A 56,881-nucleotide genomic window follows, 5' to 3' on the forward strand; every position below is an offset into this window, starting at 1 on the left:
CACGCCGGCAGCCAGTGCCGCAGCCGCGGCCGCCAGCACATCGCCGCCGGGCAGCGCCTGCGCCAGCAGGCCCATGCCGAAGCCGCCCAGGCCCGGCGGTGGCCAGCCGGTGTCGGTGGCGGTGGCTGCGTCGGCCGGTGCGTCTTCGCCGTTGCTCGCGGTCTTGCCGCCCTTGCCGGCCTTGGCGGTGGTGGCAGCGCTACTACCGTCGGCGGCAGCCGGTTCCTTGGCGTTGCCGGACTTGGCGGCCTTGGCATCGCCGTCCTGCGCGCGCGGGCGTGCAGTGGCATCGCCCGGCGCATCGTCGCCGTGGTCGTCGTCGCTGCGCTGCTTGTCGGGCTGGTTGGACTTGGGCGCAGCCTGCTTGGCCGGCACGCGCTCGGGCGCCTGCGGCGGGGCCTGGTTCGGGGTGTTGGCCGGGTTGAGCATGCGCGCGAACTGGTCCTGGCCAGCGTCCGGCTCGGACGAGGGATCGCTGTAGCTGGATTTCTTGCCGGTGCCGGCGAGTGCGCCGAGGCCGGCGGCAAAAGCGGACAAGGGGTTCATGCGGATTCTCCGTGGGTATCTTCGCTGCGGGCCAGGCGCGAACGACGCGCGCCGAGGTCGTCCATCTCACGCTGGTCGCGGCGTTCGATCACCTTGTTCTCCTGCGCGCGGTAGCTGGCGGCCAGTTGCTCCAATACCTGCTTCTCGCGGCTGGCCAGCAGCAGCCGGGTGCGCTCGGCTTCCACCTTGTTGCGGTTGGTTTCCACGGTCTGGGCCTGCTGCAGCACGGCGCTGTCGAGCCGGTCCAGGAAGGCGCGGCGGTTGCTCAGCGCCACGGCGCTGGTGCCGGCCATGTGGCTGTTGGCGTATTCCTCGGCGTAGCGGCGCAGTTCGTCCAGGCGTGACTGGTGGGTGTCCAGGGCGCGCTGACGCTCGGCCAGGTCGCGCGCGACCTTGTCTTCCTGTTCCTGGGCGCGGCGCAGCAGGGGGTCGATCCGTTTGGATTGCATCATGGATTAATTCTCCGGTTCCACCAGCTGCTGCAGCGCGGACAGGCTGTCGCTCAGAACCGACGCCTTGTGCACATCCTGGCCAAGGAATTCGACGATCTCCGGCCAGCGCGCCAGGGCTTCGTCGGTGGCCGGGTCGCTGCCGCGCTGGTAGGCGCCGATGGCGATCAGGTCGCGGTTGGCGGTGTAGGCGGACAGCAACCGCTTGAGCTTGCGGATACGCAGGCGCCAGGTGTCGTCGGCGATGTCCTGCACCACGCGGCTGACCGAGGATTCCAGGTCGATGGCCGGATACAGGCCGCTGTCGGCAACCCGACGCGACAGCAGGATATGGCCGTCCAGGATGGCGCGTGCGGCGTCGGCGATGGGGTCCTGCGGGTCGTCGCCCTCAGTCAGCACGGTGTAGAAGGCGGTGATCGAGCCGCGCCCCTTGGCGCCGTTGCCGGCGCGTTCCACCAGCGCCGGCAATTTGGCGAACACCGACGGCGGGTAGCCGCGGGTGGTTGGCGGCTCGCCGACCGACAGGCCGATCTCGCGCTGCGCCTGGGCGAAACGGGTCAGCGAATCCATCAGCAACAACACGTTCAGGCCCTGGTCGCGGAACCATTCGGCGATGGCGGTGGCGCGGTAGGCGCCATGCAGGCGCGCCAACGGCGGCCGGTCGGCCGGGGCGGCCACCACCACGGCGCGACGCAGGCCTTCCTCGCCCAGCGTGGTTTCGACGAAGTCGCGCACTTCGCGGCCACGTTCGCCGATCAGCCCGACCACGATGACGTCGGCCGAGGTGAAGCGGGTCATCATGCCGAGCAGCGTCGATTTACCGACGCCGGAGCCGGCGAACAGGCCCACACGCTGGCCGCGGCCGATCGGCAGCATGGCGTTGATGGCGCGCACGCCCACGTCCAGCGAGGTGGTGATGGGTTCGCGCGCCAGCGGGTTGATCGACACGCCGGCCATGCTGACGCTGCCTTCGCCGCGGATCGGGCCTTTGCCGTCGAGCGGGGTGCCGTCGCTGTCGATGACGCGGCCGAGCAGGCCTTCGCCCACCTCCACGCCGCCACGGCGCCGCGAGGGCACCACGCGGGCGTTCGGCAGCAGGCCATGCAGTTCGGCGCTGGGCATCAGGTAGGTGCGTTCGCCGGCGAAGCCGACCACTTCGGCATCGACCCAGCCGCCGTCGACTTCGACCTTGCAGGTGGCGCCCATCGGTGCCTCGCAGCCGGTGGCTTCCAGGGTCAGGCCGACTGCCCGGCGCAGGATGCCTTCGCGGATCAGGGTGCGGCCTGCGCTCGGTTCCAGCCCGAGCCCGCTCAGGCGGGTGGCCAGGCGCAGGTTGCGCGCGTCCAGCCAGTCGGCCGGGGTGGCGCCCAGCAGGGCGCTCACAGGCCCGCTCCGGATTTGCGCATGACTGTCTCCAGCGCGGCCCGCAGGCGCGCGTCCAAGGTGCCGTCCACGCGCACGCTCTCGGCATGCACGCGCAGGTCGCCGCGGCTCAGGCTCAGGTCCGGGGCCACGCGGGTGGTGCTGCTGGGCGCCAGATGCGGCAGCAGCGCGGTGATGTCGTCCGGATGCAGGCGCACTTCCACCTCGCGGCCGGCGCCGCCGACCGCATCGATGGCCTCCTGCACCAGCTCGGCCAGCAGCTGCGGGTCGGCCTGGTAGGCACGCCCGACCAGCGAGCCGGCGATGCGCACGGCCAGCTCGCCGAGCGCGCCGACCACTTCGTTCTCCAGCCGCGCCAGCGGGCGGGTAAAGTTGTCCAGGATGCCGTCGATCTGCGCGGTCAGGCGGCGCACTTCGGACTGGCCCTGGGCAAAGCCTTCGGCATGGCCGCGGGCGAAGCCTTCCTGCTGGGCGGCGTCTTCGATCGCCTGGATCTCTTCCAGGGTCGGCGGACGCAGCACCGGCTCGAGCACGGCCGGCTCGTCGTACTCCGGCGCCGGCGGGGCCGGCTCCAGGTGCAGGTCGGGGGCCAGCCAGCGGGTGACGATGTCGTTCATACCATCGCCTCCGCACCGGCGCCGCCGAGGCTGATGGCGCCTTCGTCAGCCAGGCGGCGGACGATGGTGAGGATTTCCTTCTGCGCCGCTTCCACGTCGGCCAGGCGCACCGGGCCGCGCGCTTCCATATCCTCGAGCAGGATCTCGGCGGCGCGCTGGGACATGTTGCGGGTGATCTTCTCGCGCACCTTGACGTCGGCACCGCGCAGGGCCAGGCCCAGGCGCTCGCCGGAGACCTCGCGCAGCAGCGTCTGCAGGCCGCGGTCGTCCAGGTCCACCAGGTTGTCGAACACGAACATCAGGTCCTGGATCTTGCCGGCCAGGTCGGCGTCGATCTTGCCGATCTCGCCCAGCACGCCCTGGTCGGCGCCGGTGTCGAGGAAGTTGAGGATGTTGGCGGCCACCTTGATGCCACCCACATTGGACGACTTGAGGTTCTGGTTGCCGGAAAACTGGCGCTCCATGATGTCGTTGAGCTCGCTCAGCGCATTGGGCGGGATGCCGTCCAGGGTGGCGATGCGCAGCAGTACGTCGGCGCGGGTGCGCTCGGGCAGCAGCTTCAGGGCCTCTGCGGCCTGGTCGCTGTCCAGATGCGCCATGACGATGGCGATGATCTGCGGATGCTCGTTGCGCACCAGGTCGGCCACCGCGCGCGGGTCCATCCACTTCAGGGTGTCCAGGCCGGTGGTGTTGCGGCCGAGCAGGATGCGGTCGATCAGGCCACCGGCCTTGTCGGCGCCCAGCGCCTGGATCAGCACGTTGCGGATGTAGTCGTCGGCGCCCACGCCCAGCGAGGTCTTGCCGGCCAGTTCGCCGTTGAAGTCGTCCATCACCTTCTCGACCTGATCGCGCGAGATGCCGGTCATGGTGGCCATGGCGATGCCGATCTTCTGCACCTCCTTGGGGTCCATGTGCTTGAGCACTTCGGCGGCGTCGCTTTCCCCAAGCGACAGCAGCAGCACGGCGGCGCGCTGTACGCCGGTCATCGGTGGTGTATCAGGCTTCACTGGCGACCCATCCCTTCACGACTTGTGCGACACGTTTTGAATCGGCTTTGACTGCTTCGCGTGCAAGACGCATGCGTTCTTCGTAGGCGTCCGGCAGCGCGATCGGGTTCTTGCGGTCCTGACCGAGCTGGGCGGTGTCCTCTTCCAGGCGCGGCATCAGGTCGTCATCGTCGACCATCCGCACGTCGGCGCTCTGCGGAGTGCCATCGTTGCCGCCCTTGGCCTGCTTTTCCTTGATCGCGGTCACGCCGGTGAGCTGGCGCAGGGTGGGGCGCACCACGCCGAACAGCAGCGCCAGCACCACCACCGCACCGACCAGCAGGCGCAGACCGTTCTGCACACGCGGGTCTTCCCACCACTTCGGACCTTCCTCGCCGGCCACCGCTTCGCGCACGAACGGGGCGTTCATCACCGACACCGTGTCGCCACGGGCCGCGTCGAAGCCCACTGCCTGCTTGACCAAGCCCTCGATGCGGGTGAGCTCGGCGGCCGTCAGCGGCTGCTCGACCATCTTGCCCTTGGCACCGGGGCGCGGGACGTTGTCCAGCAGCACCGCCACCGACACCCGCTTGATGCGGCCGGCCGGCTGGCGGGTGTGTTGCAAGGTCCGGTCCAATTCGTAATTGCGGGTGGCGCTCTTGGAACTTTCGGTCGGCGCGGCCGGTGCGGCGGCCTGGCCGTTGGCAGCGGCCGGGGTGCCCGGTGCGCCGGCAGTGGCGTTTGCGGCTGGCGCCGGCGGCTGGCCGGGGCTGTTGCTGGTGGCGCCCGGGGGGCCCTGCGGGCCGGTGGCGCTGGTGCTGGTGTCGCTGACCTGTTCGCTGCGCAGCTTGGCCGGTTCGCCGTTGTAGAGCTCGCGGGCTTCCTCGACCACCGAGAAGTCCATGTCCACGCTGACTTCCGGGTTGACCCGGCCCGGGCCGGTCATCGGCTCTAGCAGCTCGCGGATACGCTGGTTGTAGGAGCTTTCCTGGCGACGCACCTGTTCGAACTGGGCGGCATGCTGGGCAGCGTCGCTGTTGGGATCGGCGATGGAGAGCATGCGGCCGCTCTGGTCGACCACGGTGACGCGCTCGGGGGTCATGTCCGGGATGCTGGAGGCGACCAGGTTGACGATGGCATCGACCTGGTTGCGCTCCAGGCCCTGGCCGCCGCGCAGCTCCAGCACCACCGAGGCGCTGGCCACGTCACGCTGGCGGGTGAAGGCGCTGGGCTTGGGAATGGCCAGATGCACACGGGCCTCGCGCACCGGGCGCAGGGTGCCGATGGTGCGCGACAACTCGGTTTCCAGGGCGTGCTGGTAGCGGGCGTTTTCGACGAACTGGCTGACGCCGAAGCCGGGATCCTTTTCCATCAGCTCGAAGCCGCCGCCGGTTTCCTTGCCGGTCAGGCCGGAGCCGGCCAGCTTCAGGCGGGCGTCGTACAGACGGTCCTGCGGCACCGAGATGGCGCCGGTGTCCTGGTCGATCTTGAACGGGATCTGCGCGGTGCGCAGCAGGTCGGCCGCTTCGGCATTGCCCTTGTCGTCCAGGCCGGTGTACAGCGACTGGTAACCGGGCTTCTGCGACCAGAAGAACACTGCCAGACCGGCCGCCACCGCCACGGCGATCATCGCCATCATGGTCAGCTTGCGGGTGATCTGCAGGCTGCGGACACGGTCGAACCATTGCCCCGCCTTTTCGGCGTTCTGGTTCATGTTTTCTTTGGTGATCGCGAGAGCCATGTGTCGTCAACCCTTACAGCGGCATGTTCATGACGTCCTGGTAAGCCTGGACGAGACGGTTGCGGACTTCCACGGTGGCGCGGAAGGCCACCTGGGACTGCTGGGAGGCGACCATGACCCGTGCCAGATCGGCACTGGGGTCGCCCATTTCAAAGGCCTTGGCCAGCGCGCCGGACTTCTGCTGGGCCTCGTTGACGCCGCCGATGGCGCCGCGCAAGGTCTCGCTGAAGCTCGGTGCCTGGGTGGCCGGTGTTCCCTGTGTGCCGGCCAGCCCCTGGATCTGATTGCCGCGCGCCGCATCGCCCACCGCGCCCATCGGGCCTTGGCCCATCTGCGTCTGGTAGCTGCGGATCTGCGAGAGGATGGAGGTAACGGAGTCGCTCATGGGTGCGGTCAGCCAGGGAGGCATCCACACCAGTGCAAGCGGCGTGCCGAAACCGCGCCGGGATTCCGGCGCCGGGGGCGGGGAGGGGCTTTAAGTCAGCCGCGGATGGGTCTGGCGTTGGGCGATGGCCCAGGAGTATTGGGTGCAGAGCGTCGGATCTGCGGCTTGGCTGCAGGGCCCTTGCCCGCCACCCTCGCAGGACACGCCGCAAGGACGTCCGTGTAGGCGCTTACGCGGCATCCCTGCCGCGTAAGGTCCCGCGACGGTGGGCGGACAAGGACCAATCGAGACGGTAGTGCATGCACCCGCGGCCTCGATCCGCTAATCCGGCAACCACGCCTCACGCCAGCGATCAAGATTGCGTCCGGTCAGCATCCAGTCGCGGCGCACCACGTCACGCAAGGCCGCGCCCTTTGCCGCCGAAGCGGCCGGGTCGGCCAGATGCTCGCGGATCGCGCCGATCCAGTCGCGGTAGCGGTTTTTCACCAGGGTCACCGGCAGGTTGCCCTGGTAGCAGCGCACATCGCTGGCGATCACCGGGTAGCCGCAGGCGCCGTATTCGAGCAGGCGCAGATTGCTCTTGCACTCGTTGAACAGGTTCTGTTCCACCGGCGCCAGCGCCAGGTCCAGATCCAGCGCCGCCAGTGCGGCCGGGTAATGATCGATCGGCACGCCAGGCTGGAACTGATGGATGTGCTGGCGCAACGCGAACGGGTACATCCCCATGAACACCCATTCGACCTCGTCGGCCAGCTCGCGCACCACATCGGCGATCAGTTCCAGATCGCCGGTGTGACTGACGCCGCCGGCCCAGCCGATGCGTGGCTTGCCACCCTGGCGTTGCTTGCGTTCGCTGCGTGCGGGCAGGTGCTCCCACCAATGCGGTGGCAGGCGGTTTTCGGCCACGCGGATGTCGCCATGCAACCCGGCGAACGCCTCGGCCAGGGCAGGGGTGGACACCACGAAGCGGTCTACCATGCCCAGCCCGCGCCGCACGGTCTTGAGGATGTCCTTGGGCATGTGCTCGCGATGCGCGTTCTTCAGCGGCAGGTTGGGCAGGTAGTCGTCCAGCTCGTAGACCTTGAACGCACGCGACAGCGCCTGCATGCGCCGCATCGCTTCCAGTCGCGGCTCGCCGACCTGGCGTTGCAGGATCACCACGTCGGGATCCTGGCGCGCCAGCTCGCTGATCTCTAGATAGCCGTTGAACAGCACGCCTTCGACCATGCCGGCCTCGCGCAGGGCGCGCAGCGGCTGGATTACCCGGTAGTGGCCGCAGCCTTCGATATCGGCGGGGAGGGCGATCATCGTCGGCAGCGGTCGCCACGACTGCAGTGGCCGCCAACTGGCGCGCGGGTCGGCCAGCTGGAAGCCGGCGCCGGGGTCCAGCGAGAAGCCCGGGTTGTAGGCCGGGTCGTTGGCCATGACCGGCAGCCAGCGCGCATACATCGCTTCTTCGTCGAGTGCAGTGGCGGGTGGCGCGTCGGGCGGGTCGATCAACAGCTGCGCGCGCGCGGCGTAGACATTGAGATAGCCGGCCTGCTGCAGGCGCAGGCACAGGTCGACGTCGCTCCATTGCGCCAATGCCGGTTCCTGCGCAAAGCCGCCGGCGTCCAGGAACAGCTGGCGCGGCAGCATCAGGCATTCGCCACTGAGCGCGCTGTAGTTCTGATCCAGTTGCAGGCGCTGCAGATAGCCCGATTCGTCGAACGCCGCACCTGCGAAGGCGCGCGCCGCTGGTGCCCCCAGGCCCAGCAGCAGGCCGGCGTGATGCACGGTGCCGTCGCCGCGCAGCAGCTTGCCGGCCACCGCGCCGACCTCCGGGCGCAGCGCGTGGTTGAGCAGCTGCGCCAACCAATCAGCCTTGATCGCTGCCGCACCGGCCGCCAACCACAGCAACACCTCCCCACGTGCCTGTTCGGCTGCCGCATTGCAGGCTGCCTCGCGCGAGGGCGCACCGTCGAAGCGCAGCACGCGGATCTGCTGCAGGCCGAGGTTGTCGATGCCCGCCAGCCAGTCGCGCAACGCCGGCTCGGCGCTGTCGCCGCGATCCAGCAACAGCAGTTCGTAGTGTGGATAGCCGGTGTTGGCGAGCACGCTTTCCAGGCAGCGCTGCACCTGCGCCAGGCGTCCATCCACCAGCACCAGGATGCTGACCAATGGTTGCTGTGCATGCCGGTAGTCCACCGCGTGCCGGCCGGGGCCGTTGCCGCTCACCACTGCGTCCAGGTACCCGCGCGCGGCAAGATGGCGGCTGATGGCGCGCTGCTCGTCTTCGTCGCCATGCCGCGTGGTGGCCGATGCCACCAGCAAGGGTTCGGCGATGTGCTGGATGCAGGCCAGGCCGTAGCGTTCGACCAGCCCAAGCTGGTAATCCAGTTCGAAGGCGTCGCTCGTTTCGGTTGCAAAGCCGCCATCGGCCACTAGCGTCTGGTGCCGGAACAGCCAATGCCGCGACATCGTCGACGGTGAACTCAGCAACATGTCCAGATACAGCGCCGGCCGCATTGCCAGCCCCAGCTGACCACCATCCAGCGCGACCACTTCATCGGCGTAGATGGCCTGACACGTGTCCGGCAGCGCGAGCATCTCCAGTGCCAGCATCAGCAGGCCGCTGGCGGTGAACAGGCTGCCGGCCTGGACCAGCAGCACCCAGTCGATGGACTGTTGCGTGGCGATGGTCCGATTGAGCGCGGGCACCAAGCCGTCCGGACCGATCAGCACACCGCGCCCGCCGTGCTCGGCGGCCTGCTGCGGCGAGCTGCTGATCACCCAGGTCTGCTGGTTCCGATAACACGCCACCGCCGCCAGGCTGGCCTGGGTTGCGGCCACCGCCGCCGCATCGCCGTCGCTGTCGACCACCATCACTGCGATCCGCGGGCCGCCCGCATGCGCCTGCAAACGTGCATCGATCAAGGCGCGCTGCACGGTGCTGGGATGACGCACCCCCAACCACGTGGCCGGCGACACGCGCTCGGCCATTCCTGCGCTCTGCATCAAGGCGTTGACCAGATCCACCGACTTGAACACCCGCGCCTTGTGCGGGCTGAGCGGGGCGACACGCACCTGGCGGTTGTCGCCGCTGTCGCGTCGCCAGCCGAGTTGGCGGATGCCCTGGCGCAAGTCCTCATGGCCCTGGTCGCCGATGCCGGGCTGATCGCGGCCGGCCTGACTGAACTGCGCACTGGAGACGCGGAACTGCGTGAGCGGGCCGGACAGCAAGGCCAGGTTGCCGTGACGCAGCAGTTTGACGTAGATCGCCAGGTCGCCAACCCAGTGGATGGCCTTGCCGTTCAACATCATCAGCTCGCCACCCAGCGCCACCAGGTCGTCGCGCCGTGCAAGCACGCAACTCGGCTCGCCGATGAAGTTGATGGCGTGGTCGGCCAGAAACGACACCAGCTCCGGCCCGTCGATCAGCACATCCTCGGCAAACGGGAAGCTGGTGGCCAGGATGTCCGGCAACGGCGCACCGTCGTCGTCGATCCGCAGCCGGCGCGAGGACGCCAGCGCGGTGCCGGGGTTGCGCTCCATTGCGCCGACCAGCTGCGCGACGCAGTCCGGCTCCAGCACGTCGTCGTCGTGCAGGAACTTGATGTATTCGCCCTGCGCCAGGCCGATCCCCTTGACCGTGCTGCCGAGTTCGCCGAGGCGGGGGGTATTGCGGTGGTAGCGGATCGAAAATGGGGCGTCAGCCAGCCTCGACGCCAGCACCGCCTCGATGGCGCCATCGGCGTTGTCGTCGCAGATCACCAGCTCCAGCGCCGTGTAAGTCTGCGCCAGCACGCTGTCCAGCGCCTGCGCGAAATAGCGTGGCTTGTAGGTCGGCATGACGATGCTGACCAGAGTGGTAGAAGTCATGCAGAGCGGACCGTGTTCGAGGATTGGAGGACTGGGACTCATCGCATTGTCGAGGATTCGGCAACTATGCGTATACAGGCAGCGGCGCGAGCGTGATCCGCTACTTGAAACATGCGTGCTTTAGATTGTCCGGCGTGAGGTGCTGAGTTCAGCCAAGCCTGAAATGTGCGGAGGCGCTGGTGCTGCGCCGATGCCAACCCTCAAATGAGGGCTGGTTCTCAGCAATCGATCAATGCCAATGGTAATTTGGTCAGGCTGCAGACCTCTAATGGAGGATAATTGAATCCTGATATTTCCAATCTTCCCAAGATGCAAGATGACGACCCCATTGCATCGATCATTAAATTAAATAATTATTTTTAAAATAAGCATAAAAGTGGCTGGTAATTTCAATGTAATGCACTTTACATTAAATTCTTAAGGAGTTTCATGTTATGTCGGATGCAATCTCAGGTGCCAATATTTATGTGAAACGCGGAACTCGTGCGCAATTTGATGCTGCTGCCACAGCTGGTGAACTCGCTGCCAGCGAGCCGTATTTCATCATTGATGAAGGTCGGTTCGCGATGGGTACCAGTGCAAACAGCTATGCCACTTACGCCATTGCCTTGACTCAGGATTTATCTTTGTATGTCTCCACCACCGGTAGTGATTCAAACGATGGGTTAAGCGCTGCGACTGCGTTTCAGACCATCCAGCGTGCTGTGAATGTAGTGAGGACGCGCTATTCATTATGTGGCTATACAGCGATTATCAATGTTGCAGACGGAACTTACGTAGAAAATGTTTTGATGGGCAGCGTGGCAGGTGGCATCGTGCGGTTTGTAGGTAGCACATCTGCTATTTGGCGTAACACCGCAGGATACCTCCTTGTGGCGGGTACCGGTAGCGCAGTTCAGGTTTCTGGTTTTACTTTAGGTGGTGGGAGCACAGTAAACGGCATAGGGGTCACTGCTGGAGCGTCGTGTACCTTCCAAGGCGGTCATGTGTTCGCAGCGATGACTGGGTTTCAAATCCTTGTCTCGCGCAATGGCGTTGCCGTCGTCTCAGGCAACTATAGTATTACTGGAGGTGGTTTTGTCCATTATGGGATATACGACGGAGGCCAACTTACCATTTCTAGCGTTGCCGTCGCCTTGACGGGTTCGCCTAACTTTAGTAATTGCTTCGCTGACGTTGGTCGTGTAGGCAGCATAAATGGGGGGGACGTGGCATTTACCTTCTCCGGAGCGGCCACGGGCCGGCGATATCAAGTATATGCAAATGGGGTCATCTGGGTTAGTGGAAAGGGCCCGAATATATTTCCAGGAAGCGTGGCCGGATCCGTTAGTGCTGGTGGGAGTTATTCGTGATGTTAGAGATTGTGAAGGTCCTTCGTTTGTGAAGACCGGCATTCCTCATTCAGAGGGGCGATTTTCCAAGCTGGTGCGCTGCTAGCCCAGCTTGTCTACGCGCTGCCGGTATGACCTTACTCCTCAACGCTTATCTGGTTGCTGGTAGCGAACGGGGGAGGGCGCTACCAGCAACTTGGACGCCACCACCGCCTCAATGGCGCCAGGGGCATCGGCGTCACAGATCACTAGCTGCAACGCTGCTTAGGTTTGCGCCAAAACGCTATCCAGCGCCTGCGCGAAATAGCGCGGTTTGTAGACCGGCATGACGATGCTGACTAGATTCGATTTCACTTGGCTTTACCCGTAGATCGGCTGAGATAATCCAAATACTCCTTGCGCGTCAGCCCTGGATAGCGCCGTCTAAGGAGTTGGAATTTATCTACCAAGCGCCGAGACATCTCTCCGCCATGCTCTCTCCGAACAACGACTTCGCGGTCCAGATTCTCTACGAGTTCGGTGTAGGCTTCATGTAGCTCAGCTGCAACCGAGGGGCTAGTGCTTTTCTTTAGATCCGGAAATTCAAAACAGGGTTTGTCATGAGGCACAGTGCAAGGAACAAGGCCGACTGCGTCGAGAAAATCAAGAAATTCCTTGTACAAAACCGGGTAAGCGTTGTTCATTTCAGAGAGGTCGAGGTTCTCGAAAACTTCACGGATGTTGCTTCTGCTGTGAATGGTAGGGTCATAAGGGATGCGGAGGTATTCGCAAGTTTCCCTGGCCCTGGAATCCGGGTTGGTCACAATGGCGGGGACGCCGCTATTAATCGAGAGAATTCCGGAGTGAAGTCGGGTTCCAATCGTGAGGCAATGGTCGTTGCTTTTGAAGAACGTGGCCCATCGGCTGTAATCAGAGAAAAATTCCAGCCGTCCAGCCATGGCCTTGGCCAATAGTTGGAAGGACGTGGGTATTTCGTCGAGATTGAAAGGTTGCGCTGTGATGTTGCGGGTCGATGGCAGTGCTTTTTCAAGATAGAGCAAGTTGATGAAATACAATTCATCCTGCAGCAGATGGGATGTCCTCGGCAGCCCGGAATTGAAGAATGTGGCCGTAGTGATGACCTTGTCCGCATCCCACGGCTTTTTTTGCAGAGCCCGGGTGGGTCCGTTCTCAAAGTAGCTCGGGCAGCCAATCACTCTGACGTTCTTTATGCCAAGGCTATTCAGGATCTCGGCGGAATAATTTCCGCGAACACCAATCAGCTTGGACTTTTCAGAGAGAAGGGAGAAATTTCGCTTTTGATTGGGGCTGAGGCGCTCGGCCAGGTTCGGGTCGTAGCCATTGAATGAGTTCGCGCAAAGGCTCACCGGCACGATCGGGATCGTGATTTTTTCAAGAAAGTGCGTGATCCGCTCAACCGGGAGGCCCGAGAAGTCCTCCCGGATGTCATCCTTCATCGTCCAGACAAGATGCGAATATTTTTGGTTGATCTCTTCTGCAAGTTGATCGGAGAGCTTTGCCTCCAGTGCGTTAGAAATGTGGTCAACTTTCACCGGGCACCCGAACAGTGCTTTCAAAAAACCATAGGCGATGTAGCCGTTTCCTATATTCTGGCCTCTGACATTGTCTTGGGACGGCCCCATGCCTTTCAGGAAGTCCGACATTTCCAGGGATTCAGGAAGGGCTGAGTTGAAAAGGAAAATCTTGCTTGGGTCAGTCATCGATCCGCTCATTTTTAAGGCAGAGCGTTAATAAAAATAAAGGCAGGTATCCCAGCGATCCGGCGTGTGATGGCGCAGGCCGATCCTGTAATCCGGGTTCAGAGATAGGGCAAAATCGCTTAGATCTAGCAAATCGGTAGCTCTGTGATAGGCGGAGATCGCCATCTTGGGTTTGCACTGAACAATCGCATTCTGCGCACCTTTCAGTGCCGAAAGCTCCGACCCCTCGATGTCCATTTTGATGAAGGTGGGTGCATCGTCGATAACATCGTCGATGCAACATACGTCGATCATGTCTGCCGGTTCGCAATCCTCACTCGAAGGCTTGACGAAGCCGCCGTGGCCACCCTCGTGATTGAATGGAACCCTGCCTGTTGTCTCGCCTACGCCGCAGTCATGCAGACTGATTCTGGACGCCAGAGCTGTGCCTTCGTAGCGGCGCAGTACGTTCTTGAGTGTGCCGACGTTGATCCGATCGGGTTCAATCATCCAAGAACGCGAGAATTGGCCTTTGGTGGCGCCAATCAGGCCTGCGAGCGACTCGCCAATCGAGGCGCCGCAATCAACCATCTTTTCTCCGCTACCGAATTGCAGCAGGCCGGAGCGGAAGTACAACGTGGTGTAGGGGCGTTCGATTTCGTGGTAGTACTCGGGGTCACAGGTCAGGTGGAAGTTGAGGACAGAGAACAGGGTTTGTGCCGAATAGGCATCGGAAAAGCGTTCTGCCAGACGCTGAAACCTGGGAATGTTGCGCACGATCTCCCGTCCCCAATCGTCCACCCGGAAATCTACACGCCCCTGTAGACCGAAAGCGCGAACGGCCTGTTCAAAGTTGATATGAGCGATCCCGTGCTGCCTGCAGACCTGGTCAAAAAATCGCTTGGGTCCGTCATATCGGCAGGTGTTGAGGGCGATGATGTCGCCAGACTTGGCCAGTTCGATGAACCTGTCCGTCGAGATGATCGGAGTGCCGTAATACAGCGCACCGGAGTGATAGCGGAAGTCGTCCACCGAGGCGATCACATTGCAGTGCCGGTCCTGCTTCAGGTTCAGCAAGTGCGCGCCAAACCCCCCGGTTCCTAAAACGATCACCTTGACTTCGTCGCCAAATTTGGCAATGAGGTGGCGAACGTCCTCGGGAATACCGAACATCGGATCACCAGTCAGGCCCTCGGCGGCGACCTGAAACGTCTCTTCCGATGCCTGCGGGTCGATATTTAGTTTGAATTGGATAGCGGTTTGCATGATTGGTCCCCGGCTTAGGCTTCATAAACATGGATTGGAGTGTCGTAGCGGGCGTGGAAATAGGTCTTGGCCGGCACGTCCTCGCAGTAGACACGTGGCCAGCCAAGTTCGCAGCTTCGCCCCACCTTGACGCCCCCACTCACGATGGCGCCGGTTCGCAGGATGCTATTGCTGCCGATCTCGACGCCCGCGCCGATTTGCACACCATGCTCTATCCAGCATGACGATTTAACGCGGCATGCGGGTCCCAGGTGCGTGCCGGCGTGGATGACGGTGTTGTAGTCGATCCTGCACCCGTGCCCAACGACAGCATTGGCACCCACGAATGCGTTGAGACCAATGGCCGTGTCAGAGCCGATGGCTGCGCTCGGGTGGATGAAGGGTTCGAGCTTGAAGCCACGCTCCATCGCTGCCTGCATCAGTTCCATGCGCTTGAAGTTGCCGAAGCGTTCGTCGAAAGCCACGAACATGGCCCCGTCTGTCGGATTCAGTCCATCCAGCACGTCCAGATCGAATTCGTGTTCCGAGTCCTGTGGTACATCGATCCTGATGACCGTCTCGTCCTGACGCGCGTGCTTCCAGGCATGAAAGGCCAGATCGAGGTATTCGCTGCCGCCGATGATCCACCTAGATCTCATGTTCGGTCTCCATCAGCACCGTGTACCAGCGCTCAACCAGGCGATTCATTGATTCATAGGCTCCCTGGGTGGGTAGCGGGGCGTCTATATGCAGTGCCGCCTGCACCCGCTCCATGATGTCCACGTCTTCTCCCACTACCACCTTGCTGCCGTGCATCTGCGCAAGCAACACTTGGCTGGAAGAACCGTAAGGCTGTTTCTTGCGCGCGCTGAACCAATAGATTTCCAGGTCGGTCCGGTCCGGTGCGACGGGGATGTGGTGTTCCAGAGTGAAGGAATAGCCCCCGTTGGCGCTGGCGATATGCAAATTCGGGAAGGCAAGCCAGTTAAAGTAGGCGTCCTGCTTGCCCCAGCGTTCCACTTTAGCGTGCCAGCCGAAATGCTTAAGGTTGGGGATGGTGGCTTCCGGGCCGCCGAAACTGAAGCGGCGCATCTCGCGCCTCAGCGCTACGGGCGACGTGTCCTGCAAGGCCTCCATGGACTCCTTGGCTTGTTCCTCGTTTACCTGGGGAGTGAAGTTGACGCTTTTGGCCAGGGTCTTGGGGTGGACAAAGCGCGGGTGGTTGGCGTCCCGCAGATTCTCGTAGGCCAGCTTCCAGTTGTACCGGCCATGCCATGTGGTCACCATGACCTCAGTGTCATAGGCGTTGGAACTACTTTCCAGCAAGGCGATGAAGTCTGCCGAAAACTGCTCCTCGATTGGCATGGGGTCTGGATCGAGGTTGACGAACAACAGGTTGCCGATGGCGCGCAGTGAGAATTCGCGCAGCTTCAAGTTGGCCTTTTCACTATTGTCCAGGTGGTAGATCGCATCGCAGTCCGGGATGTTCTTTACCCGGCCTTGTTCGTCGTAACTCCAGGCGTGGTAGGGGCACACCAAAGGCCGGCAACCGAGAGCAGCGGTTTGAATCAGTGCACTGCGGTGGAGGCAGACGTTCTCGAACGCACGGATTTGCCCGCGGAAGTTCTGGATCACCAGAGGAACACCCGCGATCTTGCGTGTGATAAAGCAATTGTGATCCTTCAGCAGCGTTTTGAGTCCTGCGAACAACCAGACCCTGCGGAAGATCTTGCGCTGTTCGCAGTCAAAGATTTCCTGCGACAAGTAATACTTGGGGTGCATCCTGGAGCGCATGGATCAGTCCATCTTGATGTTCTTGTGGAATACGATCTTGGCCGGATTGCCAAACACCGTGGCGCCTGCCGGCACATCCTTCAGCACGACCGCACCGGTGCCGACGACAGCGTGCTCACCTACCTTGACGCCAGGTACTAGGGTGGCACGTGGGTGCACGACTGCGAAGTCGCCTATCTGCACACCGCCTCCCATGAAAACCTGTGCGCCCACATGAGCATAATTGCCAATGCGGACATCGTGTCCAATCACCGACCAAGTGAGCAGATTGGCAAAATCCCCGATCCACACATCGGGGCCAACGTGTACCTGGTTGCCGAGAAAGCAACCTGTGCCCAGATGCACGCGGCGACTGAGGTGCGCCTCGGTGCAGATTGGGATGAACGCGGCCCCCTTTGCAAGCAGCGGTTGAATGTATTTATGCCGTTCCAATGGGTCGCCTTGCGCGCAGACAAAAGCCTCGTTGCCACGCGGCACGTATGTCAAAGGGTCACCGACGATGGGTACTCCGGTATCGAAGCCATCGAGAATATGCTCGCGGCTGTCCAGGAATCCGGTGACTTCCCATTCCTTGCGATGTGCAATATCACCTTGCATTTGCTCAAGAACCTCCCGGCCCCAGCCGCCCGCCCCGACGATGAGCACGGAATAGGTCATAGGACAGACCCACCGTCCATTACCAAACTGGTCCCGGTTACCCAGCGGCTGGCATCGGACAAGAGATAGATCGCAGCGTTCGCTACGTCCTCTGAGGTGCCCAAACCGAGCGGGTGGCGTTTTCGCTGTGCTTCCAGATGGGTTGCGTCCCAAATGGGCGTTATGACCGCAGAGGGAGATATGCCATTGACCCGGATCTTGCGTTTGGCCTGCTCCATGGACAGGCAGCGAATGATGCCGAGCAGGGCTGACTTCATGGCCGAATACGGTCCTACCCCGGGTGTGCCGATATGGGCCGCAGTGGAAAGCATGAAGACGATGGAACTCTGAGGCGCAAGGGCGTTGGCCTGCAACAGCCGCTGGGTGAGCATGACAGGGGCCAGGAAATTGACCGCATAGACATCGGTCATGAGCTTTTCGGTCAACTGCCTGATAGGGCTCAAGCGCTGCCTGCCAGCGCAGTGGACCAAGCCATCTAGGCTGGAAATGCCCTGTACTAGTCGTTCACGGCCTTCGGCTTCGGTCAGGTCGGCCAGCACTTGAAGGTGGCCTTGGCCATTCAACAAGTTGTAGGTTTCCTGCAGGCGTTCTGCATCCCGCCCGGTGATGACCAGGCGCGCCCCACGCCGCGCGCAGGAAACAGCGATTTGCCTGCCGATGCCCGATGAAGCGCCTGTGACCAAAATGGTCTTGCCATCTAGTGAAAAAGCGCGTTGCGCCGCGTTGGTCATGCGTAGATGTCCATCGGTACAGAAAAACCGCCATCAAGAATGAAGTGGTTGCGCGTGATCCAGCGGCTGGCATCGGAAAGATAGAACACTGCTGCGTAAGCCACGTCTTCCGGCTCGCCCATGCCAAGTGGCGTCAATGCAAACAGGCTGTCCATATTGCCGCCGCTTCCCTGCAACCCATCCAGCAAGGGAGTGCGTACATAACCCGGTGCAATGCAGTTGGCGCGCATACCTTGCTTTGCTACTTCCATGCCAAGCGAGCGCATCATGCCCAGCAGGGCGCTTTTGCTGGCAGCGTATGCGCTGCTTGCCAGTGGGCCGATATGCGAGGCAATTGAGGCAATGAATAGCAGGGATCCGCCCGGCGCGATCTGCTTCTTCGCCAATAGGCCTCGCGTCAGTAGCATGGGTGCGTAGGTGTTGCTTGCAAATGTCTCGTCAAGGTGCGCTTGACCGATCATTCGAAAGGGGGTCAGCTTGGACATGCCAGCTGCGTGTGCCAAGCCGTTGATGACACCGCTCGCAGCCACCACGTGGTCAATACCCTCCTGTACCGCCAAGTCCGCCACCACTTGCGTGTGGCCTTGGCCGTCCAGTTGGTTGAATGTGGCTTGCAAGCGCTCGGTGTTGCGTCCGGTGATGACAACGCTCGCTCCCATCTGTGAGCAAGTGATTGCAATTTGACGACCAATACCCGATGAAGCACCAGTCACCAGGACGCGCTTGCCTTCTAGGGAAAACGGATCACGCTCGGCGTTCATGCTTCGATCAGTGCCGGAAAAGCCGCGTTTTCGACGTCCACGATCGCCGTGCCCCACGACAAGCCGATACCGAAGCCGGCAAGCAACAGTCGGTGCCTGGCATTGATCAGCGTATCGTTCAGGCGGACGGTCATGGTGACGGGCAGGGAGGCGCCACTGGTATTGCCGAAGTCTCGCAAGGTTGACGGAACTTTCTCCGTCGGCAGCGCCAACTTCTTGCGGATGGTTTCGTTGATCATCTTGTTGGCCTGATGGAAAACGAAAAAATCAACGCTGTCCTTATCAACACCAGAATACTCAAGCAATCTTTCCACCGCTGGAGGTACTCGCTGGGTCGAGAAACTCAATACGGCAGGGCCATCCAGAATGAGTTCACCCGGCCAATGCAGCACACCGTTCTCGTCACGTGTAGGAGAGATATGTTGGGGGCCGTAAGGCTCACGATGTCCGCCTATGGGCAACATGATGGCCCGGTAGCCGCTACCGTCGCTGTTCAAATCGAAATGCATGGGTGGTGCATTCTTGTCGAACTCCAGCGCCGTGGCGGTGCCCGCGTCGGAGAACAATGGGTCCAGAAGCGTGGCCGAGCGGTCGCCGACCAGCAGAAGCGCCTTTTTGATGGTGCCCGCTGCAATCATGCTTCCCACCAGGTGTAGGCCAAAGGGATAGCCGGAACAGCCGAGATTGACATCAAAGGCGATAGCGGTCTGTGGCAATTGCAGCCGGTGCTGCATGATGATGGCCGTGGCCGGGATGGGGTAGTCGGGTGATTGCGTCACGACAATCAGTGCATCGATTTCTTCCTTGTCCCATTGCAGCTCTGCAAGCAGCTTTTCCGCAGAGATGAGCGCCAAATCGGAAAATGTCTGCCAGCTTGGGCAAATGCGACGAAACTCGATGCCGATGTTACGCACCAGACGCTCGCGTTCTGAGCGCATCTTCGGCGGGCAATCGGTCAGGTTGGAAATGATCCGCTTGGGCACGCAACTCGCCATGCCCGCAAAACGGACATTGCTAAGAGTGGACAGTCCCATGGCTTTACCCCAGCAGTTTGTGAAGATCGTTTAAGGTGGCGCAGTTCTTGAGATCTTCGCCGGTAATGACCTTTCCGTAATCCACGTCGAACATGACGATTACCCCCAACGCGGAGAGCGAATCCCACTCAGGCAAGTCGGCCAGTGCGGTGTCCATGGTGACCTCCACCGGTTCCTGGAAGTCGGTGGCGGAGAGGAAGTTCTCGATAAATGTTGCCTGGGTCATGCGAGCTCGCCTGGTTGCCTGTTGAAGAGATGGGAGTCTGAAATGCAGCTGCAGCGTGTTGCGATCATGTTGCGTGTGCGCCGGCGATCAGATCGGCAATGGTATCGACCTGGTCGCGGGTCAGGCCAGGAAAGATTGGCAGGCACAATACCTGTGCGGCCACCGAGCGCGCGACCGGCAGCCATGCCGGCGCCGAGGAGGGCAGGGCGCGATACATCGGGAAATCGCTGATCAACGGATAGAAGTACCGCCGCACCAGGATGCCGTGCTCGCGCATCACTTGGTACAGCGCATCGCGCGACAGCGGGTAGTCGTCCTGCACCAGGATCGGAAAGTACGCGTAGTTGGCGCTGGCGTGATCGGGCCGCGCCACGCAGCGCACGCCGCGAACATCGCTCAGGCGCTGCCGATACTGCGCATCGATGGCGCTGCGCTGGGCGATGGCGTGATCGATGTGCTTGAGCTGCAGCAGTCCGAAGGCTGCGCTGATCTCATTCATCTTGCCGTTGATGCCCGGTGCCACCACCGTGGTCTCATCGACAAAGCCGAAATTCTTCAGATGCCCGATGCGCTGATAGGTTCTTTCGTCCGGGCAGACGATGGCGCCACCTTCGAAGGTGTTGAACACCTTGGTGGCATGGAAGCTCAACACGCTCAGGTCGCCATGACGCAGGATCGAGCCGCCCTCATCGCGCACGCCGAAGGCATGCGCCGCGTCGTAGATCACCTTGAGGTTGTAGATGTCGGCGATGCGCGTGATGGCAGCGGTATCGCAGGCGGTGCCGTAGCAGTGCACCGGCATGATGGCGGTGGTCTGCGGGGTGATGGCCGCCTCGATCTTGGACGGATCCATGTTGAGCGTCACCGGGTCGATATCCACAAACACCGGGGTGATGCTTTTCCACAGCAGCGAATGCGCAGTGGCCACGAACGAGTAGGGCGTGGTGATGACCTCCCCGGTGATGCGCAGCGCCTGCAGCGCGGTGATCAACGCGGTGGTGCCGTTGGTGAGCAAGGCCAGGTGCGGCACGCCCAGGTACTCGCACAACGCGCGTTCGAACGCGTGATGCATGTCACCGCCATTGCTGAGAATGCGGCTGGACCAGATCTGCTCCAGATAGGGCAGGAATTCTTCCAGCGGCGGCAGCAGCGGACTGGTGACAGGGATGGGCATCAATGCCTCGGCAGGTGCTGATGAATGTCGGGATTCCGCCGCAGCCGACGGCTGCGGACGGGGCAATCCTGCTGAAGCAAGCGCTATGCCAGCGAGCCGGGCGGTGAGGCCGGCCCGCTCAGTTCGCCAGCTCGGTCTGCTCGCGATCGATGCCGTACTTGCGCAGCTTTTCCACCAGCGTGGTGCGGCGCAGGCCCAGCAGTTGCGCCGCATGCGCCACCACGCCCTGGGTACGTTCCAGCGCCTCGTTGATCAGCGCCAGCTCGATGTTGGCCATGTGGCCGCGCAGGTCGATGCCATCGTCGGGCAGGCTGGAGCTGGTCGCCGGCTCGGCATCGGCTGACGTGGATGGCAGGGTCACCACATTGCCCGGCAGCGCGATGTCTTCGACGGGGGCGGCAACCAGCGCCGGTTCGGGCGCAGGCTCGGCCGGCACGGCCGCGGCAAAATCACCGCGGTAGCGCGCTGGCAGGTCCTGCACGCGTACCAGTCCGCCCGGATGCAGCACCGCCAGGCGCTCCACCAGGTTGGTCAGCTCGCGCACATTGCCCGGCCAGTCGTAGCTGCGCAGCGCCTGCAGTGCTTCGTCGGCAAAGCGCACTTCGCCGCGTCCGGTGCGTGCCAGTTGCCCGGCGATGGTCTGCACCAGCATGGCCAGGTCGTCGACACGTTCGCGCAGCGCCGGCATCTCGATCGGGAACACGTTGAGGCGATAGAACAGGTCCTCGCGGAACTGGCCGTCGCTGATGCGGGTTTCCAGGTTGCGGTGGGTCGCGGCGATCACGCGCACGTTGCAACGGATGGTCTGGCCACCACCGACACGCTCGAAGCTGCGCTCCTGCAGCACGCGCAGCAGCTTGACCTGCATCGGCAGGCTCATGTCGCCGATTTCGTCCAGCAGCAGGGTGCCGCCCTCGGCCATTTCGAATCGGCCCTTGCGGGTGCTCAGCGCGCCTGTGAAGGCCCCTTTTTCGTGACCGAATAGCTCGCTTTCCAGCAGATCCGGCGGGATCGCGCCGCAGTTGATCGCCACGAACGGCCCGTCGCGCCGCGGCGAATGCTGGTGGATGGCACGTGCGACGACTTCCTTGCCGGTGCCCGATTCGCCCAGCACCAGCACCGTGGTGTCGAAGGCCGCCACCTGGTCGATCAAGCGACGCAAGCGGGTCACCGCCTCGCTGTTGCCGGTCGGGCCGGTGTCCTGCTGCACGCCGGCCTGGTGCTCGGCGTCCAGGCGCTTGAGGCTGGCACGGCGCAGCAGGGCTTCCAGCTGCGTATGCCGCAACGGGGTGTCCAGCGTCCAGACATTGGCTTCGTGCAGGCCATGGGCCTGTGCGAAGGCGCTCGGGCTGCCTTCCATCAGCAGCACCGGTGGCGGCAGCTTGGCATCGGCCAGCCAGTCGAAGAACTTGTCGGCCTGTGCAGCGTCCTGCGCCGAGCCCACCATCACCGCCATCCATTCGTCGTGGCGATGGCGGCCGGGATTGATGTCGGCGCCGTCGGTGACCCAGCGGGGATTGAAGTCCATGAACTCGAGCAGCGAGACCGTGCGCTCGGCGCGCACGGCATCGCTGTCGATCAACAGAATGCGGGACTCACTCATTCCTGGCTCCTTCCGTCAGGCCCTCCAGGATTGGCATGACTTCCTGGATATAGGACAGCTTGCTAACAAAATTGTCAGCACCCGCGCGAAGAGCATGTTCACGATGCTCTGCATCGTCGAAGTGGCTCGCGATGACAATATACGGCGGATCGTCCTGCGTCTTGATCAGACGCGTTGCCTGCAGCCCGCCCATCTCCGGCATGGCCAGGTCCATCAGCACGACATTGGGGCGCAGCGACTCAGAGCGCTCGATCGCTTCCAGTCCATTGGCGGCACTGCCCACGATATCGAGCCACTCCACTTTGCGAAAATGACGCATCGCAGCGTTGATGAAGCCCTCGTGGTCGTCGACCAGCAGCACGGTGAGTTTGCTCATAGTAGTCCTTATCCTGCCCGGGCAAGCAGCGGTTTGTTGGTGCGGCGGCGCTCGCGTGCCGGGGCGATGTCGAGTTGTTCGCGGTACTTGGCCACAGTGCGACGGGCAATATTAACGCCCTGGCGCGACAACAGCCCGGCGATGGCTTCGTCGGCCAGCGGCCGCCCGGCCGGCTCGCTTTCGATCAGTCGCCGCACCATCGCCTTGACCGCCTGGCCGGAGACGCTGGCGCCTTCCAGGCGCACCGCAAAGAAGTGCTTGAGCTCGAAGGTGCCGCGCGGGGTCTGGATGTATTTGCCGGTGGTAATGCGCGAAATCGTCGACTCGTGCATGCCGATCTCATCGGCGATTTCCTTCAGCGTCAGCGGTGCCATCGCTTCTTCGCCGCGCACCAGAAAGGCGGCCTGGCGTTCGACGATGGCGCGGGTGGCGCGCAGCAGGGTCTCGTAGCGCATCGACAGGCCGCGGGTCAGCCAGCGCGCTTCCTGCAGCATGTCACGCAGCGGCTGGGCGGCATCGCCGGCCTCGGCCAGTGCGCGCTCATGCACGGGGTTGATGCTCACCCGATGCGTGGTGGCCGGGTTCAATGCCACCCGCCAGCTGCCGTCGGCATGCCAGGCGAGCACGTCCGGAATCACGTTGGCGTTGCTTTCCTGCGACAGGTCATCGCCGGGGCGCGGCTGCAGCGACAGGATCAGCCGTACCGCTTCGCGCACATCGTCCAGCTCGGCATCGTGTGCGCGCGCCAGCACCGGATAGTCGTGGCTGGCCAGCAGGTCCAGGTCGCCGGCAAGGATGCGCGCGGCCAGATGGCGCGCCGGCACGCGGCCGGGCAGGGCGCCCAGCTGGGCCTGCAGGCACTCGCGCAGGTCGCAGGCGGCCAGGCCGGCCGGGTCGCCGTGCAGCAGGCGCTGACGGACCGCTTCCACTGCCTGCACGGTCATACCAAGACGGGTGGCACCGAGCTGCTGCAGCGTCGCCAGGGCCTCGCTCAGATAGCCGGCGTCGTCGGTCTGCTCCAGCCAGAACGCGGCGGCCCCCAATGCGGCCTCGTCCAGGTCCAGCGCCAGATCGCGCAGGATGCGCACGTGCGGGTCGGTGGATTCGCCGGCTGCCACGCGCTGCATGCGGTCGTCGTCGTCGCCGTTCCAGCTGCTGCTCTGCACGTCCCACATCGTGCTTTCCGGCAGTTCGTCGAAGGCGGCGACATCGGACGCGCCATCGTCGCTGGTCGCGACAGCGTCGCTGTCGGCCAGTTCTTCCAGTTCCAGCAGCGGGTTGGTTTCCAGCGCGCGACGGATTTCCAGTTCCAACTGCATGCCGTCCAATTGCAACAGACGGATCGACTGCAGCAACTGCGGGGTCAGGTGCAGTTGCTGGCCAAGCTGGGCGGAAATGGTCGTCTTCATCGAAGCGCTTCCGGAAGGCGCCGCACGTGGCAGCGATGGAACGCATCTTGCAGGACAAGGCGACGGGTTTCTAATCAGGGAATCGCGTGAGGCAATTCGTGATTTTCCTGACAGCGCGTGGGGAATTCCCTGACGTTCAATACGGACTCAAGCGTGCCCGCCGGAATCCCGTCACTGTTTTCGTCGCTGGCGGCCATTTTCGGTCGGCGCAGCGGTTTGCTCAGACCAGTTCGTTGTGATGCTTGGCGGCCAGCAACACCAGGTCGTTGGCACGCCGGCAACCGAGCGATTCCATCATGCGCGCGCGATGGGTCTCCACCGTCTTGACGCTGATGCCGAGGTCGGCAGCGATTTCCTTGTTGCTCTGGCCGCGGCCGATCTCGCGCAGGATCTCGCGCTGGCGCGGCGACAAGGCAGCGATACCGACCGGTTTTTCCCGACCCAGCATCGGCGCGATCATCTTGGACGAAATCTGCGGGCTCAGGAACACCTGGCCGGCCGCCGCTGCACGCAAGGCCAATTCCAGCTCGAGCGGGGCCGCATCCTTGACCACGAAGCCCACCGCGCCGCGATCGAGCGCGTCGCGCACGTGCACCGGGTCGTCGTGCATCGACATCATCACCACATGCGTGCGCGGCGCGGCGCGCAACACATCGGTCATGGCATCCAGGCCGCTGCGGCCAGGCAGGGACAGATCCATCAACACCAGATCAGGCCGGTGCAGGGATGTCATGTCCAGGGCTTGCTGTGCGTTGCTGGCCTCACCCACGACATCGATGCCGGCGAAGGTTTGCAGCAGCCTGGACAGGCCGGCACGGACAAGGGTGTGATCGTCGACGATGATGACTCGCACGGCGCAGAAGAGACCTTTTTTCAGTAAAGGGCACCTTAGCCGACCCGGCGCCCCGCGCCAACAGGCGCTATCAGCGCTGGCGGCGGGCGTCGGCGATCTGACGGCGATGCAGACGGAACAGATGACGTTCCAGCGCCTCCTGCAAGCCTGGGGAAAGCGGCGCAAACCGCAGCCATAGCCAGTGATCGTGGCCATCGCTTGCGCTTGCCAGGACCTCGGCAGGAAGCTGTACCAGTTCAGGAAGCCAGTCGGAGGGTTGCAGGCAAACGCTGCCCAGGGTGCCCGGCGGGTGGCTGCTTGCGCAGCTCAGGCGGATTCCGCGCACCGACCAGTGCACGTTCGCGTGGATCAGTCCGGTGTCGCCCTGTTGCACCAGGCGGCCGATCAGGGCCAGCATCAGGTCGAGCTTGGCGTCCATGCGCTGCACCAGCAGGGGCAGCTCGCCACGGTCTTCGCTGCTGTCTTCGCTGCGCAGGTCTTCCACCTGGCCCAGGCTGCGCAGCAGGGTTTCTGCAGCGCTGTGCGAGCCGGCGTCGCTGCCGGCACGGAAGCCGGCCGGCAGGCGCACTTCGCAGCTGAGCGTGTCGGCGAACAGCGCGGCATCGGCCGATGGCGCGGGTGTGCCGAACGCGGACATCAGATCCGTCCGACCCGTGCGTAGGCGCGGCTGGCCGTAGAGGACGTGCGCTGCGCGCGGATCAGATCCAGCAGCTTGCGTCGACGCTCGAGCATCATCCGCATCAGGTCCTGCTGCATCGCCTGCAACGTCTGCAACGCGTCGCGGTCCTGACTCAGGTCCGCCTGCTGCGCGTACTCGCGCAGGTGCAGATCGTGGGCATCCAGCATGAACGGCATCACCTCGAATTCCTCCTGCGCCATGGCCAGGCGGATGTCGGCAATTTCGGCTTGAAGGCTCTGCGCGCTATGCATGGTATGACTCACGAAGCGGCGGAAAGGCCGCGTTGGTCCAGGGGGATGGAATTCCACGCCGAATCGATTTCGCTGAGCAGATCCAGCGCTTCGGTCAACGCGGTTTCGTCGTTGTGCAGGTTGGCGGCAGTCAGCCGCTGCATCACGTAGTCGTAGAGCGCCGACAGGTTACCAGCGATCTCGCCACCGGCTTCGTGATCGAGCGATCCGTTCAAGTGGCCGACGATCGCGCAGGCTTCGCCGATGGCCTTGCCCTTGCGCGCCTGGTCGCCCTGCGCCAGGCAGGCCTGGGCCAGACGGATGCGCTGGCAGGCGCCGGCGAACAGCAGCGACACCAGCTTGTGCGGGTCGGCTTCGGTCACGCTGGTGGACACGCCGACCTTGCGGTATTGCTCGGCATACTGACGATTGGAACCGTACATGGATGACTCCTCAATGGGCTGACCTTCGTTGGTCCCGGAGCGCTGCGCTCCTGCGACGACGCTCCTGCCGGAAGGCAAGGCCGAAATCACGATAGGCCCTTCTTGTATCGGCAAGACCATTGCGGGACTTGAGGATCCTCATCACGGAAATCAGCTCGTCAGCAGGCTGCTGAGCGAACTGGTGCTGCTCTGCAACTTGCTGATCATGGTTTCCATCGCGGTGAACTGCGCGGTGTAGCGATCGCTGAGCTTGGTCATGCGCGCGTCGAGGTCATCCAGGTCATCCTCGTAGCCCTTGATCTGCTTGTTCAAGCTGTCCGAACGCAGGGTCAGGGTGCCGTTGTTGGCATTGACGTTGCTGTCGAGCAGCTTGGTCATGGCCGAGCCGAACTTGCTGTCCTTGCCGAGCACCTCGGCGGCGGCACCGCCGTCGGCGGCGATGGCGGTGTCGAACTTGCCGCCATCGAAGCTCATCACCCCATCCTTGTCGATGGTCAGGCCGAGCGACTTGAGTTCGGTGAGGTTGCCGCTGACCTGGCCGCGCAACTGCTGCTGCAGGCCACGCACCAGCGAGTCGCCGGTCAACGCCGCGGCGGTCTTGGTGGTGGGGTCGTAGGCGCTGCTCTTGGCCAGCAGGGTGTTGGCGGTGTTGTAGGCGGCCGCGTACGCGGTCAGATTGGCCTTGAGGCCGCTAGTGTCGGCCGCAACGCCCAACGTGACCTTGGTGCCTTCGGCGGCCTTGGTGAGGTTGAGCACCACGCCCGGCACGATATCGGTGACGGTGTTGGAACTGGAGGTGCGTTCGAAGCCGTCCACGCGCACCAGCGCATCGGTCGCGGCCACGGACTGGGTCAGGCCGCCGCTGACGCCGGGGCCATAGGTGAGGCTGCTCAGGCTGGGGTCGCTGGCGCTGACGGTCAGCGCGCCCTTGGTACCGGTGTCGACCGCGTTGAACACCAGGTGCTGGCCATCGTTGGCGGTCACCACGCTGGCGGTGACGCCCTTGCCACCGGCCGCCTTGTTGATGGCGGCGGCGATGTCGGTGAGCTTGTCGGTGCCGCTGATGTCCACGGTGATTTTTTTCTCGCCATACCCGATCGTCAGCGTGCCGCTGCCGACAGTGGCATCGGCGACGAACGCGCCGGAGGCGAGCTTTTGCGCGCTGGCCAGCGAGACCACTTCCACCGAATAGTTGCCCGGCGCGGCCGAGCTGGTGGTGGTGGCGGTGAAGCCGGCATCGGTCGGCACCGTCGCCTTGTAGGCGTTGGTGTCGGCGCTGCTGATGACCTTGTCCAGCGCAGACTTGAGCGTGGTCATGCTGCTCTTGATCTGGCTGATCGCCGACAGCTGCGTGGTCGCGGCGGTCCCGGCCTTGTTGATGCGCGCCTGCTCCGGGTCTTTCTGCCGGGAAACCAGGGTGGACACCACAGTTGGGATGTCCAGACCGGAGCCGGAAGTGCTGATCACCGATGCCATGTTGCATTCCTCGTCTGGGCGTCCAAGCAAGGATGGACGCATGGGATTACGAGACGGGTATCGGCCGCATCCGTCAGGACTTTAGCGGCAGCGACCCCGTTTCGCTCACGAGTTTGGGTAGTGCAATTTCCATGCCGGCGGGATGCGTCAAAAAACCCGCGCCAGCAAACCGTGCTGCGCATTCGCCCTCAAATCTCGGGCGAAGCAATCTGCGGCCACAAAAAAAGCCCCTCCGAAGAGGGGCTCTTGAGTTGGTGCGAAGCGCTGCCGATTACTGCAGCAGGCTCAGCACGTTCTGCGGAACCGACTTGGCCTGGGCCAGCATCGCGGTACCGGCCTGCTGCAGGATCTGCGTGCGGGTCAGCTCGGCGGTTTCCTTGGCGTAGTCGGTGTCGCGGATACGGCTACGCGAGGCCGACAGGTTTTCCGAGGTTGCGCTCAGGTTGGCGATGGTGGAGGTGAAGCGGTTCTGCACCGCACCCATGTCGGCGCGCGAGGAGTTGACCGCGGTCAGCGCCTTGTCGACGATTTCCAGGGCCTTCTGTGCGCCGGAGAACGTGGAGATGTCCAGGGTGCTCAGGGTCGAGGCGGTGGAGCCGGAAGCGGCCGAGGCGGTGGTGATGCCGGCGCCGACGGTGATGCCTGCGGCGCTGGAAGTACCCGCGGTCAGCGAGGTGAAGTCCTGGCCAGCCTTCAGCGATTCGATCTGCACCGTACCGTCGGTCTTGATCGAGGCGTACATGCCGGTCTGGTCGAGCTTGTCGTTGATCGCCGCAGCCACCTTCTTGTTGACGTCGGCAGCGCTCTCGCCGACGCCGATCTTGACGTCCGCGATGGTGACGCTCTTGGCCGCGCCGCTGGCGTCCTTGAACGACAGGCTCATGCCGCTGATCGAGCCCGATGCGGTGGAGGTGCCGGTCACGCCAGCGCCGGAAACGGCGGCAGCGAAGTTGGCCTTGCCCAGCGAATCGACGTTGGCGTCGACGATGCTGTTGATGCCGATGGTCTGGCCGGCGTCGGCGCCGACCTGGAACAGCGCGCCGGAGAAGTCGCCGTTCAACAGCTTGGTGCCGTTGAAGTTGGTCTGGTTGGCGACGCGGTCGATTTCGGCGGTGAGCTGCTTGACTTCGGAGTTCAGCGCGTCACGGTCGGTCGGCGAATTGGTGGCGTTGGACGACTGCACCGACAGCTCGCGGATACGCTGCAGGTTGCTGCCGATTTCGACCATCGCGCCTTCGGCGGTCTGGGCCAGCGAGATACCGTCGTTGGCGTTGCGCGAGGCAACGTCCAGGCCGCGGATCTGCGTGGTGAAGCGCTCGGAGATCGCCAGACCTGCGGCGTCGTCCTTGGCGCTGTTGATGCGCAGACCCGAGGACAGACGCTGGATGCTCGTCGACATGCTCGCGCTGCTGGTGTTGAGGTTCCGCTGAGCGTTCAGCGACATTACGTTGGTGTTGATTACCTGTGCCATTTTGATTTCTCCTAAGCGATTTTTCCGGCAAGGGGGACTTGCCCGGAGCCTCCGCAGGGGGGCCATCAAGTTGGCCGTTGCCGCTGCTGAGATGAATAACGGCGTTGCGTCGGGAACCTTTAGCGAAATCCAGTGTTTTTTTACTGTCTTTCTGCTGCGGGACGAAATACGGAAGCGTTGTGTATCAAGGGGTTTGGTTTATTCGGCAGCACCCCGTAGATCTTTAGCGTTGGTATAACTTTCGACGAATAAACTCCGTCGGCCTGCGCAAGTGCTCGCGCGCAGGAGTGCAGAAAACGCGGGTTTTCTGCTGCAAATCAGCGGATCAGGTTGAACAACGACGACGACTGCATCTGCTGAAAAATCGTTTGAGCGGCCTGCAACGAGGCCTTCTCCAGTTCGTACTGACCAAGCGCCGAGGCGTAGTCCAGATCGCGGATCGACGACAGCGTGGTCTTGAGGGTGACCTCGTTGGATTCGAGCAATGAGTTGGCGTTGTCGATCGCCGACAGCTGCGCACCGCCGGAGGCGCGCGCATCGATCATCTTCGACGAGGCCTGTGCGATGTCGCGCATCGACGACTGCAGCGTGTTGATCATCGCCGCCTTCTGCGGCTGGGTCAGCGTGTCGGAGTTGAGCGCGCCGACCAGGTCGTCGATGGTGGAGAACACGTCCTTGGTGGTGGAGGCGCCGATCTGGAAACTGTCGCCCACCGCCGGTGCGCCGCTGATGCGCATGCGCACGCCGGCCGCGTTGATGTCCTCGCCATCCTTGTAGGTGCCGGTGCTGACCACCGTATTGGTGCTGTCGCGCACCTCGTAGGTGTCGGCGGCGGTGAACTGCACGCTGTAGCTGCCGCCGTTCCAGCTGCCGGTGCTGGAGTCGCGGCTGAAGTCCAGCAGCAATCCGGTGCCGGTGTTGGCAGTGTTGGGGTGCGCATCCACGGTGCCGTCGCCGGTGCGGATACGCATGAAGATTTCGCTGCCGGGCAGGGTGTCGCTGACGAAGGTGTCCGGCGCCACTTCGACCTGTTTCTGGGTCTGGTCGCCGTTGTAGGTGACGCCGCCGCTGCTCTTGATGAACGGTGCGCTGCCATCGGCGGTGCCGCCGAACAGGTAGCGGCCGGTGCCGTCGGTGCTGTTGGCCAGGCTGACCATGCTGTCGCGCAGGGCGGTCAGTTCCGAGGCGATCGCCTTGCGGTCGTCGGGGCTGAGCGAGGAGTTGTTGGCCTGCACCGCCAATTCGGTGACGCGCGCCATTTTGTCGCCGGCCTGCGACAGGGCGTTTTCCTGCAGGCCAAGGCGGTTCTGCACGTTGTTGGCGTTCTCGCCAAAGCGGGTGATCGCGGCCAGTGCGCGATCCAGGCCGACCGCAGTGCCGGCGGCGACCGGATCGTCCTTGGCGGTGACCAGGCGCTGCCCGCTGGCGAGCTGGGCCTGGATCTGGTTCAGCCGGGACTGCTTGGCCGTCATCGACGACACCGACTGGCTGTACATCATGCTGGTGGAGATACGGTCGGTCATCAGCGTACGGCACCCAGGATGGCTTGGAAGATGGTGTCGGCGGTGGAGATCATCTGTGCGGCGGCCTGGTAGGCCTGCTGCAGCTTCAGCATGTTGGCGGCTTCCTCATCGAGGTTGACGCCGGAAATTGAGTCGCGGCTGGCCTGCGCCTGGTCGTTGATGACCTTCTGCGCGTCCGAGGCATAACTGGCCGCACGCGCGGCCGAGCCGACCGAGGTGGTCAGGCCCGACAGCGCGCCGTTGAGCGTGACCGTGCCGCCGCTGAGCGCCTTGGCATCGTCGAGATTGGCCAGCAACTTGGCGTTGCCGTTGTCGCTGGAGCCGGCACCGGTGGGGCCGACGCCGAAGGTGTCGCCGGCCTTGGGCGCGCCGTCCAGCGCAAAGCTCCAGCCGTTGGCGCTGATGGTCTGACCGGCGGTGTAGGCGAACGGGCCGGTACCGTCGATGGTGTACTGGTTGGCGTCGATGAACTCCACCGACGCCGGGGTCAGCAGCGCCGGGTTCTGCGCATTGGTGACCTTGACGTCGCTGATCTTGCCGGTGCCCAGGTTGGCGACCGTGGCGGTGGCCTTGACCGGGGTGGCCGCGGCAATCCGCGAAGGGTCGGTGATGGCCACCGACAGGGTGCCGGCCAGCCCGGCGGTGGGCTGCAGCAGGAACTTGTCGCCGTTGGCCGGGGTGCCGCCGACCACCAGGCTGACGCCGTTGAGCACCAGCGGATTGGCCGGGGTGCCGGTGCCGCTGAGCGGCACCGCCGAGCCGGTGCTGGCATTGGTGGCCTTCCACGCAGTGCCGTCGAAGCTGAGCGTGACGTTCTGCCCATCCACCGCCGCCATGTTGCTGAAGCTGGCGCTCAGCGACGCGCTGCCGGTGTTGCCCGGGTTGGCGGCGGTGGTGGGCGAGCCGATGTTGAAGAAGTTGCCGCCCATCGCGCCGTACAGGTCCATGCCTTGCGCGTGACCGGCGTTGAAGGTGCTGGCCATGCCCACGGCCAGGCGACCGAGTTCGGCCTGGGTCGGTTCCAGCACGCTGGTGCGGAATTCCAGCAGCCCGCCGATCTGCCCGCCCAGCGAGCTGGCGCTGAGGCTGACATTCTGGCCCTGGGTCTGCATTGCCACCTGCAGTTTGCTCGGCTGATACGGGTCGGCGACGGTGGTCAGCTTGGACGAGGTGGTTCCCACCACCAGGGCCTGGCCGCCGGAGGTGAAAACGTTCATGAAGCCGCCGTCCTGCATCACCGCGGTGCCGCCGGTGTAGCCGACCAGCTTGGACACCAGCGCGTCGCGCTGGTCGAGCATGTCCGGCGAGGCGCTGTCGATGCTGTTGCCGATGGTGCCGTTGATCTTGGCGATCTGCTGGGTCAGGCGATTGACCTCGTCCACCGCGGAGGTCAGGCCGCTGTTGACCTCGTTGCTCAGGCTGTCCATCTGCCCGTTGAGCTGCTTGAAGCGCGTGGCCAGCGAGTTGCCGCTGTCGAGCATGCTCTGCCGCTCGGCGGTGGACGAGGCATTGGACGAGACCGCGCTGGTGGAGTCGAAGAAGTTCGACCACAGCCCGGCCACGTTGGTGGCGGTGTTGGAGTACAGGCTGTCGACGCGGTTGGACAGCGAGGACAGCTGCTGCAGCCGCGACAGCTCGCCGCCGCTGTCCAGCAGGCGCGAGGTGGCCAGCTGGTCGGCCACCCGGCTCACGTCGGTGATCTTGGCGCCATTGCCTACGAACGCGTAGCCCATGTCGGTGGGCGTGCGCGTTGCAAATTCCACACGTTGGCGGCTGTAGCCTTCGGTATTGATGTTGGCGACGTTATGGCTAACGGTCGACAACGCCCGTTGGAAGGCGATCAGCGCACTGGTCCCGGTGGACATGATGGACATGGGCGTTTACCTCAACGACGGATGGTGCCGAGCCCAGCAGGCTCGGCGGTGCTGGCATAGCGGTTGGACAGGTCGGCCGCCGCGTTGCCGATCGCGGCCACCGCACGGTCGATGGTCGGACCGTTGGCGATCGCCGCGATCTTGGCTGCGTAGCCCGGATCGGTGGCGTATCCGGCCTGTTGCAAGCCGCGTGCAAAACCCTTGATATCGGTGCCGGCCTGCAGCGCGGGCTGGTAACGACTGTTGTTCTTCAGCAGCCGCACGTAGTCGGCAAAACTCTCCTCGGCCGAGCCGTAGGCGCGGAAATCGGCGGTTTCGGTGGTTTTGACGCCATTGACGTATTCGTGGGTGCCGGTGGTGACCTTGTCGCCGCTCCAGCCGGTGGCCTTGATGCCGAACAGGTTGTTGGAGTTGCCGCCATTGCCGATGCCGCGCCGGCCCCAGCCGGTCTCCAGCGCGGCCTGCGCCACCAGCGCACGCGGATCCACGCCCAGTTCGCGCGCGGCCTTCTGCGCATGCGTCCAGATCTTGGCGACGAAGCCTTCCGGGGTACGCTCGCCCAGGCTGGCGGCGGCGCTGCTCGCCGCGCTCGCATTGACCGCGGCGTTGGCATCGGCGGCATCGCTGGCCGCCACATCGCTCCAGCGATCGTTGGCCGAGGGCCAGCTCAGCGCGGCCGCATCGTCGCTGCCGGCATCGCTGCTGCCGGTGCGCCCGGCGATCAGATCCAGCACTTGGCTCATGCCGATGCCGCCCAGGCCGCCTGCGCCGATGCCTGCAGCGGTGCCGGTGCTTGCGCCGACGCCGGTCGCCGCGCCATCGCGGCTCGGCAACGGCAACGAGGCGTCGCGCTTGCCGGCCACCAGCGAATAGGCCTTGGCGGCATCGGCGGTGCTCAGCGAGGTATTCAACGCCGGGCCGCCGGTGTCGCCGCTCAGCTGCTTGGAGATCATCGCCGACAGGCCCAGCCCCTTGCCGTCGGTCAGCGCCTTGGCCATCTGCTGGTCGTACATCTCGCGGAACATCTGGTTTTCGCCCGGAAACATCGGGTCGCCAGAGCTCGCATCGCGCATGCTCTTGACCAGCATCTGCGCGAACTGTCCTTCGAGCTGACGTGAGACCTTGTCGATCTTGGCGGGATCGGCCTTGGTGCTCGGGTTGAGATCAATGGGCGAGGCTGCGATACGCATGTCAGATCACCTCCAGCTCCGCCGTGAGCGCACCGGCTTGCTTGAGCGCTTCCAGGATGGCCACCAGGTCGCCGGGAGCGGCGCCCACTTCGTTGACCGCACGCACGATCTGATCGAGCGTGGTGCCGCCTTCGAACTTGAACATGCGGCTGCCTTCGGAGGTGGCCGTGATCGTCGACTGCGGGGTCACCGCGGTGCGGCCGCCACTGAAGGCGCCCGGCTGGCTGACGTTGGTGTTCTCGCTGATGGTCACGGTGAGCGAGCCATGCGCGATCGCCGCCGGCATTACCCGCACCAGCTGGCCGATCACCACCGTGCCGGTGCGTGCATTGACCACCACCTTGGCCGGGGCATCGCCCGGAGACAGTTCGACATTTTCCAGCCGCGACAGCAGGCCGATACGCGCGCCGGGGTCGGTCGGCGAGCGCACTGCCACGGTCACCCCGTCCACCGCACGCGCGGTGCCGGCGCCGAAGCTGCTGTCGATCGCCGCGACCATGCGCGAGACGGTGGTGAAGTCGTTCTGGTGCAGGTTGAGGGTGATCTCACCGCTGCCGGCAAACACGTCCGGCAATGCGCGTTCGACGGTGGCGCCGTTAGGAATGCGGCCGACGCTGGGAATGTTGACCGACACCCGCGAGCCGTCCTTGCCCTGCGCGCCGAAGCCACCGACCACCAGATTGCCCTGCGCCATTGCATAGACCTGGCCGTCGGCGCCCTTCAGCGGTGCCATCAGCAGCGAACCGCCACGCAGCGACACCGCGTTGGCGATCGAGGACACAGTGATGTCGATCGGCTGGCCGGGCTTGGCGAACGGCGGCAGTTCGGCATGGATGGCCACGGCCGCGACGTTTTTCAGCTGCGGATTGACGTTCGCCGGAACATTGACGCCCAGCTCGCCAAGCAGGTTCTTCAGGCTCTGCACGGTGAAGGGCGCCTGGCTGGTGCGGTCGCCGCTGCCGTCCAGGCCGACCACCAGGCCGTAACCGACCAGCGCGTTGCCGCGCACGCCGCCGACCTGGGCAAGATCCTTGATGCGCTCGGCCGAGGCCGGCGCGGCGATCGCGCAGACCGCCACAGCGGCAGCCAACAGACGGAAGGGCAGGGAAGACAGGTTCATGGTCGCAGGCTCAGTAGGGCGACAGACGGGAATTGAAGAAGCGGCTCAGCCAGCCCATCGCATTGGACTGCGCGATCGCGCCGCGGCCGCCGTAGGCGATGCGGGCGTCGGCCACCTTGCTCGAGGGCACGGTGTTGTCCGGGGCGATGTCGGCGGCGCGCACGATGCCTTGCACCTGCACCAGTTCGTCGCCCTGGGTCAGGCGCAGGTTCTTCTGCCCCTGGATCACCAGATTGCCGTTGGGCAGGCGCTGCATCACGGTGACCGTGACGCTGCCCTGCATGCGGTTGCTTTGCGCGGTGTTGCCCTTGCCGTCGAAGCTGCGATCGCCGCTCAACGAGTTCTGCAGCACGTTCAAGCCACCGACGGTGAGTGGCGCTCCCAGCAGCGTCGGCGCGGCCATGGTGGTCGCGTCCTTCTTGCTGATGCTGGTATTGGCGGTGGACGAGGCGGTGGTGCTTTCCACCAGGTTCACCGTCAGCAGATCGCCGACATCGCGGGCGCGGCGGTCGCCGTACAGATTCAGGCTCGGGCCGGCGGCGTAGATCGCCCCGGCGGTGGGCTGCGCCACCGGCGCGACCACCGGCACGATCGGCGCCAGTTCGGCGAACGGCCGCACATCGCCGGCCGCCACGCAGCCGCCCAGCAGCGCGCTGCAGGCAATGGCGAGGCACAGGGAGGAGAGAGAAGGCAGGCGGGACATGGCGTGGATTCCTGAGAGGGCAGCGACCGGCGGGCCGATCAGACGTTGTTGTTCAAGTAACCGAGCATCGAGTCGGTGGTGGAGATCGCCTTGGCATTCATTTCGTAGGCGCGCTGCGTTTCGATCATGCTCACCAGTTCTTCCACCGTGTTGACGTTGCTGCCTTCCAGCGCGCCCTGCACGGTGTTGCCCAGGCCGTTGAGGCCGGGGGTGCCGTTCTGCGCGGGGCCGGAGGCGGTGGTTTCGACGAACAGGTTCTCGCCCTTGGACTGCAGGCCCGAGGGGTTGATGAAGTCGGTCAGCGTCAACGCGCCGATTTCCTGCGCGGCGGCCTGGCCGGCCAGCGTCACGCTGATGGTGCCGTCGTTGCCGATGGTCAGCGACTGCGCGCCTTCGGGGATCTGGATGCCCGGCTGCAGCGGGTAGCCGCTGTTGGTGACCAGCTCGCCCTGCGCATTGATCTGGAAGGTGCCGTCGCGGGTATAGGCCGAGGTGCCGTCAGGCATCTGCACTTCGAAAAAGCCGCGGCCGTTGACCATCACGTCGAGCGCGCGGCCGGTCTGCTGCTGGCTGCCCTGGTCGAAGCCCTTGAAGGTGGAGACCACCCGCACGCCGGTACCCAGCTGCAGGCCGGTCGGCAGCTGCGTCTGCGCGGAGGTGGAACCGCCCGGCGCACGCACCTGTTGGTACAACAGGTCTTCGAACGCCGCACGATCGCGCTTGAAGCCGGTGGTATTGGTATTGGCCAGGTTGTTGGAAATGACCGACATGCGCGTCTGCTGCGCATCCAGTCCGGTTTTGGCGACCCACAAAGCCTGATTCATGACCCGATTCCTCGTTAGACCCGGGGATGTGTTCCGGGTACGGGTGGGTATATGCACGTGCCGTGCCAAACCCGCGTCGGATTTTTGCCGGCTGTGCACTGGATCACGCGCAGCGGGCGCGGCGGCCTGCGCGGGGCAGGGGTGGCGGCGGACAGGCAGCGGCGAAGCGGAAGCGGTGGACACCTGCGCGGCAGATCAGGTGCGGTAGATCGGTCGCCGGTCAGCGATGTGTTCGGCGAGGTGTGAACCCTTGGCGCTGCGTGCGGAAGGGTTCTCGGGATTTGCCGGCTGGCATTGCGACGCAGTCAACAGGCTGGTGGGTCGAGCGCGCGGTGGCCTCACCGCTCGCGGGACACGCCGTGAACCCATCCCTGGGGGCTCGGTGGCGGCATCCATGCCGCCACACGGTCCCGCAATCGGCGAGGCCACCGCACCAGAGAGTGAATCGGTAGTCGTGTAAAAAGCTGCTTGTTGCTGGGGTTGAATCGAGAAGTTGATCGGAAGCGATGCGATCCGAGCAACGTACCGCATGCTCTGCTCGCAATCCTGCACGCCGACCATCTCGACAGGCCCTTGCCCGCCCACCGTCGCGGGACCTTACGCGGCATGGATGCCGCGTAAGAGCCTACACGGACGTACTTGCGGCGTGTCCCGCGAGGGTGGGCGGGCAAGGGCCCTCCAGCCAAGTCACAAACCAGCCGCTCTGCAGCAAACGGGGTGGCCGCCATCCAGGTGCTCGGCAGCGCGGCAAGCCAACCAGCGGTGCGTCAATGGGCGCCAGTGGCGCTTAGCCGCTGACCCGCAGCAGCGAATTGGCCGACTGCGCGTTGTCGTCGCCATTCTTGATGATCTTGACCTGCATTTCGAACTGCCGCTGCAGCTGGATCATCTCCACCAGCGCGCCGGCGGCGTCCACGTTGCTGCCCTCCAGCATGCCGCTGTTGATGGTCTTTCCGGTGGCCACCGCAAACGCCTGCGCCGGGTCGGTGCTGGTGTTACGCATCAGCCCGTCCGGGCGCCGCGTCAAACGGTCGGCGGGGGCATCGACCACCTTCATCTTGCCGACGATGGCCATGGTCTGCGGGCCTTCGCCCTGCGGAATGATCGAGATGCTGCCGTCACTGCCGATCTCCATCGCCTGGTGCGGCGGGATCGTCATCGGATTGCCGCCCTCATCCAGCACCGCATGCCCATTGGCGGTGACCAGCTGGCCGTTGGCAGTAAGCGCCAGCTCGCCGTTGCGGGTGTAGGCCTCGCTGCCGTCGGGCGACTGCACCGCCAGCCAGCGGTCCTGCTGCAGCGACACGTCCAGCGGGTTGCCGGTGACCTTCTGGTGGCCCTGGCTGCGGTCGAAACCCTGGTCCACATGCAGCGCATCGATCCGCGACGGATAGCCCTTGCCCTGGATCTTGAACGCCTCGGTATTGGCCAACGCAGCCTTGAACCCCACCGTATCGACGTTGGCGAGATTGTGCGACACGGTGCCCTGCGCCTGCAGGGAGGCGCGGGCGCCGGTCATCGCAACGTAGAGAGCTTTGTCCATGAGGCACCGGGATTGGGGAGTCGGGATTCGGGATTCGTAAACGCGGGCTATTGCGACCTGGCAGAAGAGGGGGGCAGGGCCGGTATCCGCTTGACGGAGTACCGGCTCTTGCCAATCCCTAATCCCCAATCACTCATCCCAGCCGTTAACGAATATTGATGATCGTCTGCGTGACCTGATCCTGGGTCGAGATCATCTGCGAGTTGGCCTGGAAGTTGCGCTGGGCCACGATCATGTTCACCAGCTGCTCGGTCAGGTCCACCGTGGAGGATTCCAGCGAGCCGGATTCGATCTGGCCCAGGTCCGAGGTGTCCGGCGCGCCGGTGCGGGCGGCACCGGAGGTGTAGCTCTCGGCCCACATGTTGTTGCCCTGCGACTGCAGGCCCTGCGGGTTGACGAAGGTACTCAGCGCGACCTGGCCCAGCGGCTTGTCGGCGCCGTTGGAGTAGCGCGCGAACACCACGCCGCTGGTATCGATGCTGATCTCGTTGAGCTTGCCGCTGGCATAACCGTCCTGGCGGGTGTCACGCAGCGCGAAGGCTTCGCCGTACTGGGTCGAGCCGCTGACGTTGAGCTGCATGTTCAGCACGCCGGCGCCGGTGCTCGGGGTGAACGGGTCCATCGTGATGATACCGTTGGCCGGGGTGGTCAACGCGCCGGTATCGGAGAACTGCAGCGTGGTGGGCGCGCCGACCGCGGCACCGTCCACGTAGTTGTGCACCTGCCACTCGTTCGGGTTGGCGGTCTTGACGAAGTAGGAGGTCTGCACATGGCTGACGCCCAGCGAATCGTAGACGTTGATGCCGCCGGTGGAGTGGCTGTAGGTCTTGTCGTCGGCCGGGCTGAACGGGGTCACCGACGGGGCGGTGGCATTGCCGGGCAGGGTGAAGGCCAGGTTGACCGTGGAGGTCGACTTGGGCGGACTGTCGGTGGTCAGCAGCTGCAGGTCCGACAGGCGGCCGACGTCGAAGCCGTTACCGCTCGGGTTGGGGGCGAAGACCTGCAGGCGCGCGCCTTGCGGATTGATCACGTAGCCATTGGCATCGGTCTGGAAGTTGCCGGCGCGGGTGTACATCTTGGCGCCGTTGGAGGTCACGGTGAAGAAGCCTTCGCCGGAGACGGCCAGGTCCAGGCTGCGCCCGGTCGGATCGATATTGCCCTGCGAGAACTGCTGCGCCACATTGCTGACGCGCACGCCCGAACCCACCGCGTTGCGCGACAGGCCGTAGCTGGTGCTCTGGAACATGTCGGCAAACTCGGCACGCGATTCCTTGAAACCGGTCGTGTTGACGTTGGCGATGTTGTTGGAGGTGACGTTCAGATCGGCATTGGCTGCGTTGATGCCGGACAACGAGGTATTGAAAGCCATGGATGAGGTCCTTTAAGTGTCGGTTGCCGGCTCAGCTGACGCGGAGCACGTTGGCGAGCGGGGAAGTGCCTAGCCCGGTCAGGTTGAGATACAGGCCGTCCGAGCCGATCGTGACGCTGTCCACCGGCGCGTCGACATAGGTGGACAACTTGCTTTTGGAACCGGCGGTGTCGGTCTGGGTGGCGGTCACGCCGTACTTGCCGGCGGCCATGCGGTTGCCGTTGGCATCGGTGCCGTCCCAGGCAAACGACACTTCACCGGCGGCGCTGGCCGGTACGCTGAGCTGTTTGACGAAGGCGCCGTTGGCATCGGTGATTTCGAAATTGACGGTGCCGGCCGAGGTCGCGGCGACCACGCCCTTGGCCGAATTGGTGGCATCGATGGCGAGCTGTGCGGAGGGCACCAGCACGTTGTGCCCGACCAGCGAGGCGCCCTTCAGCACCTGATCGCTGCTCTGCGCCGCCGAGAAGCTGCTGACCTTGGTATTGAGGTCGCCGATGCCCTGCACGGTGGAGAACTGCGCCAGCTGGCCCAGAAACGCGCTGTTTTCCATCGGCTTGAGCGGGTCCTGGTGCTGCAGCTGCTCGGTCATCAACTTGAGGAAGTCGGCCTGCCCGAGCGATTCCTCCTTCTTCTTGGTCGCTGTGGCGCTGCTGGAGGTCAGCCCGAGGCTGGTGTAGAGGTCACTACCGATCGTGCTCATGTGAAAGGGTCCGTAAGGGAAGGGTCAGCTAGGAGGGTCAGCGACCCATGGTCAGGGTGGCGAGTGCCAGTTCCTTGGCGGTGTTGAGCATTTCCACGCCGGCCTGGTAGTTACGCGAGGCCGAGATCATGTTGACCATCTGCGAGACCGGGTCCACGTCCGGCGAGAACACGTAGCCATCGGCATCGGCCAGCGGATGGCCGGGTTCGTAGCGACGGATCGGCGGCGCGTTGGTGGTGGTGATCTCCTTGACGTTCACCGAGGTCAGGCTAGGGTCCTGGCGACTTTGCTGGGCCTGGAAGATCGGCTCGATCGGCTTGTAGGTCGCTTCGGCCGAGCCAGCGACGGAGTCGGCATTGGCCAGGTTGGAGGCGATGGTGCTCAGGCGGACCGACTGCGCGTGCAGCGCCGAGCCGGCCACATCGAAGATGGGAAGATTGCTCATGACTTATTGGCCGGTGATCGCGGTGAGCATCGAGCGCACCTTGGATTCGAGGAAGCTCAGCGAGGCGCGGTATTCCAGCGCGGCGCGGCCGTAGGCAGCACGTTCGGCATCAGGATCGACGGTATTGCCGTCCAGGCTGGGCTGGTCGGATTCGCGGGTGATCTGGAAGGGGTTGAGTCCGGCACTGCTGCCGATCTCGTAATGCTTGGCGTCGGTGGTCTGCAGCAGGGTGCCGTCGCGCACGCCTTCGGCCGATTTGAGCGCCGCCTCGAAATTCAGATCCTTTGCCTTGTAGCCAGGGGTATCCACATTGCTCAGATTGCTGGCAATGAGCTTCATGCGCTGCTCCCGTAGCGGCAGAGCATCGCCGTGGATGCCTAGAAAGGACGAGATGGAATTGGACACGGTGCTCTCCCGCGAAGTGTTACCAGGGAGAAAGCAATGTTTGTGCCAATCGAGGTGGTGCGGGCCGCGGAACGCGGAGAACAATCGGAGCTGCCGACGAACGGCGGCTTGGCCGTCCGGGAGAAGCGGTGAACCTGCGTCCGTCGCGGAGCTGGTTCACTTAGGCGCCAGGCCGGAAGGTTCGGCACTAACCGAGGCGCGGTCCGGCCACGTCCGGCGTCAGCGGATGTCACTTTAAAGCGGGTTGATGCACACCGCCCCGACTTCAATGCTGCCGGGCTCTTGGAAGCCCGGCGCAGCGCCTTGTCGCTGCCATCGGCTCCGACCCGGCAGCCGCCTGGCAAGCTCAGGCCGCTTCGGCGACCACTTTCAGGCGCGCCAGCACGTAGTCGGCCAATTCGTGGGCGCTGTACTTGGCCACGAAGGCATTGGCGCCCACCTGCTCGACCATGGCATTGTTGAACACGCCCGACAGCGAGGTGTGCAACAGCACGTACAGGCCTTGCAGGCCCGGCGTGCGCCGGATTTCCGTCGTCAGCGTGTAGCCGTCCATGGCCGGCATTTCGATGTCGGAGATGACCATCGCATAGCGGTCGGCCGGATTCTCGCCTGATGCAGCCACCTGCAAGAGGTGGTCCAGCGCCTGGCGGCCGTCGGACAACAAGGTCGCCGAGACGCCGAGCTGGTCGAGCACGCTGCGGATCTGCTGGCGCGCCACGCGCGAGTCGTCCACCACCAATACCTGGAACTGCCGGTCGTAGGCGACCAGCTGCAGCGAGGGATCCAGCTGCACGTCCTTGCTGACCTTGGCGATGTCGGCGAGCACGCTTTCCACGTCGATGACCTGGATCAACTCGCCCTGGAAGCGCGTCACCGCCGTCAAATAAGTGGCTTCGGCGCCCAGTTCCGGTGGCGGGTGGATATCTTCCACCGCAATATTGACGATGCGCTCCACGCCACTGACCAGAAAGCCCTGGACCGAGCGGTTGAATTCGGCCACCACCAGATAGCCGGGGCCGTTTTCCGAGTGCGCATCGCGCTCCGGGTGGCCGATCGCCAGGCCCAGGTCCAGCACCGGCACCGAGCGCCCGCGCACGTCGGCCACGCCGGCGAACTCGGTCGGCAGGCCGGGCACCTGGAACAGCTCCGGGCGGCGCAGCACCTCCTGCACCTTGAACACGTTGACGCCAAAAAGCTGGCGCCCGCCCAGCCGGAACAGCAGCAGGGCCAGTCGGTTGTGGCCAGCCAGACGCGTGCGCTGGTCGATGCGGTTGAGCAGATCGTGGGTCATGGGGCAGATATCGACAGCGCCCTCGGAAAACTTGAGTGGTTTTAAGTTTGGTGTGGGGCGCTGTCGGGAGTCGGGATTCGGGATTCGGGATTGGCTCAAGCGCCGGGATCTGGTGATTTGGGATTGGGGATTGGCTCAAAGGCGTGAATGAGCGCGTTGGTCAGGCCGTTGCTGCTTCTGCAGCCCTGAAGACTTCGGAGACAGTTGGTCGGATAGACGCGCTGGCTCAAAGGGCCTTGGCACCGGCCAAATGAATCACCCGCCAAGCCGCTTTTACAAATCCCCAATCCCAACTCCCCAATCCCGGCAAAAAACAGGCACGCCTCTTGCACTGTCTGTTCCGTCTCCCTCCGGATCTGGTCCCATGCGCCTGCTCCTGCTTGTCATCTTGTTGGCTGCCGCTCCGGCCTGGGCCCAGAGCTATCAGTCTGTCGATTCCATCCGCGCTGCGGCGCTGGCCACCGTTGGCTCGGATGCCGAGGCCGAGGCCACGCTCGATCCGGGCTTGCGCATGCCGGCCTGCCCGATCGCGCTGCAGGCGCAGCCGACCGGCACCAATACGGTGGAAGTGGCCTGCCCGCAGCCGGCCGGCTGGCGCCTGTTCGTGCCGCTGAAGGTGCGCCGCAACCAGGATGTGCTGGTGCTGCGCCGGGGCATCAGTGCTGGAGAAGTCATTTCGCTGGCCGATATCAGTATCGAGAAGCGCGATGCCGCGCGCATCGTCGGTGCGGTGCTGGCCGATCCGGTGGCGGCGGTAGGCAAGACTGCCCGGCGCATCCTGCCGGCGGGCTCGCTGCTGTCGGCCAACGATCTGGTCACCCAGCGGCTGGTCCGGCGCGGCGATACCGTGCCGCTGGTGGCGCGCAATGGCGGGCTGGAGGTGCGCATGAGCGGTCGCGCGCTGTCCGATGCCGGCGAGAACGAGCGGGTTTCGGTGGAAAATTCCTCTTCGCGCCGGGTGGTGCAGGGGATCGTCGAAGCGAGCGGGACCGTTGTGGTGTCCAGATAGAAAATCGCTATAAAGTTTTTTTTTGGCATGCCGTTATCCCCTACGACCTGTAGAGGAGTTCCCGACATGAGCCAGAAAATCGAAGGCAATCTACCGACCGCTGCAACCCTTCGTACCGCGGCCACGAGCAGCAAGATCGCCTCGGCCGGTGAAGATCGCGCGTCCCCGATCGCCGCATTGCCGCCGACCGACAGCGTCAAGCTGACCGGTGAGGCGACCAACCTGCAGAACCTGCAGCGCACGCTGTCGCAGTCCTCGGCGATCGACACCGGTCGCGTCCAGGCAGTGAAGGATGCGTTGCAGAACGGCAGCTACTCCATCAACCCGGATGCCATCGCCAGCCGCATGATGGATCTGAATCAGCAACTGGCGGGCTAATCCCCGACCCAAAGGATGAACGTGAACGAGTTCCTGCAACGTCTCAGCGATGCGCTGGCCGGCGAACGCCAGGCATTACTCGAGAACGACATCGATGGGTTGATGCGCCATACGCAGGACAAGCTGTCGGCACTGCGCGCGCTGGAAGCGGCAATGCCCCAGGGCGAGGAAGAGCGGCTGCGCGAACTGGCCGAAGCCAATCGCGCCAATGGCGCGCTGCTGGCACGCCGGCGCCGCGAAGTGAACTGGGCACTGCGTCATCTGGGCCGCACCGAGAGTGCGCCCTCCTACGACGCCAAGGGCCAATCGAGCGTGCTGCGCGGCGGTCGTTCGCTGGCAGTGGCCTGAAGCACCGCAGCGTGCCCGAGCGCACGCGCAGGCTGGACCAGGTGTTTGCGGCGCAGCTTTGAGCTGCCCGGCGTGCAAGAGCGTGGCCCCGCGCAATACGAGGCCTGGGCGGTTCGGCGTATATTGAAGTGTCCTCTACGCTGCCCTGTCCCGTGACTGCCAAGTTTTTTCTCAATCAAACCCTGTTACCGTCCTCGACCATGCTGCGCGCCTTCGGCGACCAGATGCTCGAGGGCGTGCTGCTGTTCCGCGCCGACGGACAGCTGATCCTGGCCAACGCCATCGCCCGCCAGAGCCTGTGCAAGGAAGATCCTGCCGACGACCGCAATCTCGGCGAACGGATCTCGCAGGTGCTGCCGTCGGATGCGCTGAATCAGGCGCGCAGCAAGGGCAGCTGGACCGGCAGCCTGCCGGTGGCCGATCGCGTGGTCATCGCGCATCTGTACTACAACGAGGAGCAGGGCGTCGGGCACTTCCTGGCGCTGTTCCACAACATCGAAGGCCAGCAGGACTACGAGCGCGAGCTGCAGCAGCGCCATGCCGAACTGCGCCAGGCCTATCTGCGTTTGAACGGCGCGCAGGACAAGCTGCTGCAGTCGGAAAAGATGGCCTCCATCGGCCAGCTGGCTGCCGGCGTGGCGCACGAAATCAACAATCCGATCGGTTACGTGCACTCCAATCTCGGCAGCCTGCAGGAATACCTGCGCAGCCTGTTCACGCTGATCGAAGCCTATGAGCGCGCACTGCAGGCGCCGGATCCGAAGGCGCTGATTCCGGAGATCGACGAGATCCGCAACCGCGCCGACATCGACTTCATCAGCCGCGACCTGCCGCAGTTGATGGCCGAATCGCGCGAGGGCATCGAACGGGTCACCCGTATCGTGCGCGACCTCAAGGACTTCTCGTATTCGGACCGGTCCGAGTCGTGGAAGATGGTCGACCTGCATGCCGGTCTCGAATCCACGATCAACATCATCTGGAACGAGCTCAAGTACAAGGTCACGCTGGAGCGCAATTACGCCGAGCTGCCGTTGGTGGAATGCCTGCCGTCCGAGCTCAACCAGGTCTATATGAACATGCTGCTCAACGCCGGCCAGGCGATCGTCGAGCGCGGCACGATCACCGTCACCACCGGCCGTGACGAGACCGAGAATGTCTGGATCCAGTTCCAGGACAGCGGCGCGGGCATCGCCCCGGACCTGCTGCAACGCATCTTCGACCCGTTCTTCACCACCAAGCCGGTCGGCAGCGGCACCGGCCTGGGCCTGTCGATCTCCTACGGCATCATCAACAAGCACCACGGCCGCATCGACGTCGAAAGCGTCCCGGGGCAGGGCGCCAGTTTCCGGATCGTGCTACCGGTGCGGCAGCCGCGGTAGCGCTTCGCGCTGGGATTGGGGAGTCGGGATTAGGGATTGGCAAGAACGGTTTTGCCGCGCTCTTGCCGTCTGCCTTGCTCAGCGAATCTCCGATTGCGGCTCAGGAATATCGCTGTTGGCTTTTGCTTTTACCAATCCCCAATCCCGAATCCCTACTCCCGGCCGTTACGCAGCTCATCATGCGTGCGAAATGCCTGACGAATGTGCTCGCGCAGCTCGTCGTCGTTCCAGGGCTTGGTCAGGAAGCGGTAGATCGCGCCGCGGTTGATCGCTTCGGTGACCGTGGCCAGGTCGGTGTAGCCGGACAGCACCAGGCGCACGGTGTCGGGGTAGAGCATCTTGACCCGGCCCAGGAACTCGGTGCCGCTCATGTCGCTCATGCGCTGGTCCGACAGGATCACCTGCACGTCGTTGGTGGCGAGCAGGTCGAAGGCGTCGCGCACGTTGCCGGCGGCCAGGATGCGGTAGCCATCGCGACGGAACAGGCGCACCAGCGAGCGCAGCACGTTTTCTTCGTCGTCCAGCAGCAGCAGCGTGCGGTCGGGGCGGCTTTCGGCGAACGATTCCGGGCGCAGGTAGCGGCGGCGTAGCGCCATGCCGGCCGACTCGGCCGACATCGGTTCGCCGAACAGATAGCCCTGGAAGATGTCGCAATCGTTGCGCCGCAAAAAGCCCAGTTGCGCCTGCGATTCCACGCCGTTGGCGATCACTGTCATGCCGAGCTGGTGGCCCATCGCGATGATCGCGCGGGCAATTGCCGCCTCGCGGCTGCCGGCCGGCGCGCTCTTGATGAAGCTGCGATCGATCTTCAGCCGGTCCACCGGATAGCGCACCAGCGCGCTCAGGCTGGAATCGCCGGTACCGAAGTTGTCCAGGCTCAGGCTGATGCCTTCGTTGCGCAGGTTGGCCATTGTCTCGTGGACGAAGTTGACGTTGTTGGTCAACGCGCTTTCGTTGATCTCCAGCGTGACGAACTGCGCCGGCACGCCGGCGGTCTGCAGCATCGCCATCACTTCGTTGAAGAAACCCGGGCGCAACAGCTGCAGCGTGGACACGTTGACCGCGATGCTGAAATCGTCGAAGCCCTGGTCGCGCCACAGCCGCGCCTGGCGTACCGCGTTCTGCAGCACCCATTCGCCGATCTGCACGATCACCCCCAGACGCTCGGCGGTGCGCATGAAACGCTCCGGCACCAGCATGCCCAGCGTGGGCGACTGCCAGCGCAGCAGCGCTTCCATGCCGACGATGCGGCCGTCGCGTGCGCTCACCAGCGGCTGGTAGCGCAGCCGCAGTTCGCCATGCGGGATCGCATCGACGATCTGCCGCGCAATGATGCTTTCGCTATGCGCATTGGTGGTCGAGTTGCGCGTGTACAGCCGCACCGTATTGCCGCCTTCGCGTGCGGCCTGGTAGCTGGCTTCTTCGGCGTAGTCGAGCAGGATCGACAGCGAGGTCGAGTGTTCCGGGCACAGGCTGATGCCGACCTTGCCGGTCATGAACAAGGTGTACGGCAGCACCGACAGCGGCAGTTCCAGCTGCTGGCGGATCTCTTCGGCAAAATCCTCCGGCAGCGCGGTGTCTTCGCGACGCACCGCCACCACCACCATTTCATCGCTGCCATGACGCCACAACTTGCCGCGCGTGCCGAGAAAATCCTGCAGCCGGCGCGCCACCAGCGTCAGCGCCTGATCACCGACTTCGGCACTCATGTTCTCGTTGATCGAGGCGAAGTGATCGATATCGATGTGGAACACCATCAACGGCGGGCCGCCGGATGCGGCAGCGTCCACCAGATGCAGCAGTTCGGGGTTGCCCGCGCCCAGGCGGGTGGGTTTGACGATTTCCAGTCCGGGCGGGATTACGGGGCTCCACATGACTTAACGTCCACCATCGTCGTGGACGGACTCGCCGACCGGGTGATAGGGCAGGCGCAACGTCACGCGCGTGCCTGCTCCGGGTGCTGATTCTATCGCGAGCGCACCGCCGACGGTTTGCGCACGCTCACGCATCACGATCAGCCCGAGCCCACGCGGGCCTTCCGGCTCGAAGCCATCGCCGTCGTCGCTGACTTCCAGGCGGAAGCTCTCGCTGTCGATCGAGTACAGCCGCATGTGCACTTCGCCGGCGCAGGCGTGGCGCAGCGCGTTGGTCAGGCTTTCCTGCGCAATCCGGAAGCACGCCTGCTCGATCTCGTTGCCCGGGCGCACGTCCAGTGCCTGGATATCCAGCTCCAGCCGCACCGGCGATGCGCGAAACAGCATCGAGGCCTGCCAGCGCAGCGCCGCTTCCAGGCCCAACGCATCCAGCTGCGGCGGACGCAACAGCATCGACAGGTTACGCAGCTTGGTCACGGTGCTGTCGGCCAGCGACACCACTTCCAGCAGGTCTTCGCGGCGCGCGTCAGGATCCGGCTCGTCCAGCGCCGCATGCGCGGACAGCTTCATTGCCGTGATCGCCTGGCCGATGTCGTCGTGCAGATCGCGCGAGATCGCGCGGCGTTCGTCCTCCTGCAGCGAGAACAGGCGCTTGGCCATTGCCTGCAACTCGGCATTGCTCTCAGCCAGCGCATCGCGCATGCGCTCGGGTTCGCTCAGGTCGCGTACCACCAGCAATTTGCAGCTGCGTCCGCCATAGCGGATATCGCCGGCCGACAGGCCGGCATAGAACGTGCTGCCATCGCGACGGCGCATCGCCCGTGCGCTGGACACCGGCTCGTTGCGATCGCTGCCCGCGCGCAGGTACTCGCGCACCACCGGCAGGTCGCTGTCGCCGACCAGCGTCTGCAGCGGCTCGCCCAGGATGGTTTCGCCCTGGAAACCGAACTGCACAGAACCGGCGGCATTGGCATACATCACGTGCTCGTCGGCCAGGATCAGCACGCCATCGGGCAGCACCCTGACCAGCTCGCGGAACTGCTCCTCGCGCTCGCGCAGCAAGCGGCGCGACTGCTCGCGCTCGCTGACGTCCTGCAGCGTGCCATGGATATGCCGGGCGCCGTTCGGGTTGGTGACGCTTTCGGCGCGCAGATGCACGGTGCGCGGCTGCGAATCGCCGCCGGTCAGCGGCAGCAGCACATCGATCTGCACGTCGCCACCGGTGCACATGTCCTCGATCATGCGTTCGATCCGCGCCTGGGTGGCGGTGTCCGAGGCGGTCAACAGTTCTTCCAGCCGATGCTCGCGCCGATGCATCGGCACGCTGCGGCCGAGCAGGCGGTACACCGCCGGCGAGTAGCGCCCCAGTCCGGTCGCGCGATCCAACTGCCATGAGCCAAGCCGCGCGATGCTCTGCGCCTCTTCCAGCCGTTGCAGCGCCTCGTCACGCAGATGCTGCGCCTGGCGTTCCTCGCTGCGGTCCACGGTGACCACCAGGCGGGCAGGGCCGCTGGCCAGATGCAGCTGGTTGCTGCGGATCTCGACATGGCGCGGGCCGCTGCGGGTCAGCAGATCCTCGTGCAGGGTGCAGGTGGCGTCGCCCTTGGCGCGGATCTGGGCGATGATTTCCTCCAGGCGCGCGCCGTCGGCGTTGGGCCAGATCGCCTGCAGCGTCTGCTGCAGGAATTCGTCGCGCTCCCAGCCGAAGAATTCCAGCGCTGCCGGGTTGGCATCCAGGATGCGCAGCGTGGCCAGGTCGTAGATCAGCGCCGGGCTGGGCAGGGCCAGGAACTTGGCCTGCAGCACCGCCTCCGATTGCGCCAGTTGCGCGTGCTCTTCCACGATCAACGCCACGAAACGGCGCAGCACCAAGTGGATCACCACGCTCGACACCAGCAGGAAGCTGGCGTCCGACCAGCGTTCCGGCATGGCAGCGCCGGCCAGGTGCAGCAGCCGGTTGCCCAGCAGCAGCCAGATCACCCCGACCAGCAAATACAGCCCGGTCAGGGTCCACAGACCTTGTTGCAGGCGCTCGGCGAGGCGAAGACGGGACACGGGAGCGGACGAAAACGCGGGCGCGGCGACAGGATGAGGCATGGGTCCGCGGACGACCTTTGGTGCTGGCGATGCAACCATCTTAGCCGCAACTCGTCCCGGTTCGGTCGAGCCCGAAACACACGCCTCAACTAATCGGGGAAACGGCCGTTATCCATTGCGACTCCGAAGGCCGGGGTCGATTCTTCGGAGTGTTCCAGAGTGGACTCAGGCGTCATTGCAAGCATGCTGCAGCACCCGCTGACCTCGGCGGTGGTGTTGTTGGATGCGCATGGTCAGCCTCTGGCGGCCAACCGCGTTGCGCAATCGTTGGGATTGCCGGCCACCCTTGGCGCCTATGCCGAAGTCCTGGAAAGCAGTCGGGCCCAGGTGGCCAACAGCGGCGGCATGACCGCCTGCGTGCTGCCGGGTACCGGTGGCGGGCGTCTGGAGGGCTGGCTGCGCGCGGTCAGCGACGAACACGGCCAGGTCATGGCCTTCACCCTGAGCATTCCCGAGCCGATGGGTGCCGACGGTACCAGCCGCTGGGAAATCGGCCTGGACAGCGCCGATCACGGTCTGTGGGACTGGGACATTCCAGCCGATGTGGTCTACCGCTCCGAGCGCTGGACCCGCATGCTGGGTTATTCCGAGCAGCCGCTGCCGAACAATCTCACCGCGTTGTCCGGGCTGATCCATCCCGACGACCACGCGCTGGTCAGTGCGGCCGTGCAGGCGCACCTGGACGGCCGTACCGATACCTATACCGCCGAATTCCGTCTGCGTCAGCACGACGGCCAGTGGCGCTGGATCCTGGATCGCGGCCGCGTGGTGTCGCGGACCGCCGACGGCCGCCCGCTGCGCATGGTCGGCACGCATACCGATGTGCACCACCACAAGTTGCTCGAGCAGCAGCTGCGCGAGCAGCAGGCCCAGCTCGAAGAGGCCCAGCGCATCGCCAGCATGGGCAGCTGGAGCTGGGACACGCTCAAGGACACGCTGTGGGTGTCGCCGGATTTCCTGCAACAGCTCGGCATGACCCAGCAGCGCCTGCAGGGTATTCGCGACATCCTGCGCCTGCTGGGCCGGCCGTCGGTCGCGCATCTGCGCAGTGCCTGGCGCAAGATCAAGCACGAAGGCCTGCCGGTGCATTTCGAGCTGGAGATCAACGGGCTTGCCGGCGTCAATCCGCATCACCTGCGGGTCTGGGCACAGCCGGTGTTCGACGGCAATGGCGGCATGGTGCGTCTGCTCGGCCAGCTGCAGAACGTCACCGAGCAGCGCCAGACCGATGCATTGATTCGCTGGCGCACCGAGCTGCTCAACCGCGTGTCTGCGCTGGGCAAGATTGGCGGCTGCGAGATCGAGGTCGACACCCGGCGCATGCAGTGGACCGAGGAGTGCTACCGCATCCATGGCCTGCGCAAGGAAAACATCACCCTGGAGCAGGCGCTGTCGCTGTACACGCAGGATTCGCGCGACGCCTTCGAGGCGGCGCTGCTGCGTATCTCCGACGGCGGCCTGCCCGAACAGCTGGAGCTGTGCTTCTACCGCAATTCCGGCCAGCGGATCTGGGTACAGGTGCTGATCGAGCTGGACCGTCGTGAAGGCCTGCCGCCGCGCTTCGTCGCCTTGTTCCGCGACGTCACCCGCGAACGCGAAGCCAACGAGCGCATCGAGTTGCTGGCCCACTACGATCGCCTGACCGGTCTGCCGAACCGCTTCCTGCTGCGCGAGCAGGCAGAGAACGCGATCCGCGAAGCGCACGAGCGCGGCCAGGTACTGGCGATGCTGCTGATAGATCTGGATGGCTTCAAAAGCATCAACGATTCGTTCGGTCACGCCACCGGCGACAATCTGCTCAAGCTGGCCTCCGCACGCCTGCACCAGCATCTGCGCAACAGCGACCTGTTCGGTCGTTTCAGCGACGACGAATTCATCGTGCTGCTGCGTGATCTCTCCGAACCGGAAGACGCCGGCCATGTTGCGCGTAAGCTGATCAGCGCGCTGGGCGAACCGCTGCGCAAGGATCACGTCACCCTCAAGCTCGGTGCCAGCATCGGTATCGCGCTGCAAGGTGAAGGCCTGTCGGATTTCGACAGCCTGCTGCGCGCCGCCGATGCGGCGATGTATGCAGCCAAGGAATCGGGCCGCAACACCTTCCATTACTACAGCCAGGACGTGCTGATGCGTGCCCAGCGCCGCCTGGAGCTGGAACACGCGCTGCAAGGTGCGCTGGAACGCGAAGAGTTCACCCTGGTCTATCAGCCGCTGGTCAATACGGTGGGCGAATCCTCGCCGGCGATCGAAGCGCTGATGCGCTGGAATCGCCCCGGCCATGGCCAGTGCAGCCCGGTCGAGTTCATTCCGATTGCCGAGGAGTGTGGCGAGATCGTGCGCCTGGGCGAATGGGTGATCGGCGAGGCCTGCCGTCAGGCCGTGGTCTGGGACCGGGCCGGGCTCAACTTCAGCCGCATCGCGGTCAACGTCTCTGCGGTGCAGTTGCGCGAGCGCGGCTTTGCCGAGCGCGTACTGGAAATCTGCCGCGACAACGGCTGGTCGCCATCGCGTCTGGAACTGGAATTGACCGAATCGGCCTTGATCCGCGATTCCGACTCGCTGCGCCGCTGCTTCGAGCTGTTCGAACAGAATGGTGTGCTGTTGGCGGTGGACGACTTCGGTACCGGTTTCTCCAACCTGCATTACCTCAACCGCTTCCCGGTGCAGCGCCTGAAGATCGACCGCAGCTTCGTGCAAGGCATGCTCGACGACGCCAACACCGCCGAAGTGACCCAGGCCATCGTGCATCTGGGCCACGCGCTGGGCATGCAGGTGGTCGCCGAAGGCGTGGAAACGGTGCAGGAAGACGCATTGCTGCGCCAGCAGGGCTGCGACGAAATCCAGGGCTACTTCTATTCGCGGCCGCTGTCGCCGCGCGACATGGCGCAGTGGCTGCGCGAAGCCGAAGCCGGCATGCGCCTCGGCGCACGTCTGGTCCTTGCCAACTGACGCAAGCTGTCGCAGCGCCAGGCGTCGCCCGCCGCCTATTGAAATGCGCCGCTCGAAAGCTCAGCGAGTCGAGGGCGCGATGCCCTCGCCACTTGCGGGACACGCCGTGAATCCATCCCTGGAGGCTCCTCGGGTTCCAGCAACCGGCAGGGGCACCGCGCCAGAGAGTTGGTCGGTGGCCAGACAAAAACACACATATTGCAAGGCCTTGAGACTTTGAGAAGTCCATAGCCTGCCTGTCGAAAGCCTGCCTGTTATTCGGCTTGCGTGAGGAGGATTTTCGGACGCAAGGTGATCCGAACAATGCACCTCATGCTCTGCTTGCAACCACACACACCGACTATCTCGACAGGTCCTTGCCCGCCTACCGTCGCCGGACCTTACGCGGCATGGATGCCGCGTAAGAGCCTACATGGATGTACTTGCGGCGTGTCCTGCGATGGTGGGCGGGCAAGGGCCCTGCAACCAACCTGCAAAGCCAGGCGATCCACACCTGATCCATCACACGCCTGACTACCGAAAGGGTACACGTCGCAATTCAGAGCGGAAGCTACGTCGTGCCGGTGCAGCCCGCTCATCATCGCGGGACCTTGAGCGGCATGGATGCCGCAGTAAGAGCATCGAGGGACGGATTCACGGCGTGTCCCGCAACGGTGGGCAGGCAAGGGCCCTGCTGCCAAGCTACTGAGCTAGGCGCTCTACATCCGACTTGGTGTCGTATAAGTCGTCGAGCAGACGGGCAGGGGAGACGTCACCCTGTTGCTGCAATCGCACGGCATTGCCTGTTCGGCGCCACGCCGGGTGGCACGGCCTGATGCACAAACGCCACAGGTCGGGCAGTGGATACAGCCAGCGGGGCGCCTGCCGAGGCACGCCCCGCTGTCGCACAGAAACGTCAGCGTCCGGATACGTCCACAGCGGCGCCATCCAGCCCCAGGTCCCAGGCCACGGTCGCGAACAGCAGTTCTTCTTCGCTGCAGCTACGGCGCGGGTGCTGCATTGCCTGCACTTCCGCACGGGCGGCACGCTCCAGCCGTTCCAGCGCGGCCGGCATGCGCACGCTGCGCAGCGCGGGCCGGGCAGCGTCGCTTTGTGCGATGCGCTGGGCGTGTGCAGCCGCCAGCGCGGCTGATTCCAGCACGGCCGTGGGTGCATCGGTGGGCGGGGCAAGGAGCGTCATCAGCGGAATACCAGGTTGTTGCGGAACGACAAATCCCCGGAAGGCCGGGGAATGTCGGAAATCAGACAGTGCGTGGCATCGGTCTTAGAACAGCTCGACCGTACCGGCGCCCATGCCTTGCTGCGCCACCGGCTTGTGCGGCGGGCGCTCCCATTCCACACGCATGTCGCGCAGGCGGTTGGACACCTTGGCCAGCGCGGCGACCAGATCGCTGTCGTACACGCCGCCATTGCGATGCAGCAGTTCCTGCAGCGCCACCGCTTCGCGGTTGATCGCGGTGAGGCGATCGAGGTGGGTGTGGATACCGCTCAGCGTCTGCGTGGCGATGTCCTCGAACTGCAGGGCACGCACCGCTTCGGCCACGCTACCGTCGATGGAGCGCGCGCATTCGGAAATTTCGCGCATGCCGTCGCCCAGCGAGGCGTTGATCTGCGCGACGTTCTCCAGCATCGCCGCCGATTCGTGGCGGGCTTCGCGGGAGCGATCCATGTGGCGCGAGGCCAGCTGCGAGACCGTTTCACGCACCTTGGCGATCGATTCCTTGGAGCTGTGTGCCAGCTTGCGGATCTGTTCGTTGAAGGTGGTGGAACGCTCGGACAGGTTGCGCACCTCGTCGGCGACCACCGCGAAGCCGCGACCGGCTTCACCGGCACGGGCTGCTTCGATGGCGGCATTCAAGGCCAGCAGGTTGGTCTGGTCGGCGATCGACTTGACGTCTTCCAGCAGCGCGAAGATGCCATCCAGGTGCTGGGCCATCTCATCGATGTGGTGCACGGTGTTGGTGCTTTGGCCACTCACCTGTTCCAGCGCTTCCACCAGTTGCTCCATGCGGGAGCTGGCGTGCTGGGCGAAGCGGGCGACGTCGACACCGGCGCTGCCGTCGTCACCGGCACGGTCGACGATACGGGCCAATGCCTGGCTTTGCTGGCGCGACTTGCGATTCATCGCTTCGAAGCTGCCACCAAGACCGGACACGGCCTGGCGGATCAGTTCGCGGGCACGCTCGACTTCCGAACGCGAACCGTCGACTTCGTTGCTGACGAACGTACGCAGTTCGTTGAGCAGTTGGTCCTGCTCGCGCAGGATGCGGGTCTGGTCCGGATGACGCCGGAACTGGGAGTAGGTCACCCAGGCAGCGAAACCGAGCCAGCTGAGCGTCATGGTCGCCAGGATCGCCCAGCGCACCGAAGCGGGCCAGTCGAATCCGACAGCGAAGGGAAACAGCAAGGTCAGGGCCAAAGGGGCGGCCAGACGGATAAGTGGACGTGAATACATGGGCGTTCTCGGCAGAGTCACGGTTGCTGTATCGGCCGTACCCCCTTTGTCTTTAGCGACGATCGCCACATCGTCTCGCCCGTTCAATCTTCGTTGACACGCGCCAGCGACCGCCAGCGCGTGTAGCACACCGGGATCGTCAGTGGTTTAGCGCAGCGCGCGGTCCACCGCCTCGATCATTGCGCGCTTGGCAAACAGGAAATCCCACAGGCTGCCACCCATCTGCCGCCACAACACGGCCGAGCGGACCGCGGCCAGCAGCAGCGCGCGGATTTCCGCAACCACGCCGGCCTGGCCCAGGTAATGCGGATTGCCCTGCACCATGACCTTGGGGCGCAGGTGGCTGATGGTCTGCGCATACAGCCCGCCAAGCGAACTCAGCACATCCGGGTGGCCGCTGTCGCCCAGGCTGTGTGCCTGCCGCGCCGCTGCCTCGATGCCATTGGAGACCGTGGCGACGGTGGCGGTGTCGCGCACGAAGCGGCGCTCCAGCTGCAGCACTGCCAGCGCCAGTCGCGGTAGGACCTCGTCCTGGCCCTGGTTGTGGAAATAGTTGTGCAGCACCCGCAGGCCCTGCGCCACATCCGCGACCGAGCCGTACACGGCCTCCGGCGAGGACGCATCCACCCGGAACACGCTGTCCATGGCGGTACGCACCGTCGCAGCCTCCGAATGCCCGGTTTCGGCGATCCGCCGCACCTGTTGCAGGGCCTGGGCGACGCCGGCAAGCGCCAGCACGCGGTGATCCATGGAAGAACTCATCAAGCCACTACCTCAGGTGAAAAAGAAGATCCCGCCAGTTGGCGTTCCAGCGGCGCATCGGTGGCGGCAATGACTGCGCCACCCAGGCATTCCTCGCCGTCGTACAACACCAGCGACTGCCCGGGCGTCACCGCCCGCTGCGGCCGCTCGAAACGCACCTGCACGCTGCCATCGTCCTGCACCTCCACCGTGCACGGCTCGTCGGGCTGCCGGTAACGTGTCTGTGCGGTGCAGCCGAAGCTGCGCGCGGGCGGTGCCCCGGTAACCCAATGGGCCTGCTCGGACTGCAGCCAGCGCGATTGCAGCAGCGGGCTGTCGCGGTCCTGGTCCACATACAGCACGTTGCTCGCCACATCCTTGCCGACCACGTACCACGGCGCGGCGGCACGCCCACGCACGCCACCGATGTTCAGGCCTTCGCGCTGACCGAGGGTGAAATAGAACACCCCCGGATGCTCGGCGATGCGCTGCCCCTGCGGGTCGCGGATCTCGCCGCTGCGTGCGGGCAGGTAACGGCCCAGAAACTCGCGGAAATCGCGCTCGCCGATGAAGCAGATGCCGGTGGAATCCTTCTTGGCATGGGGCGGCAGACCGGCGTCCTGGGCGACCCGGCGCAGCGTGCTTTTTTCCATATCGCCGATCGGAAACAGCGTCGCGGCCAGCTGGGTCTGGCCCAGCTGATGCAGGAAATAGCTCTGGTCCTTGCTGCGGTCGGCGCCGCGCAGCAGGCGCCAGCGCCCGCCGCTGTGCGCCACCCGCGCATAGTGGCCGGTGGCGATGCGCTCGGCGCCCAGCGCCTGGGCCGCCTCCAGAAAATGCTTGAACTTGACCTCGCGGTTGCACAGCACGTCCGGGTTCGGCGTGCGCCCGGCCGCGTATTCGGCCAGGAAGTGCTCGAACACGCCGCTCCAGTATTCACCGGAAAAATCGCGGAAGTGGAACGGGATGCCCAGCACCCCGCACACCGCCACCGCATCGCGGCGGTCGTCCTCGGCGCGGCAATCGCCGCTGCCATCGTCGGCCCAGTTCTGCATGAACAGCCCGGCGATCGACTCGCCCTGCTGGGCCAGCCGCCAGGCCGCCACCGACGAATCCACACCGCCGGAGACACCGACAACGATCCGCGGCGTACTCATGCGACGTGCCGCACCAAGGCCAAGGGATGGCGCTGGCCGGCCAGATAGTCGGCCACCACCTCCCACACCAGCGGGCTGCGCAGGCGCTCGCTCGCGCTGCGCAATTCGTCCGGCGTCATCCACAACGCGCGCACCACGCCGGTATCCAGGCTGCGCTCGGGATGGTGGGTCACGGCCTCGGCCACAAACGCAAACCGCAGGAAGCACTGGCCAGTCGGGGCGACCCACTGATAGGTGCCGATGAAATGGGTCAGGCGGACATCCCAGCCGGTCTCTTCCAGCGTCTCGCGCACCGCCGCATCGAGCAGGCTCTCATCCGGTTCCAGATGCCCGGCAGGCTGGTTCA

At 64.4% G+C, this 56,881-nt stretch carries 52 protein-coding genes (2 of these 52 only partly in view); 6 read left to right on the forward strand and 46 right to left on the reverse strand.

From position 1 onward, the window contains the following. The 8 genes from DGN21_RS09625 to DGN21_RS09660 all read right to left on the reverse strand — a co-directional run. Positions 1–546 carry the 5' portion of a flagellar hook-length control protein FliK gene (locus tag DGN21_RS09625; protein WP_184578751.1) on the reverse strand. The gene continues 747 nt to the left of window position 1, outside the view, so the window shows 546 of its 1,293 coding nt (coding positions 1–546); it begins with the start codon at positions 544–546; its stop codon lies off the left edge, out of view. Further along, entirely contained in the window at positions 543–998 is a 456-nt protein-coding gene (gene fliJ / locus DGN21_RS09630) for a flagellar export protein FliJ (RefSeq protein ID WP_104622651.1), read from the reverse strand. The genes DGN21_RS09625 and fliJ overlap by 4 nt, the downstream gene beginning before the upstream one ends. A 3-nt stretch (positions 999–1,001) precedes the next feature. Beyond that, positions 1,002–2,378 carry a flagellar protein export ATPase FliI gene (fliI, locus tag DGN21_RS09635; protein ID WP_046342558.1) on the reverse strand — a complete coding sequence of 459 codons (1,377 nt, stop codon included), beginning with the start codon at positions 2,376–2,378 and terminating at the stop codon, positions 1,002–1,004. Continuing rightward, complete coding sequence (locus DGN21_RS09640; RefSeq protein WP_024939589.1) at positions 2,375–2,995, reverse strand: FliH/SctL family protein; 621 nt, start codon at positions 2,993–2,995, stop codon at positions 2,375–2,377. The genes fliI and DGN21_RS09640 overlap by 4 nt, the downstream gene beginning before the upstream one ends. After that, positions 2,992–3,981, reverse strand: coding sequence for a flagellar motor switch protein FliG (gene fliG / locus DGN21_RS09645; RefSeq protein ID WP_024939590.1), 990 nt, complete (start codon positions 3,979–3,981; stop codon positions 2,992–2,994). Before fliG ends, DGN21_RS09640 begins: the two co-directional genes overlap by 4 nt. Positions 3,982–3,991: 10 nt before the next feature. Beyond that, positions 3,992–5,722, reverse strand: coding sequence for a flagellar basal-body MS-ring/collar protein FliF (fliF, locus tag DGN21_RS09650; protein WP_016904679.1), 1,731 nt, complete (start codon positions 5,720–5,722; stop codon positions 3,992–3,994). A 13-nt stretch (positions 5,723–5,735) separates the two neighbouring features. Beyond that, complete coding sequence (gene fliE / locus DGN21_RS09655; RefSeq protein ID WP_006449786.1) at positions 5,736–6,107, reverse strand: flagellar hook-basal body complex protein FliE; 372 nt, start codon at positions 6,105–6,107, stop codon at positions 5,736–5,738. 321 nt (positions 6,108–6,428) lie between these two features. Then, complete coding sequence (locus tag DGN21_RS09660) at positions 6,429–9,938, reverse strand: glycosyltransferase (RefSeq protein WP_126966747.1); 3,510 nt, start codon at positions 9,936–9,938, stop codon at positions 6,429–6,431. Between the two features lie 464 nt (positions 9,939–10,402). Here DGN21_RS09660 and DGN21_RS09665 point away from each other — a divergent pair, with 464 nt between their 5' ends. Next, on the forward strand, positions 10,403–11,320 hold the full coding sequence (locus DGN21_RS09665) for a hypothetical protein (protein WP_126966698.1): 918 nt from the start codon (positions 10,403–10,405) through the stop codon (positions 11,318–11,320). A 329-nt stretch (positions 11,321–11,649) separates the two neighbouring features. On the opposite strand, the gene DGN21_RS09670 is transcribed toward DGN21_RS09665, so the two are convergent. The 31 genes from DGN21_RS09670 to DGN21_RS09820 form a co-directional block, all read right to left on the reverse strand. Then, positions 11,650–13,020 (reverse strand): polysaccharide pyruvyl transferase family protein, encoded by a 1,371-nt coding sequence (locus DGN21_RS09670; RefSeq protein WP_095574685.1) that lies wholly within the window; start codon positions 13,018–13,020, stop codon positions 11,650–11,652. 27 nt (positions 13,021–13,047) lie between these two features. Beyond that, positions 13,048–14,265 (reverse strand): FkbM family methyltransferase, encoded by a 1,218-nt coding sequence (locus tag DGN21_RS09675; protein WP_065032217.1) that lies wholly within the window; start codon positions 14,263–14,265, stop codon positions 13,048–13,050. 14 nt (positions 14,266–14,279) lie between these two features. Continuing rightward, a complete protein-coding gene (locus DGN21_RS09680) occupies positions 14,280–14,903 on the reverse strand; it encodes a UDP-3-O-(3-hydroxymyristoyl)glucosamine N-acyltransferase (RefSeq protein WP_126966700.1) in 624 nt (207 codons plus the stop codon). Next, positions 14,893–16,038 (reverse strand): Rieske 2Fe-2S domain-containing protein, encoded by a 1,146-nt coding sequence (locus DGN21_RS09685; RefSeq protein WP_126966701.1) that lies wholly within the window; start codon positions 16,036–16,038, stop codon positions 14,893–14,895. Before DGN21_RS09685 ends, DGN21_RS09680 begins: the two co-directional genes overlap by 11 nt. A gap of 3 nt (positions 16,039–16,041) precedes the next feature. Further along, complete coding sequence (locus DGN21_RS09690; RefSeq protein WP_126966702.1) at positions 16,042–16,695, reverse strand: NeuD/PglB/VioB family sugar acetyltransferase; 654 nt, start codon at positions 16,693–16,695, stop codon at positions 16,042–16,044. After that, entirely contained in the window at positions 16,692–17,426 is a 735-nt protein-coding gene (locus DGN21_RS09695; RefSeq protein ID WP_126966703.1) for an SDR family oxidoreductase, read from the reverse strand. Before DGN21_RS09695 ends, DGN21_RS09690 begins: the two co-directional genes overlap by 4 nt. Next, on the reverse strand, positions 17,423–18,187 hold the full coding sequence (locus DGN21_RS09700) for an SDR family oxidoreductase (RefSeq protein ID WP_126966704.1): 765 nt from the start codon (positions 18,185–18,187) through the stop codon (positions 17,423–17,425). The genes DGN21_RS09695 and DGN21_RS09700 overlap by 4 nt, the downstream gene beginning before the upstream one ends. Then, positions 18,184–19,221, reverse strand: a complete 1,038-nt coding sequence (locus tag DGN21_RS09705) for a ketoacyl-ACP synthase III (protein WP_033479029.1) — start codon at positions 19,219–19,221, stop codon at positions 18,184–18,186. The genes DGN21_RS09700 and DGN21_RS09705 overlap by 4 nt, the downstream gene beginning before the upstream one ends. 4 nt (positions 19,222–19,225) lie before the next feature. Beyond that, positions 19,226–19,447 carry an acyl carrier protein gene (locus DGN21_RS09710; RefSeq protein ID WP_008575943.1) on the reverse strand — a complete coding sequence of 74 codons (222 nt, stop codon included), beginning with the start codon at positions 19,445–19,447 and terminating at the stop codon, positions 19,226–19,228. Positions 19,448–19,511: 64 nt separating this feature from the next. Then, positions 19,512–20,621 (reverse strand): DegT/DnrJ/EryC1/StrS family aminotransferase, encoded by a 1,110-nt coding sequence (locus DGN21_RS09715; protein ID WP_024939601.1) that lies wholly within the window; start codon positions 20,619–20,621, stop codon positions 19,512–19,514. A gap of 118 nt (positions 20,622–20,739) precedes the next feature. Then, positions 20,740–22,224: a sigma-54 dependent transcriptional regulator gene (locus tag DGN21_RS09720; RefSeq protein WP_046342581.1), complete on the reverse strand. Its 1,485-nt coding sequence runs from the start codon at positions 22,222–22,224 to the stop codon at positions 20,740–20,742. Beyond that, positions 22,217–22,600 carry a response regulator transcription factor gene (locus DGN21_RS09725; protein WP_016904817.1) on the reverse strand — a complete coding sequence of 128 codons (384 nt, stop codon included), beginning with the start codon at positions 22,598–22,600 and terminating at the stop codon, positions 22,217–22,219. Before DGN21_RS09725 ends, DGN21_RS09720 begins: the two co-directional genes overlap by 8 nt. An 8-nt stretch (positions 22,601–22,608) precedes the next feature. Beyond that, entirely contained in the window at positions 22,609–24,009 is a 1,401-nt protein-coding gene (gene rpoN, locus DGN21_RS09730; protein ID WP_054591182.1) for an RNA polymerase factor sigma-54, read from the reverse strand. A 220-nt stretch (positions 24,010–24,229) separates the two neighbouring features. Further along, entirely contained in the window at positions 24,230–24,862 is a 633-nt protein-coding gene (locus tag DGN21_RS09735) for a response regulator transcription factor (protein WP_003482986.1), read from the reverse strand. 70 nt (positions 24,863–24,932) lie between these two features. After that, positions 24,933–25,499 carry a PilZ domain-containing protein gene (locus DGN21_RS09740; RefSeq protein ID WP_126966705.1) on the reverse strand — a complete coding sequence of 189 codons (567 nt, stop codon included), beginning with the start codon at positions 25,497–25,499 and terminating at the stop codon, positions 24,933–24,935. Further along, complete coding sequence (locus DGN21_RS09745; RefSeq protein ID WP_126966748.1) at positions 25,499–25,792, reverse strand: hypothetical protein; 294 nt, start codon at positions 25,790–25,792, stop codon at positions 25,499–25,501. Before DGN21_RS09745 ends, DGN21_RS09740 begins: the two co-directional genes overlap by 1 nt. Before the next feature lie 8 nt (positions 25,793–25,800). Continuing rightward, on the reverse strand, positions 25,801–26,214 hold the full coding sequence (fliS, locus tag DGN21_RS09750) for a flagellar export chaperone FliS (protein ID WP_024939606.1): 414 nt from the start codon (positions 26,212–26,214) through the stop codon (positions 25,801–25,803). Positions 26,215–26,364: 150 nt separating this feature from the next. Then, positions 26,365–27,690, reverse strand: a complete 1,326-nt coding sequence (fliD, locus tag DGN21_RS09755; RefSeq protein WP_126966706.1) for a flagellar filament capping protein FliD — start codon at positions 27,688–27,690, stop codon at positions 26,365–26,367. Between the two features lie 271 nt (positions 27,691–27,961). Next, complete coding sequence (locus DGN21_RS09760; RefSeq protein WP_024939608.1) at positions 27,962–29,161, reverse strand: flagellin; 1,200 nt, start codon at positions 29,159–29,161, stop codon at positions 27,962–27,964. Between the two features lie 317 nt (positions 29,162–29,478). Then, the gene (gene flgL, locus DGN21_RS09765; protein WP_126966707.1) at positions 29,479–30,684 is read right to left on the reverse strand and encodes a flagellar hook-associated protein FlgL; all 1,206 of its coding nucleotides are present in this window, start codon (positions 30,682–30,684) and stop codon (positions 29,479–29,481) included. Further along, positions 30,684–32,558, reverse strand: coding sequence for a flagellar hook-associated protein FlgK (gene flgK / locus DGN21_RS09770; RefSeq protein WP_104590927.1), 1,875 nt, complete (start codon positions 32,556–32,558; stop codon positions 30,684–30,686). The genes flgL and flgK overlap by 1 nt, the downstream gene beginning before the upstream one ends. 11 nt (positions 32,559–32,569) lie before the next feature. Beyond that, positions 32,570–33,748 carry a flagellar assembly peptidoglycan hydrolase FlgJ gene (flgJ, locus tag DGN21_RS09775; protein WP_054591177.1) on the reverse strand — a complete coding sequence of 393 codons (1,179 nt, stop codon included), beginning with the start codon at positions 33,746–33,748 and terminating at the stop codon, positions 32,570–32,572. Between the two features lies 1 nt (position 33,749). After that, on the reverse strand, positions 33,750–34,868 hold the full coding sequence (locus DGN21_RS09780; RefSeq protein WP_039521506.1) for a flagellar basal body P-ring protein FlgI: 1,119 nt from the start codon (positions 34,866–34,868) through the stop codon (positions 33,750–33,752). Positions 34,869–34,878: 10 nt separating this feature from the next. Continuing rightward, positions 34,879–35,571: a flagellar basal body L-ring protein FlgH gene (flgH, locus tag DGN21_RS09785; protein ID WP_016901722.1), complete on the reverse strand. Its 693-nt coding sequence runs from the start codon at positions 35,569–35,571 to the stop codon at positions 34,879–34,881. 38 nt (positions 35,572–35,609) lie between these two features. Next, the gene (flgG, locus tag DGN21_RS09790; protein WP_016901723.1) at positions 35,610–36,395 is read right to left on the reverse strand and encodes a flagellar basal-body rod protein FlgG; all 786 of its coding nucleotides are present in this window, start codon (positions 36,393–36,395) and stop codon (positions 35,610–35,612) included. A 787-nt stretch (positions 36,396–37,182) separates the two neighbouring features. Further along, positions 37,183–37,938: a flagellar basal-body rod protein FlgF gene (gene flgF, locus DGN21_RS09795; RefSeq protein WP_005921307.1), complete on the reverse strand. Its 756-nt coding sequence runs from the start codon at positions 37,936–37,938 to the stop codon at positions 37,183–37,185. A 145-nt stretch (positions 37,939–38,083) separates the two neighbouring features. Next, on the reverse strand, positions 38,084–39,307 hold the full coding sequence (gene flgE / locus DGN21_RS09800) for a flagellar hook protein FlgE (RefSeq protein WP_016901724.1): 1,224 nt from the start codon (positions 39,305–39,307) through the stop codon (positions 38,084–38,086). A 31-nt stretch (positions 39,308–39,338) separates the two neighbouring features. Then, on the reverse strand, positions 39,339–40,010 hold the full coding sequence (locus tag DGN21_RS09805) for a flagellar hook capping FlgD N-terminal domain-containing protein (RefSeq protein ID WP_016901725.1): 672 nt from the start codon (positions 40,008–40,010) through the stop codon (positions 39,339–39,341). A gap of 37 nt (positions 40,011–40,047) precedes the next feature. Further along, positions 40,048–40,455 carry a flagellar basal body rod protein FlgC gene (gene flgC, locus DGN21_RS09810; protein WP_005914451.1) on the reverse strand — a complete coding sequence of 136 codons (408 nt, stop codon included), beginning with the start codon at positions 40,453–40,455 and terminating at the stop codon, positions 40,048–40,050. A gap of 3 nt (positions 40,456–40,458) precedes the next feature. Then, positions 40,459–40,860, reverse strand: a complete 402-nt coding sequence (gene flgB / locus DGN21_RS09815; protein ID WP_024939612.1) for a flagellar basal body rod protein FlgB — start codon at positions 40,858–40,860, stop codon at positions 40,459–40,461. Between the two features lie 346 nt (positions 40,861–41,206). Next, positions 41,207–42,151 carry a chemotaxis protein CheV gene (locus tag DGN21_RS09820; protein ID WP_016901727.1) on the reverse strand — a complete coding sequence of 315 codons (945 nt, stop codon included), beginning with the start codon at positions 42,149–42,151 and terminating at the stop codon, positions 41,207–41,209. Positions 42,152–42,515: 364 nt separating this feature from the next. Between DGN21_RS09820 and flgA the strand changes: the two genes are divergently transcribed. The 4 genes from flgA to DGN21_RS09840 all read left to right on the forward strand — a co-directional run bounded on the left by flgA (position 42,516) and on the right by DGN21_RS09840 (position 45,265). Then, complete coding sequence (flgA, locus tag DGN21_RS09825; protein WP_126966708.1) at positions 42,516–43,160, forward strand: flagellar basal body P-ring formation chaperone FlgA; 645 nt, start codon at positions 42,516–42,518, stop codon at positions 43,158–43,160. A 66-nt stretch (positions 43,161–43,226) separates the two neighbouring features. Then, complete coding sequence (gene flgM / locus DGN21_RS09830; protein ID WP_016901729.1) at positions 43,227–43,538, forward strand: flagellar biosynthesis anti-sigma factor FlgM; 312 nt, start codon at positions 43,227–43,229, stop codon at positions 43,536–43,538. 15 nt (positions 43,539–43,553) lie between these two features. Next, the gene (locus DGN21_RS09835) at positions 43,554–43,886 is read left to right on the forward strand and encodes a hypothetical protein (protein WP_024939614.1); all 333 of its coding nucleotides are present in this window, start codon (positions 43,554–43,556) and stop codon (positions 43,884–43,886) included. Positions 43,887–44,038: 152 nt separating this feature from the next. Further along, positions 44,039–45,265 (forward strand): ATP-binding protein, encoded by a 1,227-nt coding sequence (locus tag DGN21_RS09840; RefSeq protein WP_039527359.1) that lies wholly within the window; start codon positions 44,039–44,041, stop codon positions 45,263–45,265. Between the two features lie 152 nt (positions 45,266–45,417). On the opposite strand, the gene DGN21_RS09845 is transcribed toward DGN21_RS09840, so the two are convergent. Next, entirely contained in the window at positions 45,418–47,139 is a 1,722-nt protein-coding gene (locus tag DGN21_RS09845) for an EAL domain-containing protein (protein ID WP_215825214.1), read from the reverse strand. 3 nt (positions 47,140–47,142) lie between these two features. Further along, positions 47,143–49,275, reverse strand: a complete 2,133-nt coding sequence (locus DGN21_RS09850; protein ID WP_081008513.1) for a PAS domain S-box protein — start codon at positions 49,273–49,275, stop codon at positions 47,143–47,145. A 120-nt stretch (positions 49,276–49,395) separates the two neighbouring features. Between DGN21_RS09850 and DGN21_RS09855 the strand changes: the two genes are divergently transcribed. Continuing rightward, positions 49,396–52,182 carry an EAL domain-containing protein gene (locus DGN21_RS09855; protein WP_179465880.1) on the forward strand — a complete coding sequence of 929 codons (2,787 nt, stop codon included), beginning with the start codon at positions 49,396–49,398 and terminating at the stop codon, positions 52,180–52,182. Between the two features lie 895 nt (positions 52,183–53,077). Here the strand turns inward: DGN21_RS09855 and DGN21_RS09860 are convergent. From DGN21_RS09860 to DGN21_RS09880, 5 genes are all read right to left on the reverse strand, one after another. Beyond that, on the reverse strand, positions 53,078–53,362 hold the full coding sequence (locus tag DGN21_RS09860) for a hypothetical protein (RefSeq protein ID WP_047128680.1): 285 nt from the start codon (positions 53,360–53,362) through the stop codon (positions 53,078–53,080). A gap of 84 nt (positions 53,363–53,446) precedes the next feature. Continuing rightward, a complete protein-coding gene (locus tag DGN21_RS09865; RefSeq protein WP_180968744.1) occupies positions 53,447–54,724 on the reverse strand; it encodes a methyl-accepting chemotaxis protein in 1,278 nt (425 codons plus the stop codon). Between the two features lie 60 nt (positions 54,725–54,784). Continuing rightward, positions 54,785–55,399, reverse strand: coding sequence for a high frequency lysogenization protein HflD (gene hflD / locus DGN21_RS09870; RefSeq protein ID WP_126966709.1), 615 nt, complete (start codon positions 55,397–55,399; stop codon positions 54,785–54,787). Then, positions 55,399–56,535: a tRNA 2-thiouridine(34) synthase MnmA gene (gene mnmA / locus DGN21_RS09875; RefSeq protein ID WP_215825215.1), complete on the reverse strand. Its 1,137-nt coding sequence runs from the start codon at positions 56,533–56,535 to the stop codon at positions 55,399–55,401. Before mnmA ends, hflD begins: the two co-directional genes overlap by 1 nt. After that, a protein-coding gene (locus DGN21_RS09880; RefSeq protein ID WP_024940110.1) for an NUDIX hydrolase crosses the window boundary here: on the reverse strand, positions 56,532–56,881 show its 3' portion. The gene runs 109 nt beyond the window's last position; the window shows 350 of its 459 coding nt (coding positions 110–459); the start codon falls outside the window, past its right edge — the gene reads right to left on this strand; it ends in the stop codon at positions 56,532–56,534. Before DGN21_RS09880 ends, mnmA begins: the two co-directional genes overlap by 4 nt.

The organism is Xanthomonas sp. MLO165 (genome assembly GCF_018831305.1).
Lineage (GTDB): Bacteria > Pseudomonadota > Gammaproteobacteria > Xanthomonadales > Xanthomonadaceae > Xanthomonas > Xanthomonas arboricola.

Bases quoted from the DNA above. Each gene is read 5' to 3' on its own strand.
- fliJ (WP_104622651.1), bottom strand. From the start codon at position 998: ATGATGCAATCCAAACGGATCGACCCCCTGCTGCGCCGCGCCCAGGAA.
- DGN21_RS09640 (WP_024939589.1), bottom strand. From the start codon at position 2,995: ATGAACGACATCGTCACCCGCTGGCTGGCCCCCGACCTGCACCTGGAG.
- fliG (WP_024939590.1), bottom strand. From the start codon at position 3,981: ATGACCGGCGTACAGCGCGCCGCCGTGCTGCTGCTGTCGCTTGGGGAA.
- fliF (WP_016904679.1), bottom strand. From the start codon at position 5,722: ATGGCTCTCGCGATCACCAAAGAAAACATGAACCAGAACGCCGAAAAG.
- fliE (WP_006449786.1), bottom strand. From the start codon at position 6,107: ATGAGCGACTCCGTTACCTCCATCCTCTCGCAGATCCGCAGCTACCAG.
- DGN21_RS09660 (WP_126966747.1), bottom strand. From the start codon at position 9,938: ATGCCGACCTACAAGCCACGCTATTTCGCGCAGGCGCTGGACAGCGTG.
- DGN21_RS09665 (WP_126966698.1), top strand. From the start codon at position 10,403: ATGTCGGATGCAATCTCAGGTGCCAATATTTATGTGAAACGCGGAACT.
- DGN21_RS09670 (WP_095574685.1), bottom strand. From the start codon at position 13,020: ATGACTGACCCAAGCAAGATTTTCCTTTTCAACTCAGCCCTTCCTGAA.
- DGN21_RS09675 (WP_065032217.1), bottom strand. From the start codon at position 14,265: ATGCAAACCGCTATCCAATTCAAACTAAATATCGACCCGCAGGCATCG.
- DGN21_RS09680 (WP_126966700.1), bottom strand. From the start codon at position 14,903: ATGAGATCTAGGTGGATCATCGGCGGCAGCGAATACCTCGATCTGGCC.
- DGN21_RS09685 (WP_126966701.1), bottom strand. From the start codon at position 16,038: ATGCGCTCCAGGATGCACCCCAAGTATTACTTGTCGCAGGAAATCTTT.
- DGN21_RS09690 (WP_126966702.1), bottom strand. From the start codon at position 16,695: ATGACCTATTCCGTGCTCATCGTCGGGGCGGGCGGCTGGGGCCGGGAG.
- DGN21_RS09695 (WP_126966703.1), bottom strand. From the start codon at position 17,426: ATGACCAACGCGGCGCAACGCGCTTTTTCACTAGATGGCAAGACCATT.
- DGN21_RS09700 (WP_126966704.1), bottom strand. From the start codon at position 18,187: ATGAACGCCGAGCGTGATCCGTTTTCCCTAGAAGGCAAGCGCGTCCTG.
- DGN21_RS09705 (WP_033479029.1), bottom strand. From the start codon at position 19,221: ATGGGACTGTCCACTCTTAGCAATGTCCGTTTTGCGGGCATGGCGAGT.
- DGN21_RS09710 (WP_008575943.1), bottom strand. From the start codon at position 19,447: ATGACCCAGGCAACATTTATCGAGAACTTCCTCTCCGCCACCGACTTC.
- DGN21_RS09715 (WP_024939601.1), bottom strand. From the start codon at position 20,621: ATGCCCATCCCTGTCACCAGTCCGCTGCTGCCGCCGCTGGAAGAATTC.
- DGN21_RS09720 (WP_046342581.1), bottom strand. From the start codon at position 22,224: ATGAGTGAGTCCCGCATTCTGTTGATCGACAGCGATGCCGTGCGCGCC.
- DGN21_RS09725 (WP_016904817.1), bottom strand. From the start codon at position 22,600: ATGAGCAAACTCACCGTGCTGCTGGTCGACGACCACGAGGGCTTCATC.
- rpoN (WP_054591182.1), bottom strand. From the start codon at position 24,009: ATGAAGACGACCATTTCCGCCCAGCTTGGCCAGCAACTGCACCTGACC.
- DGN21_RS09740 (WP_126966705.1), bottom strand. From the start codon at position 25,499: ATGTCCGCGTTCGGCACACCCGCGCCATCGGCCGATGCCGCGCTGTTC.
- DGN21_RS09745 (WP_126966748.1), bottom strand. From the start codon at position 25,792: ATGCATAGCGCGCAGAGCCTTCAAGCCGAAATTGCCGACATCCGCCTG.
- fliS (WP_024939606.1), bottom strand. From the start codon at position 26,214: ATGTACGGTTCCAATCGTCAGTATGCCGAGCAATACCGCAAGGTCGGC.
- fliD (WP_126966706.1), bottom strand. From the start codon at position 27,690: ATGGCATCGGTGATCAGCACTTCCGGCTCCGGTCTGGACATCCCAACT.
- DGN21_RS09760 (WP_024939608.1), bottom strand. From the start codon at position 29,161: ATGGCACAGGTAATCAACACCAACGTAATGTCGCTGAACGCTCAGCGG.
- flgL (WP_126966707.1), bottom strand. From the start codon at position 30,684: ATGACCGACCGTATCTCCACCAGCATGATGTACAGCCAGTCGGTGTCG.
- flgK (WP_104590927.1), bottom strand. From the start codon at position 32,558: ATGTCCATCATGTCCACCGGGACCAGTGCGCTGATCGCCTTCCAACGG.
- flgJ (WP_054591177.1), bottom strand. From the start codon at position 33,748: ATGCGTATCGCAGCCTCGCCCATTGATCTCAACCCGAGCACCAAGGCC.
- DGN21_RS09780 (WP_039521506.1), bottom strand. From the start codon at position 34,868: ATGAACCTGTCTTCCCTGCCCTTCCGTCTGTTGGCTGCCGCTGTGGCG.
- flgH (WP_016901722.1), bottom strand. From the start codon at position 35,571: ATGTCCCGCCTGCCTTCTCTCTCCTCCCTGTGCCTCGCCATTGCCTGC.
- flgG (WP_016901723.1), bottom strand. From the start codon at position 36,395: ATGAATCAGGCTTTGTGGGTCGCCAAAACCGGACTGGATGCGCAGCAG.
- flgF (WP_005921307.1), bottom strand. From the start codon at position 37,938: ATGGACAAAGCTCTCTACGTTGCGATGACCGGCGCCCGCGCCTCCCTG.
- flgE (WP_016901724.1), bottom strand. From the start codon at position 39,307: ATGGCTTTCAATACCTCGTTGTCCGGCATCAACGCAGCCAATGCCGAT.
- DGN21_RS09805 (WP_016901725.1), bottom strand. From the start codon at position 40,010: ATGAGCACGATCGGTAGTGACCTCTACACCAGCCTCGGGCTGACCTCC.
- flgC (WP_005914451.1), bottom strand. From the start codon at position 40,455: ATGAGCAATCTTCCCATCTTCGATGTGGCCGGCTCGGCGCTGCACGCG.
- DGN21_RS09820 (WP_016901727.1), bottom strand. From the start codon at position 42,151: ATGACCCACGATCTGCTCAACCGCATCGACCAGCGCACGCGTCTGGCT.
- flgA (WP_126966708.1), top strand. From the start codon at position 42,516: ATGCGCCTGCTCCTGCTTGTCATCTTGTTGGCTGCCGCTCCGGCCTGG.
- flgM (WP_016901729.1), top strand. From the start codon at position 43,227: ATGAGCCAGAAAATCGAAGGCAATCTACCGACCGCTGCAACCCTTCGT.
- DGN21_RS09835 (WP_024939614.1), top strand. From the start codon at position 43,554: ATGAACGTGAACGAGTTCCTGCAACGTCTCAGCGATGCGCTGGCCGGC.
- DGN21_RS09845 (WP_215825214.1), bottom strand. From the start codon at position 47,139: ATGTGGAGCCCCGTAATCCCGCCCGGACTGGAAATCGTCAAACCCACC.
- DGN21_RS09850 (WP_081008513.1), bottom strand. From the start codon at position 49,275: ATGGTTGCATCGCCAGCACCAAAGGTCGTCCGCGGACCCATGCCTCAT.
- DGN21_RS09860 (WP_047128680.1), bottom strand. From the start codon at position 53,362: ATGACGCTCCTTGCCCCGCCCACCGATGCACCCACGGCCGTGCTGGAA.
- hflD (WP_126966709.1), bottom strand. From the start codon at position 55,399: ATGAGTTCTTCCATGGATCACCGCGTGCTGGCGCTTGCCGGCGTCGCC.
- mnmA (WP_215825215.1), bottom strand. From the start codon at position 56,535: ATGAGTACGCCGCGGATCGTTGTCGGTGTCTCCGGCGGTGTGGATTCG.